The organism is Halorarius halobius (genome assembly GCF_024298865.1).
Classification (GTDB): Archaea; Halobacteriota; Halobacteria; order Halobacteriales; family Haloarculaceae; genus Halorarius; species Halorarius halobius.
Genome location: NZ_CP101161.1, coordinates 1,766,580 through 1,822,865, shown reverse-complemented (window position 1 = coordinate 1,822,865; position 56,286 = coordinate 1,766,580). Strand labels below are relative to the sequence as shown.

The window sequence follows — 56,286 nt, the reverse complement described above, 5'->3', positions numbered from 1 at the left end:
GTTGGCGTCGGCCTCGCGGTGGGTGAACTGCTCGTCCAGCAGTTTCCCGTCGAGGTCCTCGGGGTCCGTGCTGACCGTGCCGCCGGCGTCGGCGTGCGGTTCGGGCCACTGCTCGTTGCCGTGCCACGGGCCGCCTTCGAGCACGAGGACGTCGAGGCCGTGGTCGTGGGCGAGTTTCCACGCCGCCGCGGGGCCGTCCGCGCCGGCGCCGACGACGACGACGTCGGGGTCCTGCATCAGCTGTCACCCCCGATGCCGTCGATGTAGTCGTCGCCAGCCAGGTCGTCCGAGAGGTCGAGTTCGTCGACGTCGGGGTCGTCGAACCCGCCGGGGACCGCGTGACGCCAGTCGGCCGCGTAGCCGGGCGCAGGCCCGGGGTAGTCGGTCTGCTGGCGGCTCTGGACCTCGTCGGGAGCGACCTGCATCTCGCGTTCGGTCGGCGTGTTCGTCTTCGTCTCGCCGAGCCCGGACCACTCCGTGTAGTAGCCGAAGCCGTGGAGCCCGTTGACCGCCATCACGACGTACTTCAGGATGCCCACGTCGGGCACCATCGGCGACAGCAACGTGTCGAGGCGGTCGATGACGCTCCCGTCGACGATGGTCCACAGACAGCGGAGGCGGTCCTGTCGCGACAGGCGGGTGAACGTGCCGCCGCCGGCGAACTCGGGGTTGGGGCTCGGCTGGTCCTCGTTTCGCCCCCGTGCGAGGAACTCCGCGGCCACGAGGTCGAACGCGAACGGGAACACCGCCGCGTACGGGTAGTTCTGGAGCACGCGCTGGTGTCGCTGGCCGTCGACGGTGACCGTCCGCCGGAACTCGGCGATGCCCTCGGCTCCGGGGTCGACGTCGGCAAACGAGAGGTCGAACGAGTCGACCGGGCCGAACTCCAGTGTCTCACTGATGCCGTCGGTGAGCTCCAGCGAGGAGTCGAGGTCGTTGACGTCGGCGGCGTCGAGCCCGTCCAGCCCGCCGAGGTCGCCCAGCCCATCCAGCGCGTCCAGCCCGTCGAGCGTCGTGAGGTCGTCGAGCCGGGCGCGCTCCACGAGCGCCGCGAGCGGCGACTCCCCGCCCGTGAGGTCGAGCCCGGTCTCGAACAGCGACAGGGGCATCTTCGCGGCCGGAGCCTCCGTCTTCTCGGTCAGCATCTCCGAGCGGACCTCCTGGAAGTGGTTGAAGTCCCAGATGATGAACTTCTCCAGTTCGACCTCCAGGCCGCCGGGAACGTGCTCCTCGCCGAGTTCCTCCTCTAGCTGGGGCGTCCGTGGGACGACCGCGTCCACGATGGCGCGGTAGGTGTCCCGCGTGTGGGGGTCCGTCGGGAGCGGACTCTCCAGTACCTCCTGAGCCTGTGCGACCGTCGCGTTCGACATCGACAGCGCGGCGATACCGCCGATGCCCTTCATGACGCCTCTCCGCGTCACGTCCGTGGTGTCTGTCATGGGTTGTCGAGGTGCCTACGCCCCGTTGTAGGACAAACGGAGCCTAACGGTGGTGCGTCCCATGCGAGGAGCGTTTATTACAATATAGTAAGTGTGAATAGAAACGAACGAACGGCGGTGCGAACAGCGGCGTGAACGGCGGTTACCGCTCGCTGACGAGGAACTCCTGGCCCGGCTCCATGCGGGTGGTCATCTCGGGGGAGACGGGCGGTTCGCCGTCGGCGTCGTTCTCGCCGAGCCAGTAGAGGTCGTACTCGCGGCCGATGGTCGCCAAGGCGAGTTTCGCCTCCAGCAGGGCGAACTGGCGGCCGATGCAGATGCGCGGGCCGCCGCCGAACGGCGCGTACGCGAAGTCGTGGAGTTCCTGACGGAACTGCTTGCTCCACCGCTCCGGGCGGAACGTCTCGGGGTCCTCGAAGAACCGGGGGTCCCGCTGGACGATGCGAAGCGGGAGCATCAGCCGCTCGCCCCCGGGGACGCGGTAGCCGTCGAACGTCACGTCCTCGGCCGCCTCTCGCGGGAGCGAGTAGACGGGCGGGAACAGCCGGAGCGTCTCCGTCAGCAGTTTGTCGGTGTACGTCAACTCGTCGACGTCGGCCATCGTCGGCGGGCCGTCGAGGGCGTCCACCTCGGCGTGGAACTTCTCGCGGGCCTCCGGGTGGTTCGCGAGCGCCCAGAACGCGAACGTCAGCGACGTGGTGGTGGTGTCATGGCCCGCGAAGATGATGGTCACCATCTGGTCACGAAGGCGCTCGTCGGTCAGCATGCCGGTGTCGGTGACGCCCGCCTCCCGCAGGCCGACCAGAAGCGACAGCAGGTCCTCGGCCTCGCCCGGGTCGGTGGGGGCGTCGCCGGCCTTCTCCTCGAGCAGGCGCTGGGCCTCCGCTTCGAGCGTCTCCTTGGCGCTCCCGAACCGGCGGCGGGCGGGCGAGGGCATCCAGTTCGGCAGGAAGTAGGAAGTGGGGAGAAACCAGTCGTGGAGATGTTCGGCGGCCTCGCGGATGGACTCGTCGCCGTCCAGAGCGAGTTCCCGCCCCAGGACGGTCGCGAACAGCACGTCGAGCGTCATGTCCGTCAACTCCGCCTGGAGGTCGAACCGCTGGCCGTCGTGCCAGCGGTCGCTCCGGCGGCGTATCTGCTCGACCATCCCGTCGGCGTAGCCGGTGACCGCGTCACGCGTAAACAGCGGCTGGAGTACGTCGCGCTGGTTGCGCCACTCCTCGCCCTCCACCGTGAGGAGGCCCTCGCCGAACGCGATGCGGAAGTCGTCGGTCTTCCGGAAGCGGTCGCGCTCGGTCAGCAGGACGCGCTTCAGGAAATCGGGGTGGGCGACCGCGTAGATGTCGCCCATCCCGGCGAGGTAGAAGCGGGCCACGTCGCGGGTGGCGAACAGTTCCTCGGAGAACGCCAGCGGGTCCCGCATCTGCCGGAGGACGTGGAGCGACGGGTGGCCGACGTTCGGCGGGTACGGCACCAGCGGCGCCTCGCCGTCGGCGGACTGGCCCGCGTCGGTCGGGCCGTCGGAGTCCGAGCTCATACCCGTGCTAGTACCCACCACACCAATAGGCTTCTCCCCTCGTATCCACGGCCCGACGCGAACGGGACGGCTGACTGAGTGGTACGGTAACAATCAGCAAACGCGGGGAGCACCGCCCCGGTGACGGCGTCGAAGTCGGGCACATCCCCACCCCCAGAACGCCGGGACGCCCGTCCCCCCACGGTCGGGCATCCGGCGATGTCCCACGGAGCCAGCCCCCGGCCGGGCCACGCGGGACGGAGCTACGGCGAACGGGTCGCCGCACGGGGAGGGGACGGCCGAACCGGCATTACGTCACCTCTTGAGACAGGGGTTCACCGACTGACAGGGGGTGTCAGTCCGACGCGAGCCGCTCGTTCCACGCGACCGCCTCCGCCCGGCGCTCGGGGAGGTCGGCGTCGGCCGCCAGTTCGCGGGCCCGGTCGGCCCACGACCGGGCCGTCTCGCGGTCCCCGCCGTCCTCGCAGACCTCGACCAACCGGAGCGCGACCTGGACCGCGCGGTCGACGGCCCCCACCTCGGTGAGCGTCTCGAAGGCCGCCTCGTAGCGGTCGCAGGCCGTCTCGAGGTCGCCCCGCTTGCGGGCGACGTTGCCGAGCCGCTCGGTCGCCACCGCCCGCGACCGGGGGGCGTCGGCCACCGTCTTGCGCTCGCGGTGGTACTGCTCGGCGCGGTCGAGGTCGCCGCGGGCCGCCGCGACCCGTCCCAGTCCACCGAGTGCCGCGCCGTGGATGACCGCCGCCTCGATGTCGGCGGCGACGTCGAGCGCCTCCTCGAAGCAGGGTTCGGCGCCGTCGGCGTCGTCGTGTTCCAGCGCGAGGTCGCCGAGGTTGACCAGCGTCGCCGCCACCCCGCGGCGGTTGTCCGTCTCCCGCTGGAGTTCGAGCGCCTGCCGGTAGTACGACTCCGCGCGGTCGAACGCGCCGCGGTCGGCCGCGACGGTCCCCAGGGCGTTCAGCGTCGCCGCCTCGTCCGAGGGCGGCGCCTCGCAGGCCCGGTCGATATCCAGCGACTCCCGCAGGGCGGTCTCGGCGGCGTCGTAGGCCCCCCGCTTCCGGTGGAGCCGACCGAGATAGTACAGCGTCTCGGACCGCTCCGGGCAGGCCCCCAGCGGTTCGCCGACGGCCTCGGCCTCCGCGAGGCGCCGCTGTGCGGCGTCGTAGTGGTCGGCGTGCAGTTCCACCATCCCGAGCGAGGTGAGAAGCCGAGTCTCCGCCCGTCGGTCCTCGGCCTCGCGAGCCACGTCGAGGCCGGCCCGCAGATGCTCGCGGGCATCCTCCGGGTCGCCGCGGTCGTCGGCCACGTCCGCGAGTCGGCGCCGGGCCTGAACCGTGAACCGGGCGGCCGTCTCCCCGCCGACGTCGGCCGACTCGACGGCCGCGAGTAGCGCCTCCGCCTCCGCCGAGGCGCGGTCGAGGTGGCCGTGCTTGTACCAGCCGTACAGCCGGGCACCGCGGGCCTCGAGCCGCGTCGCCGGCGAGCAGTCGTCCGGGAGCGCGACCCCCGACAGGTCGCTCGTCCCGAACAGCGGCACCAGCGACGTGTAACAGCGCACGACCCCGAACGTGTCCGCGACGAGCGCGTCGCCGTCGTAGCGGTCGAACGCCGGGCGGCGCCCGAGCCACGACGCCACCCGCTCGCGGACCGCCGGCTCCCCGGTGGCGGCGAACAGCGCCGACAGCGCCCGCTCGAACGCGTCGACGGCCGTCCGCTCGCGGTCGGTCAGCGCCGCCTCCAGGAAGCGGACCGCCCAGTAGGGGTGCTGGGTGCGGAACGCCGGGTCGTCGGTGCGGTCGAACAGGAGCACGCCCCGAAGGTCGTCGACCGCGGCGTCGACCCGGCGGTGAGCGCGGGTCCGTTCGTCGTCCGGGCGGACGGCCGCCACCGCGTGGAGCGCGGCCGGCGTCACCGGCTGTTCGGCCGCCGCCAGCACGGCGGCCAGCAGGCCGACCGACAGCGCCGTCGTGTCGTCGTCGGGCCCCTCCGGCGCGACGAGTTCGTAGGCCGCGCGGGCGTCGGCGTCGAGCCCGGTCGGCTCGGCGGCCGCGTCCGTCCACGGCGCTGGCGTCGTGTGGGCCGCCAGCAGGTAGCCGAGCAGGTGGCAGTCGCCGGGGCCGTCGCCGTCCCGTAGCCGCGCGTGGAGCGACTCCGCCGACAGCGGCACCTCGCGGCCGGTCGCCGCCTCGAAGGCGGCCACCGCGTCGGCACATTCGGCGGCCGACAGCGGCCCGAGGCGGTACGTCGCCGCGCCCCGGAACAGCGTCTCCCCGCGAGGGTCCGAGGGCGAGGGGGGCCAGTCGGTCGCCGCCGATTCGAGCAGAACGCTCACCGACGGGTCGTCGCGGGCCCGCTCCAGCACCGCGGCCAGCCGTTCGGCGGTCGCCTCGTCGCCCGCGTCCTCGACGACGACGAGGGCGTGCCCGTCGCTCTCGTCGAGGGCGTCGGTCAACGGCTCGGACCGGTCGAACGGCGTCTCCGTCGGCGTCGCCCGGTGGAACACCGGGCCGCGCTCGGCGGCGACCCACCGGCACGCCACCTGCCGACAGAGCGTGCTCTTGCCCGACCCCGAGGGGCCGACGACGGCCACCGGGCCACCGTCCGCGAGCGTCTCGACGAGCCGGTCGACCGCCCGCGGCGTGTCGGTCCCATCGCTGTCGGCGTCGGGGTCGTGACGCTCGAACGGCACCCCGTAGTAGACGTCGACGAGGTCGAACCCGACCCGCCACCCCGTCGCCGGGTCGTTCGGCGTCCGACCGGAGACGGCGGCCGCGTCGAGACGGTCGACGCCCACCGCCGCCAGCCCCGCCGGACCGCGCGTCTCGTGGCGCCCGAGCAGGGTGTCGTCGAGTTCCTCGACCAGCCCCGCCACCTCGGCGGTCACGTCCGTCGCGTCGGCCCGGAGCGACGCCAGCGTCGACTCGGCCCACTCGACGGCGGGACCGTCCGTCGCCGTCAGGAGTTCGGTCGCCCCGGCCGCGGCGGGCGTCAGCGACACCGTCGGCTCGGAGCCGTGTGCAAGCAGGAGCGCGTACGGCCGTGGGTCGTCGACCCGGCGGACGGTGACGCCGTCGCTCGTCGCCAGGTCTGCGGCCAGCCGCGGGAACTCGGTGCGGAGCCGCTCCAGCACCGCGGGCGCGACCAGCAGTTCGGCGGCCATCCCTTCGCGGACCCGGGCGTGACAGAGCCGCAGGAGCCGCGAGTCGTCCAGTCGGGGGAGGACGGCGACGTAGCGGTCGGCCGTCCGCAACGGCTCGACCGTCGCCTCGAACGCGCGGGCCGGCGTCTCGAACGCCTCCACGCGGCTCTGCCGCACGGCGTCGAGCGGCAACTCGCAGTCGGGCGGGAGCGAGCCGAGAAACGCCGTCGCGTCGACGACGGCGCTCGCCTCCGCGAGGAACGCGCGGTAACGCTCGGCGGCGAGTCGGCCCGCGAGCGTCGCCCGGAACCCCTCGTCGGTCCGTTCGACCAACCCGGCGTCGACCAGCCGCCGGACCGCCCGGTCGACGGTCGACCGCGAGTGGCCCAACTCCTCGACCAGCGCCGGCTTGTGGCGCGGTCCGTCGGCCAGCGCCTCGACGAACGCCACCCGCTTGGCGACGAGTTCGACCCGGTCGTCGGCGTCCGTCATCGTCATGCGCGTTCGTGGTGGGCCAGCGCGCTAAAGCGTTCCCCCGCCCGCGGCGTTTGCCAGTCTCGCGGCCGGTCGGCGGACGTGCGGCCGCCCTCCCGGAGAAACCTGCCGGCCAACGTGACACTCTTTACCCCCGCCGCGCTCCGGTCGGACGGATGGAGGGGTTACGTTTCCTCGCCAGGTCGGAGACGCGACCGGCGGTGTTGCAGGCGCTCGAGGAAGGTGCGACCACTCGCCGCGAGTTGCGCGAGCGGGTCGACGCCTCACGGTCGACGGTGTCGCGGAGCCTCGACCGCATGGTCGAGTTCGGGTGGGTGCTCGACGGGAACGGGAGCTACCGGCTGACGCCGCTGGGCCGCCACGCCGCCGCGACGTTCGCCGAGGCCCGCGAGTCGTTCGAGACGGCCGCCCGCCTCGCGCCGCTTCTCGGACGAGTCCCCGCCGGGGCGTTCGACCTCTCGCCGGCCGACCTCGCGGACGCCGAGGTCACAACCGCCACCGCGATGGAGCCGCTTGCCCCCATCGAGCGCGTCACCGAGATACGCGCTGACTCCGAGACGGTCCGGGAACTCTCGTCGGTCGTCGCCCGCAACTCGGCCGAGCAGGTGGTCGCTCGCGCCGACGCCGGCGACACCGACCACGAACTCGTGTTGACCGCCGACCTCGTCGCGTCGCTGACCGACAGCTCCGACTACGGCGACGCGTTCGAGGCGACCCGCGACGCCGTCGACGTGTACGTGTACGACGGCGAGTTCCCGTTCCTGCTCACGCTCCTGGACGACCGGGTGGCGTTCGGCGTCGTCTCCGCGGACGACACGCCGGAGGCGCTCGTCGAGAGCACCGACCCCGAAGTGTACGCGTGGGCCGAATCGACCTACCGCGACTACCGCGAGGCCGCCGACCCGCTGTAGCGTGCAGACCGTGCACGCCGGGCACCCGGTGCCCTGATGTCCCCGCCGCGCAATCGCCGACTGCGGGGTCACAGGGGGATGCACCCGGCCCATGCGGCGACGACGACCGCCGAGCGGTCCCCCGGGTCCGTCGCTGGGACGGACGCACCGCTCGCGACTCGTCGGCCACAGAGCCGCTCCCGCGGCCTATCGACAGTTACTTGATATTTCCGCACGAGCCGCCGACCATGCTGTCCGCCCTCCGTGCGGCGCTGACCGACCCAGCATCGTTCTTCCCGAGGGAAGCCGAGGAGCCGTCGCTTCGCGGCCCGGTCGTCGTCGTGGCCGCCGTCGCGCTCGTCGGCCTCGCGAGTTCGATTCCGGTGTTCTCGGCCATCCTCGGCACCGTCCCCAGCGAGGCACAGCCGTTCGTGTTCGTCGGCCTCGCGGTCGGCGCCGTCACCGGACTGGTCGGCCCGTTCGTCGTCTGGCTGGTGTACGCGCTGTTGTTCTACGGCCTCTCGGCGCTGTTCAACGCCAGCGGCGAGTTCCGCGACCTGTTCACGCTGGTCGGCTGGGGGTTCGCCCCGCGGGTCGTCGCCAGTCTCGTCAGCGCGGTGGTCCTGTTTCTCCTGGTGCCCGAATCCGGCTTCAGCGACCCGACGGGCGCCCAGCAGTTCGCCCGCGATGTCGCCACCAGCACCCTGGGGCTTGTCGGCCGGGGCGTCGGCCTGCTGATGACGCTGTGGTCGGCGTGGGTCTGGACGCACGCCGTCGCCGCCGCCCGCGACGTCTCGAAGCGGGAGGCCGCCATCAGCGTCGGCATCGTCGTCGGCGTCGGCTTCCTGCTGGGGCTGGCGTCGACGTACGCGGTGTAGCTCACCCGCGGGCGGCCCCGCCCGTCTAACCCCGCCGCCTCCGCGGTGTCGTGGGTGGCGACGACTCCATCCGACGCGGCGGGCGCGTGAACATGTTCCCGACAATCCCCTTGAGCGAACCCCGAGAAGCGGCCGCCACATGGCACTCGGCACGGGACAACTCACGCTCACAGCGGTGACGGGCGCCGGGTTACTGCTCGTCGGGGCGTGGCTCCGCCGCGTCGGCGCGTGGCGCTCCTACACGCCCGCCGTCGGCGGGGCGACCGGCGACGCCCACGGGACGACGGAGAAACCGTCCGGGCTCACCCGCTGGCTCACCACCGTCGACCACAAGGACATCGGGCTGATGTACGGCGCGTTCGCGCTGTTCTCGTTCGCGTGGGGCGGCATCGCCGTCACGGTGATGCGGACGGAGCTAGCGACGCCGCCGTCTGACCTCGTCGACCCCGGGTTCTACAACGCACTCATGACCACCCACGGGGTCACGATGCTGTTCCTGTTCGGAACGCCCATCCTCGCGGCGCTGTCGAACTACCTGATTCCCCTGCTCATCGGCGCCGACGACATGGCGTTCCCGCGGGTGAACGCCATCGCGTTCTGGCTGTTGCCGCCGGGCGCACTCCTCATCTGGGGCGGAATGCTGTTGAAACCGCTCGGCGTCGGCGTCGAGGGCGCACAGACCGCATGGACGCTGTACGCGCCGCTGGCCGTCGAGCAGTCGAACCCCGGCGTCGACCTGCTGATACTCGGCCTCCACCTGACGGGCGTCTCCGCGACGATGGGCGCCATCAACTTCGTCGTCACCATCTTCACCGAACGCGCCGAGGACGTCACCTGGGCGAACCTCGACATGTTCTCGTGGACGGTGCTGGTCCAGTCCGGCCAGATCATCTTCGCGTTCCCGCTTTTGGGGAGCGCGCTCGTGATGCTGCTGCTCGACCGCAACTTCGGGACGGCGTTCTTCGCCGTCGAGGGCGGCTCGCCCATCCTCTGGCAACATCTGTTCTGGTTCTTCGGCCACCCCGAGGTGTACATCCTCGTCCTCCCGCCGATGGGGCTCGTCAGTTACATCCTCCCCCGGTTCTCCGCGCGGAAACTGTTCGGGTTCAAGTTCGTCGTCTACTCGACGCTGGCGCTGGGCGTCCTCTCCTTTGGCGTCTGGGCCCACCACATGTTCTCGACGGGCATCGACCCCCGGATTCGGGCGTCGTTCATGGCCGTCTCCATCGCCATCGCCGTCCCCTCGGCGGTGAAGACGTTCAACTGGATCACGACGATGTGGGGCGGGCGCCTCCGGTTGCGGACGCCGATGCTGTTCTGTATCGGCTTCATCGCCAACTTCATCGTCGGCGGCATCACCGGCGTGTTCGAGGCGGCCATCCCCGTCGACATGGTGTTACACGACACCTACCACGTCATCGCTCACTTCCACTACGTAATCATGGGTGGCATCGCCTTCGCCGTGTTCGCGGCCGTCTACTACTGGTTCCCGCTCGTCACCGGAAAGTGGTACCAGCGGACGCTCGGCAAGTGGCACTTCTGGCTCACGATGGTCGGGACGAACCTCACCTTCTTCCCGATGGTGCTGCTCGGCTACGGCGGGATGCCGCGCCGGTACGCGAGTTACGACGTCGGGGTCGGCCCCGTCGCCTACTTCACCGACCTCCACCAGCTCGCCACGCTCGGCGTGTACGTCCTCGTCTTCGGCCAACTGCTGTTCCTCTGGAACGTGGTCGTCTCGTGGCTCGAAGGTCCCGAGGTGACCGACGGCGACCCGTGGGACCTCGCCGAGGACGACCTGCTGACCCACGAGTGGCGCTGGTTCGACCGGAACCGCCTGCCCGCCGTCGCCGACGGGGGCGAGGAGGCGGACGACTGATGGTCGAGTCGGCCGACCGCGGCGCGCTCCTCGCGCGTCTCCGCGACCACGACGCCGTGGTCGACGCGTGGGACGCCAAGAGCTTCACCGACCGACTCGTCGTCCTCGAACTCGACGCGGGCGCGTCGGTCCCCCGCGACGTGCGGGCGACGCTGGCCGACCACGGCTTCCGGGGGAGCAACGCGGTGTACGACACCGACGCCGACCACCCCTCCTTTGCCGGCACCGTCGGCGGCGTCGACCGCCACCGGTTCGTCGACACCCGCACGCGGGGCGACCACCAGTCGTACGTCGTGGAGTAGCGGCGGGACGCTCCCGCGAGGTCATCGTCGACCCCCACCGCGGGGCGGTACTGCTGTCGCTGGCGACGGACGACCCCGGGCACGTCGCGGCCGCCGTGGGCGCCGGGCGAACACGTTCGTGACCGCCCTTACGCTCGCGGCGGCCCCACCGTACGGTGATGCTCACCGACGGCGACACCGCCCCGACGTTCACAGCGACGCGCGGCACGAGCGACCACGAGCCGTTCGACCTCGACGACCACCTCGGCGACGGCCCCGTCGTCCTCGCGTTCTTCCCCGGGGCGTTCACCCCGCCCTGTACGAACGAGATGGTCGCACTCCAGGAGCGGCTCGACGAGTTCCGCGACGCCGGCGCGACGGTGTTCGGCGTGAGCGCCGACTCGCCGTTCGCGCAGGGGGCGTTCCGCGAGAGACACGACATCGAGTTCGACCTCGTGAGCGACACGGCCCGGTCGGTCATCCGGGCGTACGACCTCGAGATGGACATCCCGGAACTCGGCCTCCACGGCATCGCCAACCGCGCGGTGTTCGTGCTCGACGCCGACGGCGTCGTACGCCACCGCTGGGTCGCCGACGACCCGACGACCGAACCCGACTACGGGGCGCTGGTCGACGCCGTTCGGACGGTCTGAGGGGTCGCCCGGCGGCGGATACTTCAAACAGCCGTTTGTGCTTAGCGAGTCGACTTATCCGTGTGTGCCGATGCCACGGGTATGCGGCATCTCGTTCCGGCGGTCGTCGCCGTGCTGGTCGTCGCGGGCGTCGGCGGCGCGGTGCTTATCGCGCCCGACGACGGCGGCGACCCCGAGCCGAACGTGAACCGAACGGCGACGAACGACTCGCTCGCGCTCGTCACCTCGGAGACGACCGCGGCGTTCCAGGAGTACCGACAGCGCGGCCAGCGGCAGTCACACCGGCGCGTCCGGTTCGGCGGCGCCAGGTTCCAGGGAGGGACGGCGACCGAAGTCGACGTGGCGCTCACGGCCGGCGGCGACGGCGGGGCCGCGGCCAGTAGCGCCGCACCCGTCCCCGAGAGTTCGGGCGGCGACGCCCCCCGCTACGGCGAGACGAACGTACAGGTCGACGGCGTCGACGAGCCGGACGTGCTGAAGACTGTCGACGGCCGGTTCTACTACGCGATGCCCGACCACCGCGTCCGCGCCGGCGACGAGAAGCCCGTCGACCCCACTGGTCGGACCGTCGCCGTCGACGCCACCGACCCCGACGCGGCGTCTGTCTCCGCCCACATCGACCGCTCGGGCCGGATGCTCGTCGACGGCGACCGGCTGGTCGTCCTCGGCGAGGACCAGCTCGCGGGCTACGACATCTCGAACCCCGATGCGCCCGAACTCGTCTGGACGCGCAACGTCACCGGCCGTATCACCACCGCCCGCCTCCACGACGGACAGGTGTATCTCGTCGCCGGCGACCGGCTCGACGACGACTGCGAGGTCGAACCGCTCGAGGGGACGACCGTCCCGTGTACGGCGGTCCACCACCCCCGCGAGCCGGTGCCGGTCGACGTGGCCTACACCGCCGTGCAGGTCGACGCCGACGACGGCGCGGTCCGTGACCGCTTCGCGTTCGTCGGCGGCCCCGACGCCACCGTCTACATGTCGACCGACGGGCTGTACGTGACGTATCTCGACCGGGCGTCGCCCGTCGAGACCCGGATGGCGTTCCTGCTGTCCGAGGGGACGACGGTGCTCGACGACCAGGCGGTCGAACGCCTGCGGGAGGTCCGGTCGTACGACCTCTCGCCGTCGGCCGAGCGGGCCGAAATCGAGGCGACGTTGCGACGCTGGCGGGCCCGCCTGCCCGACGACGAGCGAGAAGAGCGCGCCGAAGAACTCGCGGACAGCTATCGGACGTACCTGCGCGACAACCGCCGGAGCCTCGACCGCACCCACGTCGTCCGCCTGTCGCTCGACGGCGGTCTCTCGGCCGCGGCGACGGGCACCGTCCCGGGGCGGGTGCTCGACCAGTTCTCCTTCAGCGCCCACGACGGTCACCTGCGCGTGGCGACGACCGTCGGCGAGCGGCCGGGCGTCGAGTCCGCCAACGACGTGTACGTCCTCGACACGGACGACCTCTCCGTCGAGGGCTCCGTCACCGGGATGAGCGAGGGCCAGCGCGTGTACGGCGTCCGGTTCGTCGGCGACACCGGCTACGTCATCACCTACCGGCAGGTCGACCCGCTCCACGTCATCGACCTCTCGGACCCCGCCGACCCCGAGCAGACGGGGAAACTGAAGCTCCCCGGCTTCTCGCGGTATCTCCACCCGCTCGACGACGGCCGCCTGCTCGGCGTCGGCGAGGAGGACGGCCACGTGAAGGCCGTCGTGTTCGACGTGTCGGACCCGACGGACCCGCGGGTCGCCCACTCGCGGGTGTTCGACGCCCGCTACTCCGCCGTGGAGCGGACCCACCACGCGTTCACCCGCGACCCGCGCCACGACGTGGTGTTCCTGCCGACCCGGCAGGGCGGCTACGTGCTCTCGGAGCGGAACCTCACGACCGTCAAGCGAGTCGGCGTCGTCGAACCGCGGCGCGCCCGCTACGCCGGCGACCACCTCTACGTGTTCGGCGCGACGACGGCCGCCGTCATCGACGAGCGGACGTGGAACCGGACGGACACCGTCGAGTTGCGGGCGGACTGACCCGGGCCGTCACGCCCGGCGGACGCGCCACGTCCCGACCGTTGCCGCGAGGACGACCCCGCCGGCGACCACACCGGGGAGCGTCGGCCCCGTGCCGTCGGTCGGTCGCGTCGCCGTTCCGGCGGCGGGCGACGCCGTCGGCGTCCCAGTGACCGTCACGCCCGCCGGGGCCGCAGGCGGGTGGACCGCCGCCAGCGCCCTGGTCGACGGCCCGTTGACGACGACCACGCGCCTGCCGTCACGGACGACCCGGAACGCGTCGGCGAACGGGCCGTCCGGCACGGTCCAGACGCCCGTCTCCGACCGGGTGGCGTTCAGCGAGCGGAGCACCCGCAGGTAGGCCGTCCGGAACTCGCGGGCGTCCCGCTCGGAGTCCCACGCGGTGGCCCAGACGTAGCCGCTCCGGTTCCCGTTCGCGTACGCGACGAAGCGGTCGCCACCCCACCCCGCGGAGACGGGGTGGCTGTAGTTCAGTCGCGCGTACGGCCCGTCCATCGCGGCAAGCGGGTTCCCGCCGAGGAACCGCCGCGCCTCGGGCGACCCGTAGACGCTCGCCGGGTCGACGACGCCGGCGCCGTGGGCGCGACTCGCGTACCAGAACGTCGCGTACACGCTGGCCTCGCCGAGACGGTCGGCACCGACGCGGCGCCAGCCACCCCGGGGCGTGGCCTCGACGCGGACCGCTACGGGCGCCTCGTCGGTGTCGTGAATCACCTGCTCGGTGGTCGACGGCGGCGCCCCGAACCGGTCGCGGACGGCCGCCGCACCCTCGCGGTCGGTGAGGCGAGCGACGTACGCCGGGCCGTAGCCGTAGCCGAACATCCCGGCCAGACGGAACGCGCGGCCGCGCGGCCCGACGGCCGACTCCGCCGACCCCGGGTGACGCTCGCAGACCCACTCGTCGCCGCACCGCCGCGCGTACTGCTGGGTGACGTAGTTGGCGTGTCCCTCGACGACGGCATCGCGGGCCTGCAACCCGTCCGTCGTCGGGCGGTCGAACGGGCTGATAGGTTCGGGCTGGACGGCGTGGACGAGTTCGTGGACGAGGACGCGGCCGTCGAGTCGGAACGTGTCGGGGTCTTCGGGGAGGACGACCACGCCGCCACGCTCCGGGCCGCCGTGGTACGCCAGCGGCGGGTCACAGCCCCGCAGGTCGGTCACGTCGCGACGCTGGCCGACGACGAACGCCGCCTCCCACCGCGCGTTCCGCATCGCCCGCACCGTCGCGTTGGGACCGTCGCCACAGAACGGGTAGCGACTCGCCGGCCGTATCGTCAGGTTCGTGTCGACGCGCACCTCCCTGTCGGTCAGAAACTCGATGCGGGCGAGCGACCGGGCGAGGAACGCCCGCCGCTCGGTCCGGTTCAGCCCGTCCGACTGGTCGAGCGGGATGGTCTCGTTGTGCCAGCGACCGTCTTCCCAGCCGACGGTGTCGTTCGCCGGGTCGGCCGGCACGGCCGCGGCACCGGCCGACGCGACCACGCCGAGCGTCCCGGCCGCCACGACGGCGACCAGAAGCAGCACGCGCCCCACATCTGCCGACGCCATGCACGGAGATGCAGACCGTGGACCGTATCGCTACCGGAGAGTGAGATGGCGATTGTTCCCTCCCGCCGGGCGGCGTCGACAGTGTCAGGAGAGCCGGCCGCTCCCGACGTACGCCAGCGTGAGCGCGCCGACGACGACGAGCGCGGCCGACGCCGTGTCGGGGACGGAGACGACGCGGTCGCCGAACTGTCCGGCGACGAGCACCGCCACCGCGACCGCCGTCGGCACCGGGTTGGCGAGCAACTGCTGGACGAACGCCCGGAGCGACCAGTAGACGTTCCGGAGGCCGCCCTCCAATTCGGCGCCCACCGGTCGGTTCCCGTCGGGGTCGTCGGCGGGCGCGAACCCGTCGAGGTCGGCGGCGTCGACGGTGACGAGGTCGCCGGTGTGGACGCGCCGGCCGGCCGCGTCCGCGACCCGCAACAGGGTGGCGCCACCCTCGTCGGTGCCGACGACGCGGTACACCCCGTCTGGGTAGTCGGCACCGTCCGGTTCGAGGTGGTCGGAGACGGCTGGCGTGGGCATGACTCGCCCGTGGTGGCGTGTCGGCAAAAAACGTCGTGTCCCGGGTGCTACAGCGATGTGACCGTCACGTCGCCGTCGCCGGAGTGGATTCGGAGGTCGTTCGTGCCGTCGCCGACGGTGCCGGTGACGCGGCTCTCGGCGGCCGCCTCAACGTCGTCGAGACCGCCGGCGACCGTCACCCGGCCGTCGTCGGTCGTCACCTCGACGGCGGCGTCGAGGGCGTCGCCGAGCGTGACCGTCACGTCGCCGTCGTCGGAGGCGACGACCGCCGAGCCGTCGACGGCCGGCACCGACGCGACCACCTCGCCGTCGTGCGACCGGACCTCGCGGACCGACCCGGGGTCGTGGACCACGACGTCGCCGTCGTCCGAGCGGGCCGTGACGGGGCCGGCCGTACCCTCGATGGCCACCTCGCCGTCGTCGGTGGTCGCGGTGATCGCGCCGGTGGCCCCGTAGACTGCCAGGTCGCCGTCGCCGCTCTCGACGGTCGGGTCGCCGCCGACCGACCGGAGCGCGACCGAGCCGTCGTCGGTGTGGACGCGGTCGACCGCCACCGACTCGGGCACCTCGAGTTCGAGGTCGATACTGTCGCCGCCGACGCCGACGACGGTCGGTTTCCGGGTGCCGACCCGGAGCGTGTCGCCGTCGACGTCGGCCCGGAGCCCGAACTCCGAGGGGTCGGTCTCGCCGCGGGCCCGCTTGTGGGCCCGGACGACGACGGCGTCGCCGTCGGTTCGCTCGACGCTCACGTCGTCGTCGGCCTCGGCGACGCGGAGGCGGGCGAGGTCGGCGGCGTCGAACCGGCGCTCGACGGTCGTCTCGGCGGATTCGATACGGACGAACGTGCCGGTACAGCCGGCGAGACCGGTGGCGCCGACCGCGGCGGCCGCCCCGAGCAGGCGGCGTCGCGAGAGCGTCCGGTCGTCGTCGGATGCGTCAGCGGGGTCAGGGGTAGGTGACATGGTGGGTGAGGGGACGACGGGCTCACGCGCCGTCGGGCGTGGTCTCGCTTTCGGTCGGGTCGTCGCCCAGCAGGACGGCGGTGGTGAACCCGCCGAGCTTCGCCAGCCCGTTGAGCAGGTGGAGCGACACCAGCGTCACCAGCACGCCGAGGCCGGTGGTCGCGAGCGCCGCACCGAGCGTCTCGATGGCGTACGGGCCGACCGAGTAGCTGATGCCCGCGGCGTCGTACAGGAACGGCGCCGCCAGCAACGTGCCGGCGACGGCGGTCGCCGAGACGAGCGCCGTGAACGCCACGACGCCGAACGCGAACTTCAGCGCGACGAGCAGCACGCCCGTCCAGGTCGTCGGCGCGGTCAGCAGGCGCTTCGTCGCCTCGATGAACCCGTCGACGCTCTCGAACGCGCCGTCGAGGTCGCCCAGCGCGGCCGGCGGCGTCGCGTCGACGCCGACGAGCCAGGTCGCGAGCCGCGCCTCGAAGCCGGCCGCCGCCGCCGCCGCGAGAACCGTCACCAGCAGCAGCGGGAGGCCGACCAGCGTGACCGTGAGACCGATGCCGGTCGACAGGCCGACCGAGAGCCCGACGAAGTAGACGAGCCCCAGCGGGAACGCCAGCGCGAGGTACGCGAGGTTGCGGTACGTCTGTGCACGGAGCGGCACGCCGAGGAACCCGCGGAGGGCGTCGACGGGACCGCTCGGGGAGTGGGTCGTCGTCACGACTACGGCTTGGAGGGCGATACCCGTATAAACCGACAGCCGACTGCCGAGCCGGCGACTGGCCCCAAGATTCAAGTAGGAGAACGAGTCAGCCGAACGACCGGTAGATGGCGACCAGCCCGAGCGTGTGCGACAGCGTCACCGCCAGAAGCGCCTGCGCGTCGGTTAGCCCTACCAGCGGCGCGGCGACGACGCTGACGAGATACGGGACGACCGCGATGAGCAGGACGCCGACCGCGAGCGCCCGCATCGTCTCGCTGTCGTTGCGGCGGTAGCCCCGGTAGGCGAGATAGGTGACGTACGCGCCCACCAGCGCCGTGAGCGCGGCCGCGGCCGTGGTGACGGTCTCGAGCGTCACGAGCGATGCACCACCGAGAGGATGACGAGCAGGCCACACAGTTTGCTGGCGGTCACGGCGAGCGTCCGCTCGGCCGCGGAGACGGCCGCGGCGTTGCCGAGCGCGAGCCGGAGGAACATCGGGGCGGGCGCGAGCAGTAACATCCCCACCGTGAGCAACAGCAGGGGCCGCTGGCGCGTCCGCAGGTAGCCGCGGGCGTAGCGGTAGGTGACGACCACCGACAGCACGACCGCGGCGAGGAACACGGCGATGGCCGCAAGCGCCGTCGGCGCGGCGCCGCCGACCACGTCCACCTGCGCGGTCCCGCCGCTGGCGGCCGCGGCGAGCGCCGTGGCGGTGGCTCGGGGTATCATCCGGAGAGCTCCTCGTACAGTCGCGTGAAGCGGTCGGCGGCGTTCTCGTCGGCCCGGTCCACCTCGACGACGAACCCGTCGTCGGTGAGTTCGACCGTCACCCGCTCGAGCCGGGCGGCGTACACCTCGTGGTGGTGGCCGCCGGGGTCGAGCCGCTGGACCCCCTCCAGCAGGTCGCGCTCGCGGAGCCGCTCGACACGGCGGTAGATGGTCGACTCGGAGGCGCCGCAGGCGTCGCTCAGCGCCTCCGCCGACCGGGCGTCCTCGTACGTCTCCACGAGGATGCGGCGGGCGTAGTCGTCGTCGAGGAGCGCGTATATCTCCTCCTCGTCGTCGCGCCGCTCGCCCGAACTCATCGACGGCGCTTCGCCCCGCCCTCTGAAAAATGGTTGCGGTCACCGACCGCCCGATTGCCGACGGATTCCCCGTCACGCGCCGCTCGCGGTGGCCGCTCACTACCGGAGATTTATACTTCAGAGGACGTGTGATACGGACGACACGGATGTCCGAGGTCCTCGCCCGTCTCCGCTCGTCGGTGCCGCGCCCCTCCCTGCGGAGCGTCGCCACGGCGCCGGTGCGCCCGCGGACGTACGGCAACCTCGCGTATCTCGCGCTGTCGTTCCCGCTGGGCATCGCCTACTTCGTGGTCGTCGTCGTGGGGCTGTCGCTGAGCGTCGGGCTGGCGATACTGCTGGTGGGCGTCGCGCTGTTCGTCGGCCTGCTGGCGACGACGGTCGGGCTCGTGACCGTCGAGCGGCGGCTCACCGGGGCACTGGTCGGGGTCGACATCGAGGCGCCCGACTGGAAGTTCCGCGACGGCGACGACCTCCGCGAGCAGGTGACCGGGCTCCTGCTCGACCCGGCGGTCTGGCTCGGGCTGGTGTATCTCGCCACCAAACTGGCGGTCGGCATCGCGGCGTTCACGCTCCTGATGGTGCTTCTGGTCCCCGCCGTCGTGCTCGTTGCGACGCCGCTGTTCTACGACCAGCCCGGCGTGACCGTCGGGCTGTTCCTGCCGACCGACGTGAGCCGCGAGCTGTCGCTGTACGTCCCCTGGAACGAACTGCTCGTCGGCGTCTCCTTTGTGGTGCGGCTCACCTCATGGCAGGTGACGACGCTGGCCGACGCCGTGGCGATGTCGGCGCTGGGCGTGGTCGCGCTCGTCGTCGCGCTCAACCTCCTGAACGGCGCCGCGTGGCTCTGTGGCCAGTGGGCGCGACTGCTCGTCGGCGGCACGCTCACCCGGCGCGTCGACGGCACGCTCGCTCGATACGTCGGCTGACCACGGCCGCCTACTGGCCGACGCGTTCGACGCCAGTTATCTCGAAGCGGGCGCCTCCGTCCGGCCCGTCGGTCACGCGGACCGACCAGCCGTGTGCCTCCGCGACCTGCCGGACGATGCTCAGCCCGAACCCGGTCCCCTCGGGCTGGGTCGAGTAGCCGGCCTCGAACACCTGGTCGCGCTCGTTGGGCGGGATGCCGGGGCCGTCGTCGGCGACGTAGAACCCGTCCTCGCAGTCGCCGACCGTCACGGTCACGTCGTCGCCGCCGTGTTCGACGCTGTTGCGGACGAGGTTCTCGAACAGCTGTTTCAGCCGGCTCCCGTCGCCGCGAATCGTCGCGTCGGTGTCGACGACGAGCGTGGCGTCGCCGGTCGCGACGTTCTCCCAGCAGGACTGCGCGAACGTCGCCACGTCGATCTCGGTGACCTCGGTGATCGTCCCGCCCTCCCGTGCCAGCGTCAGCAGGTCCTCGACGAGCGCCTCCATCCGGTCGTGGGCTCGCCCGACCGCGTCCAGATGCTCTGAGTCGCACTCCTCGCGGGCCAGCTCCAGCCGCCCGGAGGCGACGTTCAGCGGGTTGCGGAGGTCGTGGGAGACGACGCTCGTGAACTCCGCCAGCCGGTCGTTCTGCCGGGTCAACTCGCGTTCCCGCTCCCGGAGCTGTTCGGTCCGCTCGAGTTGGTCGAACGCCACCTCGATGTTGCCGGCCAGCAGTTCCCCGAGGAGTCGGTCCTGCTCGTCGAACGCGGCGGCCGTCGGCGAGCCGGCGATGAGGATGCCGTGGTCGCCGATGGGGACCTGCAGTTCGCTCTGAATCGCCGACGCCGGGTTGTAGACGTCGTCGTCCGCGTGGACGTCGTCGAGCGCGACCGCCTCCCCCCGCTGGTACGTCCGCCACGCGATGCTGTCGCCGGCCGTGAACGTCGGCGGCTCGCCGACGAGCTCGCGGACGAGCTCCGTCGAGGCGACCGGGACGAGCGCCGCCCGGTCGTCGTCGTAGCGGTGGATGGCGTTCGCCTCCAGTCCGAGCATCTCCGCGGCCACGGTGACCCCGATGTCGGCGACCTCGGCGTGCGTCTCGGCGGCAAGCAGGTCGCCGGTCGCGCGGTGGAGCGACTCCAGCCGGTGCGTCAGCCCCTCGAGCGCCTGTTCCCGCTCCGTCCGCTCGGTGACGTCGCGGTACACCCAGAGGTGGCCGTCGCCGTCCTCGAGGTCGAGCGGCCGGTAGCTCCGCTGGAACGTCCGGCCGTCTCCACGGGACAGCGTCTCGTCGTCGACCGGGTCGCCAGCCCCGATGATGGCGTCGATGCGGTCGACGAACGCCGCCGGGTCGTCGAACTGGTCGCTGACCTCGTCGGCCAGCCGCTCGCAGTCGTCGCCGACGGCCGCCTCCGGCGAGCCGTCGAGGTCGAGCAGGTCGAACAGGTGCCGGTTGACGACCATCACCTCGCGGGCGTCGTCCTCCGCGAGCACGCCGACCGGAAGCGTCTCGACGAGCGTCGACAGCACCGTGTTCACCTCCTCGAGTTGCTGTTCGCGTCGCTTGTGGGCCGTGATGTCGGTGACGAACCCCTCGAGGACGCGGCTGTCACCGGCCGTCACGTCCACCGCCCGGCCGCGCTCCCAGACCCACCGCACGGCGCCGTCCGCAGTGCGGATGCGGTAGGTGACCTCGAAGCTCTCGCCGGCGTCGAGCGCGTCCTGCACGCTGTTCCACACCGCCTCGCGGTCGTCCGGGTGGATGATGTCCTCCCCCCACATGACACTGCCGTCCTCGATTTCCTCGGGGGTGTAGCCGGTGAGCGACTCGCACTCGCCGCGGACGAACTCCATCGGCCACGCGCGGTCGTTCCGGCATCGGTAGGTGACGCCGGGGAGGTTGCTGACGAGCGTCTCCAAGCGGCGCATCTGTTCGGTGCGCTCGGTGACGTCGGAGGCGATACCGACGACCCGGACGGTCTCGCCGGCGTCGTTCTCGACGGGGACGGCCCGGTCGCGTACCCACCGGACCTCGCCGTCCGGGCGGACGATGCGGTACGTCTCGTCGTACTCGCCCGACGTGCGGGTGTCGAGTGCGGCCTCGATTCGGTCGCGGTCGGCCGGATGCACCGTCTCGAGGAAGCGCGTCGACCCCTCGTACAGCGTCTCGGGCGGACGGCCCCATATCTCCTCGAACGCGGGGTTGACGTAGGACGGCCCCTCGGCGTCGAGGTCCGACATCCAGACCACCTCGTCGATATGCTCGGCCAACTGTCGAAACTGCGCTTCGCGCTGGCGCAGTTCCGTCGCTAGCTGGGTTCGCTCGGAGATGTCACGCATGATGCCGATGAACCGCCGCTGGCCGTCCTGCTCGAACTCGCCGAACGACACCGACAGCGGAAGCTCGGTGCCGTCGGCACGTTGCCCGACGAACTCGGCGTCCGACCAGTCCATCGTCCGTTCGCCGGTGTCCAGATACCGGGCGACCGCATCGAGATGTGCCTCGCGCTCGCGGGGCGGCATCAGTCGCGTCAGCCGCTGACCACGAATATCGGCCGGGTCGTGGCCGAACAGCTCCTTGACGGCGGCGTTGGCAAACCGGATGCGGCTGTCGGCGTCGACGGTGACGATGGCGTCCGCCGAGTGGTCGAGGATGGCCTCCAGTTGCCCGCGAGTCCGTTCGCTCTCGCGTTCGAGACGGTAGCGCTCGACTGCGTTCGTGATGCGGTTGGCGAGGAGGGCGTACTGCTCGGTGCCGCCGCGTTTCTGGAGGTAGTCGGTGACCCCCGCCGAGATGGCCCGCTCCGCGACGTCCTCGCTCCCTTTCCCGGTGAACAGGATGAACGGCAGGTCCGGATGGGTCTCCCGGACGGTCTCCAGCAGTTCGATACCGGTCTGTCCGGGCATGTCGTGGTCGGCGACGAGACAGTCGAACCCTCCCTCGCGGAAGCGTTCGAGCCCCTCGCTGGCGCTGGTCGCCGCCTCGACGCTGAGCCGGTCGTCCTCGCGCTCGGTGTGGACCGCGGCCATCTCCGCGAACCCCGGCTCGTCGTCGATATGCAGTACCCGAATCCCCCCAGCCATACACTCGTATCCGTGGCCAGCAGTAAAAATCCCGCCCGTGAGCTACCTCGCCGGTTCGACGCCGCCGCGATACCCCCGGAGGGCCGGCGACCGGCCGTCGGCGTGGAGCGCCCGGCGGCGACGGCCGTCTCGTGTATGTAAATTGAAGTAAGGTGGGGCGCAAAGGCAGGTATGTTAGACGTTCTGTTCAATCCCGACGAGTTCTTCGAGCGACGCTCGTCGGAGCCAGGGTTGGTCCCCCCGGTCGGCATCATGCTGGTCATCGGCCTCGTGGGTGCCGTCGGCGCCGTCCCGTCCATCCAGGCGACGTTTGCGGCGCTCCCGGAGGAAGCGCAGGCGTTCAGCGTCGTCGGCTACGTCGCCGCCGCCGTCGGCGCGTTCGTCGGCCCGTTCGTGCGGTGGCTCCTGTTCGCGGGCGCGTTCTACGTGATTTCGGCGGTGCTGTACGACCCCGAGGGCTCGTTCCGCGACCTGTTCGCGCTGGTCGGTTGGGGGTTCATCCCGGCCATCTTCGGGGCAGTCGTCTCCGCAGTGGTCGCGTTCGTCGTGTTCTCGGGCGTGACGTTCCCGAGCGACCCCCAGCAGATTCAGGCGTTCGTCCGGGAACTCCAGAACCGGCCGGAGTTCCTGGTCGCCGCGCTTTTGGGCGTCGTGTTCCTGCTGTGGTCGGCGTTGCTGTGGACGTTCGCCGTCAGGCACGCCCGCGGACTCGAGGTCCGGGAGGCCGCCATCACCGTCGCCGTGCCCGTGGTGGTCGCCGCCCTCTGGCGGCTCAACGGGGTGGTGCTGTAGATGCGCCGGGCCACGTTGCTCGCCGGCCTGCTCGTCGTCTCGACGCTGAGCGTCGCCGGCGTCGGTGCCCAGAGCGCCCAGGTCGCGGTGCAGGGCGTCGAGGTCACCCCCGAGCCGGCCGTCGTCGGCGAGACCATCACGATAGCACCGACCATCGTGACCCAGCAGTCGAGCCCCTCCTCGTACGAGGTGCGGTCGGTCCGCATCGAGGGGCTCTCCGAGGAGGAGGCGCGGGGTCGACGGGGCGTCAGTGACCTCGGCACCCTCACCCCGGGGTCGAGCATCCGGGTACCGTTCGACCTCACGTTCAAGCAGTCGGGCACCAGACGGTTCCGCATCGAGGTGTACGGCGAGGACGACAGCGGCGACGTCGTCCGGCTGGAGTATCCGGTGACGGTCCAGGTGCGCGACGACCATCCCGCGGTGTCGGTCGGCACCGACGGGACGCTCACGGCGGGCCTGCCCGAGCGGGTGAACGTCACCGTCTCGAACGGGTTCGAGCGGGAGATACGGAGCATCGACGTCGACGTGTCGAGCGACGCGATGCGCGTCCGGCCGATTTCGGACGGCACACCCCGCATCGAGGCCGGCACCAGCGAGCAGTTCAGGTTCGACGTCCGGGGGAGCCAGGCCGGTCAGTTCGGCTACCAGGTGACCGTCACCTACCGCACGACGACCGGGCTCGAACGGACGGTCACCTCGGGCGGCGCACTCCGGTTCGAGCCGCTCGAGCAGGACGTCTCCCTGGACGCTGACGTGCCCGAAGACGGCCGGCTCACGGTGCCGGTGACCGTCGGCAACTTCGGGAACGCACCCCTGGAGAACGTCGTCGTCCGCGGGACGGCGACCAACGGGACGGTGCCGCCCGTCGCCGTCGGCACCGTCCCCGCGGGGACGACCCGCCGGGTCGCGGTGAACGTCACGGGCGTCGAGAGCCGCGCGGACGTGTCGCTGACCGCCAGTTACGACATCGGCGACCGGGAGGGGACCGCCACCGCCCGCTCCGCGGTGGTCGCGCCGCCGGCCGTCCCCGGGGAGATAGAGCTCACGGGGCTGACCGTCGAACGCGAGGCCGGAAAGCTCCACATCACGGGCACCGCGAGCAACGTCGGGCTCGAACGGGTCGACAGCGTCGTCGTCCGCGTCCGCGACACCGACGCGGTGCAGGGGGCGCCGCCGAACCGCGAGTACTTCGTCGGGAGCGTCCCCTCCAGCGACTTCGTCTCGTTCGACCTGTACGCGACGGCCGAGGGCAACGTCTCGGAGATTCCGCTGTCGGTGACGTATCTCGCCGACGGGAAGCGACAGACGCGGGCGGCGAGCGTCCCCTACGAGCCGACATCACGGAGCGTCGACGCCGAGTCGGGCGGTGGCGGGACGCCGCTGGTCGTCTACGTCGTCGGCGCCGCCGTCGCGCTGCTGGTGGTCGCGCTCATCGTCGTGGGGTGGCGCAACCGTGACGACTAGCGGCCTCGAGACGACGGGCGAGGCCGTCGTCGAGGCCCGCGACCTCGTCAAGCGATACGAGAGCGGCGAGGGGTATCTGGAGGCGCTGAAGGGCGTCGACGTCGCCATCGAGCCCGGCGAGTTCGTCGCCATCATGGGCCCCTCCGGGAGCGGGAAGTCGACGCTTCTCAACGTCCTGGGCCTGCTCGACGAGCCGACCGAGGGGTCCATCACGCTCGACGGCGAGGACGCGACGGCGCTGTCGGACCGCAAGAAGACGACCGCACGCAAACGCACCATCGGGTTCGTGTTCCAGAACTTCTACCTGATACCGACGCTGACGGCGCTGGAGAACGTCGAGGTGCCGGCGCTTCTGGACCGCGACCCCGAGACGCGCGAGCGGGCGACCGACCTGCTCGAGCGGGTGGGGCTCGGCGACCGCCTCGAACACCGGCCCTCGGAGCTGTCCGGCGGGCAGAAACAGCGGGTCGCCATCGCGCGGTCGCTCGTCAACGGGCCGCGGCTCCTGTTGGCCGACGAGCCGACCGGCAACCTCGACCGGGCGACCGGCCGGCAGGTGCTCGAGGAGTTCGAGCGCATCACCGAGGAGGGGGTCGCGGTCGTCGCCGTCACGCACGACCCCCAGGTGCCCGAGTACACCGACCGCACCATCGAGATAGTCGACGGCGTGCTCCAGCGATGAGTCTCGTCGACGCGCTGTACCGGCGGTATCCGACGCTGTTGATGGCGCGGCGCAACCTCTCGCGGACGACCGCACGGACCGCACTGGCGATGCTGGGCATCGTCATCGGCGTCGTCGCCATCGCCTCGCTGGGCGTGTTCGGCTCCGTCCTCCAGACGGCCGCGGTCGGCTCGCTGGGCGACATCGGCAACCAGCTCATCGTCTCGCCGAACGCCGAGGAGGGCGTCCGCACGCTGACCGAGCGCGACGTCCGCGCCATCGAGCGGGCGGCCGGTGACGCGGCGGTCGTGCCGCTGAAACAGACGCAGGCGACCGTCGTCTACGGCGGCCAGACGACGTTCGCCACCGCCTACGGCATCGCCAACCCGGGTGACGCGTACGCCGCCAGCGAGGGCCGCATCCCCGACCCGTTGCGAAACGGCGCGCTCGTCGGCTCGGGGCTCGCCGAGTCGCTCGGCGTCAGCGCGGGCAACAGCATCACCGTCGACAACCGGACCTACCGGGTGCGGGCGGTGCTGGAGTCACAGAGCGGCTTCTCGCCGGTGAGCGTCAGCAACGCCGTCGTCGTGCCGCCCAGCGCCATCAACCGGTCGGGCTACCAGCAGGTCGTCGTCCAGGCCGAGACCGGCGAGAGCGCCAACGCCACCGCCCAGGCTATCCGCGAGGACCTCAACGACCGCACCGAGCGGGTCAGCGTGTTCGAGTTCTCGCAGATAACCGAGCAAATAGGCTCCTTTTTCGACACGCTCTCGCTGTTCCTCATCGGTATCGGCTCCATCTCGCTTCTGGTCGCCGGCGTCAGCATCCTCAACGTGATGCTGATGTCCACCATCGAGCGCCGGGGCGAAATCGGCGTCCTCCGGGCGGTCGGCTACCAGCGGCGCGACGTGTTGAAGATACTGCTGACGGAGGCGATGCTGCTGGGAGTGGTGGGCGGCGTCGTCGGCGTCGCCGTCAGCGTCGGCGCCGGCGCGGTCATCGCGCAGTTCGCGCTCGGCGACCCGCTCCAGGCGCTCCAGCCCGGCAACGTCGTCTACTACGCCGCGGCGCTTCTGTTCGGCGTGCTGACGAGCGTCCTCTCGGGGCTGTACCCCGCCTGGAAGGCCGCCCGCGAGCGACCGGTCGAGGCGCTTCGCGGGTGAGCTGTCGCGGCCGCCCTGGACCACGACCACCCCGGGGGACCGTGGCGCCGCCCGACCCGGCATCGGGGCGAGACCGCTACCTATCAGCAGGCCACGGATAATAGCAGATATATTACCAGTTCTTCGCGGGAGTGCACCGAACACCGTTCTCCACGACGTTCTGGTGATTTTTAGGCAGTGCGAAAAATTGTCTGAGTATTGAAAAGTTATAAGGCAGTAGCGGGCCTATCCGGAGGTGAGATGAGCACCCAGAAGACGGTCAGACAGGAGGCAGGAACGGTCGGCGAGAACCCGGTCCGGCTCGACGAGGAGAAGGCCGAACAGATAATCGAGGCGCTGAACACCGACCTCGCGGACGCGTACGTCCTCTACCACCAGCTCCACAAGCACCACTGGAACGTCGAGGGGGCCGAACACCTCGACATCCACGTGTTCCTCCAGGAGGCGTACGAGGAGATCGAGGCGGCGGCCGACGAGCTCGCCGAGCGGGCCCAGGCGCTCGGCGGCGTCCCCCACGCCAGCATGTCCGCGCTCACGGAGGCGGCGACGGTCGAGCCCGAGGACGAGGACGTGTACGACATCCGGACCTCGCTGGCGAACGACCTGGAGATGTACGGTGACATCATCGAGAGCTACCGCGAGCACGTCGAGCTCGCGGAGGGGCTCGGCGACTACACCACCGCGGAGATGCTCCGCGAGCAACTCGAGGACGTCGAGGAACACGCCCACGTCATCGACCACTACCTCGAAGGCGACACGCTCGTCACCGAATCGGCACTGAACTGAGCGGCTACTCGATGTCGGGCGCGGTGTCGTCGGTGCGCCCCGGCAGTTCCAGTTCGATCTCCAGTGCCGGGTCCCCCACGCCGTCGAAGTCGATCTCGAGGTGCGCCGGCGAGCCGAATGCGAACGGCAGTTCCCACTCGTCGGTCACGATGGTCAGCTCGTCGTCGTCGCGCAACTGCTCGCCCAGCGCGACGAGGAACTCGCCGGCCTCGCTCGCGTCGACGCGGAACTCCCGCTCGAAGTCGCGGCCCGTCCTGATGGTCGTCCGGTCCGATTCGGGGTCGTCCCCGGCGTCGGCGTCGGCCATGCTATCGGGTCACCTCCACGGTCACGTCGCTCGCGATCCAGCCGTCGGTGTTGCCCGCCTCCAGGAACACCGACGTGCCGGGCGAGGTCTCACAGACGGACAGTTCGGGTGTGTCCGCCGGTTCTTCCTCCGGAACGGTGGTGGGATACGACTGCGTGCCTGCGGCCATCGAGTTCGTTTAGGCATACCTAAAACAAAAAGCGTGCGGTTCGCGGCAGTCGGGGCGAGCCTCGCAACCCGCACCGCTCACCGCCTCGCGTGGAACACCGTCGGCCCCGCGCCCTCGTGGATCTCGGTCGTCTCGAACCCGGCGTCTGCGAACGCCTCGCGGAGCCGGCCAGCCGCGAAGAACCGGCCGTGGAACACGGTCCCCATGCGCGCCTCCTCGTCGCGGGCCTCGTCGGTGATGACGAACAGGTACGTCGTGGTGTAGTGGCCCGACGGCGACGTGATGGCGCTCGTGGCGTGCCGCTCGACCGTGTAGCGGTCCGATTCGACCGTGTGGAGCTCCCGGCTCCCGTTGTCGACCGCCTCGGAGAGCGGTTCGAAGAACGTGACGAACGCGCCGCCCGGCCGGAGGCTCTCGTAGGCGTTGACCGCGAACGCGTCGAGCGCTCCGTCGTCAGTCAGGTGTAGCAGGCCGCCCATCAGCGCGGCCGCGTCGAACGTCTGTCCCTCGTCGGCGGCCGACCAGTCGGTGAAGTCCGCCTCCACGAGCGTCGCCGTCGACACGCGGCGCTCGGCCATCTCGAGCAGGTCCGGGTTCGCGTCGACGCCGACCACCTCGTCGTACTCGCCGTCGATGCGTGCCAGAAGCGGCCCCGCGCCACAGCCGAACTCGAGGACGCGCTCGGTGTCGGCGGGTTCGAACCGCTCCAGCAGGCCGACCTGTGCGTCGCGGTCGACCACCCGCGACTGGAAGAACTCGTACAGCTCGGGATACTCGTAGAACTCCCGCTGGCGATGCGGGTCCTCGCGGAGGTCACGGATGACGCCGTCGAGTTCCATCGGTCCCGGACGGACGCGGGCGGTCGGCAAAGTCGTGTCGGCGGCGTGTGAGCGTATCACACCCCCGAAGTCACGTCCCGTCCTCGGACAGTAGCGTCGCCGCCAGCCGCTCGGCGACCGCCGGGCTGACCGTCCCCGCGACCCGCATCGCCTCCTCGTCGTGGTCGTCCAGGCCGAGCACCTCCTCGAAGAACCGCGACAGCGTCCGGTACGACTCCTGGAGGTCGGCGGCCGCGTCCTCGCCGTCGGGCGTCAGCGCGACCCCCTCGTACGGTTCGTGGGCGACGAGCCCCCGCTCGTCGAGCCGCTGGAGCATCTCCGTCGTCGCGGCCGGCGACCGGCCGACGGCGTCCGCGACGTGGCCCGTCGGGACGGGCGCGCCGTCCCGTCGCTGTGCCCGGTACACCACGAGCAGGTAGCGCGACGCGTCGCTCATCGGGAGACGGGACAACGCCGCGCTGTCGGGCGTCGGCGGGGACGCGTCCCCATCACTCCTCTGTCCCGTCGTCGGCCTCGCGGTCCCCGTCCGACTCGTCGTCGGCACCGAACAGCCCGCGATACACGTCCGCCCAGACCTGGGCTCGGGTCCGTCTCGGCACCATCGGTTCAGGCCCTCCTCGACAGGTGAGCGCGGACCGCTCGCTGGCAGTCACGGCAGACCGAATCGAGGCGAGTAACGGTCGCCAACACCGGGTGGTCGACCGGGAACTCGCCGTAGAGATACGGGACGAGGCTCCGGTGGCTCACGCCCGCGTCGCTCCCCCGGCTCGTCGCCCCGCGGAGGAACGCCTGCCGCTCGCTCGCGAGCGTCTCCAGCCGGTCACGGTGGTCAGCGAGCGCGTCGTGGCGGCGCCGGAGCGGCTCGAACCCGAGGCTCGACAGCGGCGTCTCGTCGGCGTCGGTCATCCACGCCGTTATCCCGTCGACGGTGTCCGCGGCGGCGTCGAGCTGTGACCGTTCGCGGTCGAGCGCCCGAACCAGCACCTCCGTCTCCGCGCGCCGCTCCTCCGTCTTCGAGACGACCGCCTCCCGGAGCGCCGGCGACAGCGCCGTCTCGGTCGTCGGCGCCAGCGCCACCGCTATCGACTCGGTGAACTCGCTACGGACCGTCTCCAACAGGGGTTCGCCGCCGTCGACGTCCGCGACGCTGTGGGGCCGGACCGTCTCCGCGAACGCCCGTCGGATGGCCCGACAGCCGTCCTCGGTCGACGAGGTGCCGTCGGTCACCGGTCCGGTGGTCGCCGCCATCCCCGAGGTCGCCGCGCCCGGCTCCGTCGACAGCGCCGCGACCCGGTCGGCGAACGCATCGAACGCCCCCAGTTTCGCCTCCACGGCAGCCCGCTCGTCGCCGACGCGCTCCCGGGCACGGTCGACGTGGCCCGTCACCGACACGGCGACCACCCGTCTGGCAGTCGCGACGGCCCGAGACGACCCGTGCCACGACGCTGTCCGTCGGTCACGAGGCGAGCGAGCGACGGACGGCTCGACCGAGCGGCGGCGCGTCGTCCGTGACGCCCGGAGCGTCGCGTCGACCCCCCGCGGCGCGTGGGTGTGCGGTTCATGGAATTTAGGCTAGCCTAAATCACAAAGACGTTTTCGGTTTTTAGGCCAGCCGAAATCCGTCTCCGGTTCGCCGAGCCCAACCGTTTTCTCGCCGACCCACCGAGGCGAGGCATGGACCTCTCTGTCGTCGACCTCTCCCCCGTGCCCGAGGGCGGCACCGCGACCGACGCCTACGCGAACACCGTCGCGGTCGCCCGACAGGCCGAGCGGCTCGGCTACCGGCGGGTGTGGGTCGCCGAACACCACGGGCGGGCCGACAGCCTCGCGGGGACGACCCCGGAGGTGCTCCTGGGCCATCTCGCCGCCGAGACGGACGCGATTCGGCTGGGGTCGGGCGCCGTGTTGCTCAACCACTACAGCCCGTTCAAGGTCGCCGAGCAGTTCGGCGCGCTCGACGGCCTCGCGCCCGGCCGCATCGACGCCGGCCTCGGCCGCGCGAACATGTCGCCGGCGAGCGACCGCGCGCTCGGTACCGACCGCCACGTCGAGGACCCCGACGCCGACCACGCCGAGCGCGTCGAGGCGGTCGTCAGCCACCTCTACGACGACTTTCCGGCGGACCACCCGTACAGCGACCTGTCGGTTCCGCGCTCGGGCGCCGACCCGCCGGTGCCGTGGGTGCTGGGGTCGAGTCCCTCCAGCGCCGAAATCGCGGGCGAACTCGGCTTGCCCTACTGTTTCGCGGCGTTCATCCGGCCGGTGTTCGCGGTCCCCGCGTTCGAGCAGTACCGGGAGTCGTTCCGGCCGTCGCCGCTTGCCGGCGGCGTCGACGAGCCGCGGGCGATGGTCGCCGTCAACGCGGTCTGTGCCGACACCGACCGCGAGGCCGCGCGGCTCCGTGCGGTCGCGGAGGCGACCTACGAGCGGCTGAAGCGGGGCGACCGTAGCGGCCGGCCGTCCGTCGAGGAGGCGGTCGGCGAACTCGGTGGCGTGCCGGAGCCGACGCCGGCGACGCTGGACGACGACGAGTGGCCGCGGGCGCTCTCGGGGAGTCCCGAGACGCTCGCGGGTCTGCTCGACCAGCTCGCCGACCGCGTCGGCGTCGAGGAGGTGATGATACAGCACGCCGTGCCGGACCACGACGCCGCGCTCCGCTCGCACGAACTGCTGGCCGAGGGCGTCGGACTTTCGCCGCGGTGACGGCCGGGTCGGGTGTCGGCTCCGAGCGGGCTGGGTGGCCCGAGTCGCATCGGTCGTGGGCCACGCTGTCGGCCGATGGCGCTCCGCATCGGGCCAACCGACTTCGCGGGGTGGCTGACCACGTCCGGCGCTCGTTCCTGACTCAGGGCCGTAGTCGCCGCGCCAGCACCGCCGTCAGGTCCAGCGTCGTCACCATCCCGACCACCTCGTCGCCGTCGACTACCGGGACGTGGTGGATAAGCCGGTCGAGCATCACGTCGGCCACCTCGTGAACGGGGTCGCGCCGCTCGGCGGTGACCACGTCGGTCCGCATCCACTCGCCGACAGTGGCGTCCGGCGACGCCGACCCGTCGCGGGCCTGCAGGACGAAGTCGGTCGCGGTGAGAAGCCCCGCAAGCCCGTCGTCGACGACCACGAGCGCGCCGACGTCGTGTTCGATCATCGCCGCCGCGGCGTCGCCGACCGGCGTGTCGGGCGCGACGGTCTCGGCGGGACGGGACATGACCTGGTCGACGTAGAGGTCGGCCATAGCTCCGACCTCCCACGTACCGGCACAAAGAGCTTCGCCCCCATCCCCCCGGGTCGGCTGTCGGGGGGTCACTCCTCCGTTGGCTCGTCCACGAACGCGTCGACCTCCGATTGCAGGAGTGCCGCGACCCGCTCGCAGTACTCCCAGAGCGCGTCGTTGAGCTGTTCGCGGGTCGGCTCGTCGAGGCTCTCCTCGCCGCGATACCCCTCGTACGGTATCTCGGGGTGGTACGTGCAGACCACCCGCGGCTCGCCGGCGTCGAACACGCCGCCCTCGACGAGGCCGTACTCGTCGACGCCCCACAGCCCGGGCTCGCCGCGGCGCGTCAGGTCCGAGTCGATGCGGTCGAGCAGGCGGAGCTCCGCGTCGCTCACCGCCGCGTCGGTGCCCTCGAACAGCTCCGCGTACGCCCGGTCGCGGGCCTCGAACACCCACTCGTCGAGGCGGGCGCGGGCGCGTCGGACCGTCTCGCGGTCGTCGGTGGTCGGGGACATGGTCCCCTACTCTACGACGCGTCGACCCTTAATCGGGACGGTGCCGCGGGCGAACGCCGGCGGCGTCAGTCCTCGGGCGGTTCGTCGCGGAACGTCTCCTCGCTCCACTCGTCGGTGCCGTCGGCGCTCCAGTCGACGTAGCTCTCCGCGAGCGTCTCCACGACCGCCCGCGCGAGGTCGGACAGTTCGGCGGCGACCCTGTCGGCGTCGGCCGTCACGTCGGCCGGGACCGTCGGCACCTCGTAGCGGACCCGCTCGGCGACCGGGTGCCAGAAGAAGTCGAGCTGTTCGAGGAGGCCGGCCGCGCGGACCGCCTCGTACTCCTCGGGCGCCAGGTCCGTGTACTCGGCCCACTCGCGGAACGCCTCGCTCCAGGCGCCATCCCGCAGGGCCGCCTCCAGTTCCTCGCGCCGGAGGTCCGTCGTCTCGTCGACCTCCTCGGCGGGGTCGAGGTCGGCCGGTAGCGGCCGGTTCGTCAGGTCGGGGGGCGTGGGGGGTTCGACGTCGAGACCCATACGCCGAACGTCCACGACCGGACGAATAAATCCGCGTCTCGAACGGCGGGGGGCCGCCCTCCGCCGAGCGCCCGGCCGGTCACCGCGTCCCGTCGACCACCTTCGCGGCGGTCAACACGGGGTCCCACGTCGTGTTGAACGGCGGCGCGTACGCGAGGTCGTAGTTCGACAACTCGTCGACGGCGACGCCCTCCGTCACCGCTCCGACGAGGGCGTGGCTCCGGTGGACCGCCCCCTCGCCGTACTCGGAGACGAGACTGCCGCCCAGCACGCGCCCCGTGGGCCGGTCGACGGTGAGTGTCACGCGGACGGTGCCGCCCTCGGGGTAGTAGCCCGCCCGCGACTTCGCCTCGATGGTCTCGGTCAGCGGGTCGAAGCCGGCCGCGCGGGCCTCGTCGTGGTCGAGACAGCCCGTGCGGGCCGCCTCCACCTCGAACGCCTTCACCGCGGCCGTACCCGCGACGCCGCCGCCCTCCGTGGGGGTGCCGGCGACCGTCTGCCCGACGGCCCTGCCGTGGCGGTTGGCAGTCAGCGCCAGCGGCACGTACACCGGGTCGCCGGTGACGACGTGGGTCGCCTCCGCGCAGTCGCCGGCCGCGTATACGTCGGGGGCGTTCGTCTCCCGGTAAGCGTCGGTCGCTATCGCGCCCGTCTCGCCGAGTTCGATGCCGGCCGCCGCCGCGAGGTCGGTCCGGGGGCGGACGCCCGTGCCCACGAGCACCATCTCGACCGGGACGCGCTCGTCGGCCGTCTCGACGGCCGCGACGGCGTCGTCGCCGGCGAGTGCCTCGACGTCGGCGCCGAGATACACCCTGACGTCCTGCTCGTCGAGGTGGTCGAGGACGGCCTCGCTGGTCGCCTCGCTGAACTGTTTGAGCACGCGGTCGCCCCGCTGGAACAGGTGGACCTCGAACCCGTTGGCCGCGAGGGCTTCGGCCATCTCGACGCCGATGTAGCCGCCGCCGACGATGCCGACCGGTCCGGTGCAGTTCTCGAGGAACTGGCAGGCCGGGCCGCGGTCCGGTTGCTGGAGGTCGCCCGACTCCCGGGCGCGGGCGACGTACTCGCGCAGTTGCTTCCCGTCGGACATCGACCCGAGGGTGAACACGCCCGACCGGTCGAGGCCGTCTATCGGCGGCGTCACCGCCCGTGCCCCGGTCGCCACGAGCAGGTGGTCGTACGACTGGACGACCTCGCCGCCGTCGTGTCGAGCGGTGACGGTCCGGTCGTCCGTGTCGATGTCGACCACCTCGTGGCCCGTCCGCAGGTCGATGTCGCGCTCCTCGCGGAACTGTTCGGGCGTGACCGAGACGAGCTCCTCCAGCGACTGTATCTCGCCTTTGACGTAGTACGGGAGGCCACAGGCGCCGTAGGAGACCCACTCGCCCTTCTCGAACACGACCACCTCCAGGTCGGGGTCGTCGCGTTTGGCTTTGCTGGCCGCGGACATGCCGGCGGCGTCCCCGCCGACGACGACGAACGTTGACACGGCTCCGGGTTCGACGACCCGAGATATAAACGTAGGTCGAGTGTGCGAACTGGGCCACCAGGAGCCCACGACCGGCCGCTACTCCGTCATCGACGCGTCCGACTTCGCCGCGACGGTATCGCCGTACGCGGTGATGAGCGAGAGCAACTCGTCGTCGGGGTAGATGCCGTTTTCCGCCCGGCAGTCGGTGATGCGGACCTCCTCGGTGCATTTCTCGTTGAGCGTCAGCGCGAACGCGTGGACGCCGTTGAGGTCAGCGCGGTCGGCGGCGTCGTACATCGCTTCGAAGAACTCCCGGCGGAGTTCGAGGTCCCACCCGTAGATGTCCGGGAACTGCGGGACGTTGAACTCGCCGAGGATGACCGGCTTCCCGAGTTCCGAATGTGCGGTCTCGATTTTGCGTTCGACGTAGTCGGACATCTCCTCTATCGACATGTCGTGAACCGGGTCCTCCTCGTAGGGCTTCTCCGCGATGTCCCGTCGGTTCGGGTATTTCGGGTACAGGTGGAACGAACACACGTCGATGGCCTCGCTCCGGTGGTCGGTGACGAACTCGTTGCGGGCGTCGCTCCCGTACATCCCGCTCCCCACGAGATGGTTTTCGTCGAGTGATTTGATGTAGCGGGCGATTTCGTCGTACCAGTCGGCGAGGGATTTCCCGCGGTCGTCGTACAGCGCGTACTCGATTTCGTTGCCACACTCCAACATCAGTATCGTCGGGTCCTCGCGATACTCGATGCCGGTGATGTGGTTCTCCCGGGTGAGCAGTTTCTCGAGGAAGTTCTTGTAGTACTGTTTCGCCTGCTCGTCCTCGTAAAACGAGTCGTAGATGGCGTCCCGGTTCTGGTCTTTGTCGACCGTGTCGGACCACTGCGCGTAGGCGCCCGGCGACGGCGCGAGGTTCATGTCGTGACTGAGCGGCGAGATGACGAGTCGGATGTCGTTCCGCTTCGCCTCCGCGACGACGGTGTCGAACAGTTCGAACCACGCCTCGTTGAACTCGCCCGGCGCTTCGTGGACGAGACTGTCCTCGGCCCACGAGATGGCCGCGGCCACGACGCGGATGACGGACATGTCGTACGCCGCCGCGTATCGCATGAAGTCCGCCACGTAGTGGTCGCCCTCGAAGGCGTCGTCGTACTCGTACTCGAACCCGTTCTCCTCGTCGGAGGAGGTTCGGGAGTTGAGGTTCCCCCCGCTGTGACCGCCGCTGTAGTAGACCGGCTCCCCGTCGATGACGAACTCCGTCCCCGACACCTCGACGAACGCGTCGTGTGTGGGGACGACGTCGAACGTCGTTCCCGCGGCGTCGACGGGACCGCTGGCCCCGAAGAGTTCGACGGCCACTTCGTGGGTGCCTGCCTGCCACCGTTCGGCAGTGAGCGTTCGGGTGGTGGTGTCGTCGGCGGGTATCGTGACGCGGTGTTCGGAGACGTCCTCGCCGACCGAGACGCGAAGCGTGCCGGTACTGGACGTGTCGTGGCCGTTCGCCACCGTCACGGAGAGGTCGACGTACTCACCCGTTTCCGGCTCCGTGGGCGCAATTTCGACGGCCGTTATCTCACCCTCCGTCAACCCCGGGTCGGTATCCGTCGGAGAGTCGGGCGAGGGCGTTCCGGTCGCCCCGGCATCCCCGTCGTCCAGCACGCCCGAACAGCCAGCGACGCCGCCGACGGCCCCCACGGCCGTGAGCAGTTTCCGGCGGGAGATGTGGTCGTCGACCATCGATACAGGAGAGGCAGACGAGAGGCTGATTATACTACCGGGCGGGAACCGTGCACACCGTGCACATTTTTCCCGTCCGGGGCGCTACGGTCGGCCCACGGATGAACGGTGACGACTCGGACGTTCCACGCGAGCAGGTGCTGTTTCTCGCACGGGCGGAGTCCCGCGTTCGAATCATGGACGCCCTGGCGGAGGCGGAGTCGGTGACAAATCGCCAGCTTCGGGACCGACTGGACGCGTCTCGAACGACGGTGTCACGCGCACTCCGGTCGCTGGCGGAGCGGGGATGGGTCGAGAAGTCCGACGGTGCATACCGGCTGACGCGTGCCGGCCAGCACGTCGCGACCGCCTTCGACCGACTGCTCGACACGGTCGACAGGGTCGATGAACTCGCGGAGTTCCTCCGGTGGTTTCCGTCCGACGTCGAGAGCCCCGACTTCCTCGCGGCGAGCGACGTCACGGTGACGTACTCGACGGACGCCGACCCCTACGCTCCCGCCAGAAAGCAGACGGGGATTCTCCACACCGCCGGCCGACTCCGCATCCTGCTTCCGGCTATCGACCGCGAATCGACGGGGACCCTCGTCGAACAGGTCACCGAACACGGGCTCGACGTCGAGACGGTCGTGCCGCCGGCCGTCGAATCGACGATGGAGTCCGACGAGTTCGCACCGCTGATGCGGAAGACGGTGCAAACCGGGCGGTCGTCGGTTTGGGTGGCCGACGAGGACGTTCCGTTCTATCTCGGCATTCCGGACGAGGGGGCCGTGCAGGTCGGCCTGGCCGACGGTGACGGCCTCCCCCGGGCGCTCCTCGAAACGACCGACGACCGAGTGCGCACGTGGGCCGAGCGTCTCTACGCGGAATTTCGAAACCGCGCCGACCCGAAGCCCGCCGACGAGTTCTGAGCGGCGTAAACGGTGTGGCCGGGACGCCCGCCTCACAGCCGCGCCGGGTCGATCTGCCGGCCGACGAGCAGGAGGCTCCCGACCAGCAGGACGACCGCGACGGGCAACAGGAACTGGAACGCCGCCACGACGATGCCCGACGCCTGGATACCCAGCACGATGAGGACGACCGGGCCACAGCAGGCGGTGCCCGACAGCACGGCCGGGACGCTCGCGAGCAGACCGGACGACGAGGAGCCGACGCCGCAGGCGGCGGGCTGTCGCCACGCGAGATACGTGAGCCCCAGGTTCAGCCCGACGAGAACGGCGACACCGAGGCCCAACAGCGTGTTCAGCGAGAACAGGTAGGTGACCGGCCCCAGCGTGACGCGAGCGACCGGTGTAAAGGAGAGCGGGCCGAGCGCCGGCCGGACGAACGTCGAGAGCGCGTCCGCGACGACGACCACCTCGAACCCGCCGATACCCGGGGCGAGATGCCCGAGCGCGTACAGGTAGACGAGGAGGTAGCCGACGGTGGTCCCGGCGACGACCAGCCTGGCGTCGCGGCGGCCGAACACCGCCCGCACGCCGGCCCGCGTGCTGGCGACGGCGGCACCGAGCCGACCCAGTGGGATACGGTCACGCATAGACATCCGTCTCGGGGTAGTAGCCGTGCCAGGCGAACCACATCGCGTCGAACGTGTGGACCCCCTCCAGCGGCAGGCTGTCGGGGTCGTGGGCGGTGCCGTCCACCCGCACCGTCGCCTCGTCGGCGGTCACCTCCCTTCCGTCGGGGTTGAGGTAGACGTAGCCGGTATCGAGCCGCGGGTCGGCGACGGCGACGACCGGTGTGTCGCCCATCTCGCCGGTCACGACCCGCTCGTCCAGGAGCGTCGACTTGTCGACGCCAGCGGCGCCGTCGGGCGTTCGTGCGCCCATGAACACGCGCTTCCGGCCGAACCGGTCGTCCTCGTTGAGGACGGCAAACAGCGTGCTCTCCGTCTCGTAGTAGCCGCTGACGGGGTTGTACGAGCCGTACGGGTCGTTCCCGTAGTTGCGGGCGTAGCCGGTCTCCGTCGAGAGCACTCGCGTGTCTGGATGGTGGTCCACCCACTGGCCCCACGTCGTCCACACGAGTCGGAACTCGCGGAGCGAGTGTGTGCCGGGCGACCGGTTCCACGGCCCCGGAATCGAGGTGGCGAGTATCTGCGGCCACCAGGTCTCGGTCGCGCGGTCGTACATGACGAGGTTGTTGTTTATCAGCCGCCCGGAGACGCCGAACGTCGTCTCGCCGCGCTCGAACCCCTGGACGGTGCCGGTCAGCGGGCAGTACGTCACCGCGACCGCGAGGTCGCCGAGCCGGTCGTTGACGATTTCGTGGTGGACGAGTATCTTCTGCGGATACGCCTTCACGGCGCCGTCGACCGCCACCCCGAACACGGGGTCGCCCCGGTCGAGGAAGTCGGCGGCGCCGGGGCGGACGAACGAGGGGTCGTCGATTGAGGGGATGCCGTCTTTCGGCGGGCCGCCCGAGACCGCCCGCGATTCGAGTTCCCCGGGGGACATCGGCAACGGCAGGCGCTCGTCGGCCGTCGGGACGACGCTGTCGCCGGGCACCGACGTCGCGGTGGGGCTCGGCGTGGTCGCCGTCGGGCTGTCCGCCCGGTCGCGGTCACCGTCTATTCGGGTGGAACAGCCCGCGAGCGCACCGAGCCCGGCCGCCGCGAGGAACTGCCGGCGAGTGGGTCCCATCGGTCGGTAGGAGGACGGAGTCGGGATTAACGGTTGACCGGTCGTGTGTCGCCGTCACACACCGGTCGGTCAGCCGAGATGCTCCCGGAACCACTCGGCCGCGAGTTCGGCGACGGCCTCGAGTTCGCCCGGACCCTCGAACAGGTGGCCGGCGGCCTCGATGACTTCCAGCTCCTTGGTACAGTCGAGTCGCTCGAAAGCGTCGCGGTTCAGTTCGAGCACCTGCGTGTCCGCGCCGCCGACGACGAACAGCGTCGCGGCCCGCATCTCGGGCAGTCGCTCGGCGGCCATGTCGACCCGGCCGCCCCGCGAGACGACCGCGCCCACGTCGTCGCCGCGCTCGGCGGCCGCCCGGAGCGCGGCCGCCGCGCCGGTGCTCGACCCGAAGTAGCCGAGCCGGAGTCCCCGGGTGTCCTCGCGCTCGCGGAGCCAGTCGGTCGCCGCGAGCAGTCGCGCCGTCAGCAACTCGATGTCGAACCGGGTCTCGTAGCTCCGGTCCTCCCGCTCGGTCAGCAGGTCGAACAGTAGCGTCCCGAGGCCGTACTCGTGGAGCACGCCCGCGACGTAGCTGTTGCGCGGGCTGTGTCGACTGCTCCCGCTCCCGTGGGCGAACACAACGAGCCCCGTCGCGCCCTCGGGCAGGACCAGTTCGCCGTCGAGAGCGACGCCGTCGGCCGGTATCGTCACGTCGGTCGTGGTCGCGTCGGCCATACGCGCAGTTCGACGACGCCGCGTCTCAACGTTGTTACCAGGTTGTTTTGACGCCGCGTCTCAACGTTGTTACCAGGTTGTTTTCGACCGGAAGCGTCGGGGCGAACGGCTTTGCCGGTGGACGTGGGCAGTCGAGCTATGCCGGACGAGCTGACCGCGGCCCTGCGACCGGTGTTCCTCGAACCGCGCGACGACTACTGGGAGATACACGACCCGACGGACGTGGCGATGGACGACCAGCGGCGCTACCAGCTCGCACCGCTGGCGACGGCCGAGCGGCTGGAGACCGCCGTCTACTGTGCCGACTGCTTTCCCGACGCGGCTGACGATTCGGACCGAGAGCGGTAGGGTCGCCGCCGAGCCTCGCGGCCGCGGGGACGGGCCGCCCGTAACAGCGGCTTATCCCAACGCGACGGTTCCTTACTCCGGGTTGGGCGACGAGTAACAATCAGCGGTCGTGGTGAACTGGCGTCCTACCTGCCCCGACGTCGACGGGCGGGCGACCCGTCACGACGCCACCATGTCACGAGACGCACCTGCCAGCGGAACGAACCCCCCCAGCGAGCCGCCGGAGCCGGAGATGGTCTGGATTCCGGGCGGCACCTTCCGGATGGGCTCGACCGAGTTCTACCCGGAGGAGCGCCCGGTCCGCGAGGTCGAAGTCGACGGCTTCTGGATGGATCGGACGCCCACGACGAACCGGGAGTTCGCCGCGTTCGTCGAGGACACGGGCTACACGACGGTCGCCGAACGCGACCCCGACCCCGACGACTACCCCGGAGCGGACCCGGAGAACCTGGTTCCGGGGTCGGCGGTGTTCACGAAGCCGGACGGCCCGGTCGACCTCCGGAACCCGAACGAGTGGTGGGAGTACGTCCCCGGCGCCGACTGGCGACACCCCCTCGGCCCGGACAGCGACGTCGACGGGAAACTCGACCATCCGGTCGTCCACGTCGCCTACGAGGACGCGGTGGCGTTCGCCGAGTGGGCCGGCAAGCGACTCCCGACGGAGGCCCAGTGGGAGCGGGCCGCCCGCGGCGGCCTCGACGGGAAACGGTTCGTCTGGGGCGACGAGCACGAGCCCGACGGCGAGCCGATGGCGAACAGCTGGCAGGGCGAGTTCCCCCACGAGAACGCCGTCCGCGACGGCTACGAGCGGACCTCGCCGGTCGGCGAGTTCCCGGCGAACGGCTACGGCCTGTTCGACGTCGCGGGCAACGTCTGGGACTGGACGCGGGACTGGTACAGCGACGACCCCGAGGCGGGCGACGACGCCTCGCCGTCGTGCTGTACGCCGACGAACCCGCGGGGCGTCGACGAAGCGAACAGCGTCGACCCGAGAGACCCCGCCGGGATTCCACGGAAGGTGCTCAAAGGCGGGTCGCATCTCTGTGACCCGAACTACTGCTTCCGGTATCGGCCCGCCGCGCGGTACCCGGAGCCGGTCGACACGTCGACGAGCCACGTCGGCTTCCGGTGTATCGTGGAGCCGGAGTGAGCGGCTTCGACACCTGACACGCCACATGACCTCACACATCCACACCAGCAAGCGAATCGCCGTCTGTCTGACCGTGTTCCTGCTGTTGGTCGCCGGGACCGCACTCGGTGCACAGCATCCGGGCGACGAGCGCCGGACCGCGTTCACGGCCGTACAGAACGACTCCGGGAGCACGGGGAACGGGACCGGGGCCGAGACCCGGGTCGTGTTCGCCCCGACCGTGTTCCGGGACATCGGCGGACAGGTCGCCACCGAGGACGCGGAGGTCGGCGTCCTCGGTCGGGCATCGGGCGTCGACGAGGTGCTCGTCACCATGATCGACCGGCGGGGGCGGATCGCCTCGGAGATAGTCACCGTCGACGACGACGACCGCTTCGACGAGGACGTCGCCCTGCGCACCATCGAGGGCAGGGACCTGAGCGAGGGCCCCATCGTGGCCGTGGTGTTCTCACCGGGGCGTGACGGGGTCGTGGGCGACGGCGAGATAACCGGGTTCACCCGCGCCGACCTCGCGGCGCTCGACGAGAGCACGCGGGCGAAGGTCCGCGAGCAGATCGGCAACCGGACCGTGCGGCGGACCCAACAGCAGGTGCTCGACCTGTTCTACGAGGAGAGCATCAACGACAGCGGGAGCGACGACCTCGCGCTCATCGACCTCTTCCGGTACACGGACGGCCGGACGACCATCGCGGCCGCCGGCGCGCGGACCGTCGTGAACGGGACCGTGACGGTGACCGACTCCGTTCGCGTCGGCGAACCGCTGGTCGTTCGGGGCACCACGAACCGCAAGCCCGACGACACCTTCATCGCCGTCGACGTGGTCGACGGGCCGGCCCCGCAGGCGTTCGACTCCGCCGGCACGGACGAGTGGAGACTCGACGGCGTCTGGTCGGTCGAGGTCGACACGACTGGCGTCGAACCCGGAACGTACGTCGTCGAAGCGGACGACGGCGACGACTCGGACCGCGTCACCGTGACGGTCCGACCGGCCGCGGCCGACGGGACTGCGAACGGGACGGCGACCCCCACGGAGGCGACTCCGATGCCGGACCGGGGATCGAGCGGATGAGCACCGAACGCCGGTGACAGAACGGGGATGGCCGGCGTGACGGACCGTATGCTCGTCGGAGGGGGCGACCGCGGTGTCGACGCCCGGACCGAGTCCACCGTCGCGGAGACCGAACGGTGGTTCGTCCGGCAGGGACTTCCACATTTCATCGCCGAGTACACCGCGACCGGGAACGTCCTTCCCCGGTCGGTTCCGGTGTTGGCCCTCGCGTTTCTGTTCTCGGTGACCACCACCGTCTCCCCTGCCCGGCCGCTCTCGCAGACCCTCCTTGCCGTCCTCGGGACCTTCCTCGTGCTCGTCGGTGTCTGGGCCGCCGTCAATCTCGCCCGTGGACGGCCGCCACTCGCCCGCCCGGCGACGGTCGGGCCAGTGGAGGTCGGCGTGTTCCTGTTCGTCCCAGCCGTGATAGACCTCCTCGTTGGGACGCCGGAGGCGGCCGTGGCGACGGTCCTTGTGAACGCGGCTCAGCTCGCCGCCATCTACTACGCGACGAGCTACGGGCTCCTGCCGATGGCCGTCTGGAGCGTGGTGCAGGTGGGTCGACGGGTGGATCTCGCCCGGCGACTGGTGGTGCGTACGTTCCCGCTCCTCCTGCTTGCGGTGACCTTCCTCATCTTCAACGCCACGGCGTGGGACAGCCTCACGTCGACCTCCGTGCTTCGATACCTGTTGCTACTGCTGTTGTTCCTGGCCGTGACGCTGTTGACCCTGTACCGTGGGGTCACCGGGGAGTTCGAGAGGCTCCCGGCCGTCGACACGCCCGAGGAGATACGCGACCTCGCTGCGAACTCCCCAGTCGCCGACATCGCGTCGACGACCGAACTCCGTCCGGACGCCGTGCCGCCCCTCTCCCCGGCCGAGCGACGCAACGTCCTCGTCATGGCGACGTTCACCACCTTCGTGTACGTGATGGGCGTGACGCTCGGCGTCCTGGGGTTCTTCCTGCTGTTCGGCGTGCTGGCGATTCCCACCGACGTCATCGTCGAACTCGTCGGCCGTCCCACCACGCCCCTGTTCACCGTCACCCTGTCTCGCGAACCGATCACCGTGACCGGCGAACTCGTGCGCATCTCGGGGTTCCTCTCGGTGTTCTCCGCGCTGTACTTCGCCGTCCACGCCATCACCGACCGGACGTTCCGGGAGGGACTGGACAACCACATCGCCGGAAGGGTCCGCGCGGCGCTCGCCGTCCGTGCCGTCTACTGGAACGTCCGCGACCGGCAACAGGACTCCGTCGACGACGCTCGATAAGCACGGATTTCGCGGTGGAAACGCCGGACGTACCGTCGGATGGAGGCGAGTAACGAAGCGTCGGCGACCGGTGGTGCATGCCGGCCGTACGACCCAGAACGGTGGCCAACACGACGTGTAGCGACCGGCCGAACGGCCCACCGAACACCGACCCGAGGAGAACACCATGCAACGCCACGACCCACGACCGACGGACGACACCGACTCGCCAGCGGGGAGCCCATGACGCCGGCTGGCCGACGACAGCGGCGGCAGGCCCGACGACAGGGCACGACGCCCGCCGGTGGCACCCCACAAGCGGCGCAACCGACGCGCTACCGGATGCGCGAGAAACTCGTCTCGTTCGGCAACGACTTCGTCATCGAGACGGCGGGGGGCGCGCCGGCGTACCGGGTCGACGGGAAGGCGCTCCGGGTGCGCAACACCATCAAGATACAGACCCCGAGGGGACAGCCGCTCTACACCGTCCAGGAGCGGATGATACGCGTCAAGAAGACGATGGTCATCGAACGGGAGGGCCGGACAGTGGCGACCATCCAGAAGGCGCTCGTGACGCCGCTCCGGGACCGCTTCGACGTCCAGGTCGTCGGGGGGCCGCCGCTACACGTCCGCGGGAACATCGTCGACCACGAGTACACCATCACGCGGAACGGGCAGGTCGTCGCCCGGGTCTCGAAACGCTGGTTCCGCGTGCGTGACACCTACGGCGTCGAGGTGATGCCCGGCGAGGACGACGCCTTCGTCCTCGCGGTCACCGCCGCCATCGATGCTATATGAATATGAGCCGGGGCGGTCGCGGCGGGCGTCGGACGCTCCCAACCGAGGGCGGGTGGCCGGGGCCGAGCGATGGTGGATGATGCCCTCGTCGCCATCACCGTGGTCGGCGTGGTCGCGGTCGCCGCGACCGGCGCGAGCGTCGATTCGGGTCGGGTGACGGCACGGGAACCGGTCGGCTGCTCGGCGTCGCTCGTCCCGGTCAGCCAGGACGGCCGCGTGCAGTCCGCTCCAACGGTGTTCGAAGACATCGCGGGACAGGTCGCCGTCGAGGACGGGGACGTGCGGGTCCGGGGGGTCGCGGCCGGCGTCGACGAGGTGCTCGTCGCGATGCTCGACCGCCGGGGGCGGGTCGCCACCGAGATACTCGACGTCGGCGACGACGGCGTGTTCGAGGCCGACGTCGCGCTCACCACTGCGAGAGGGACGTCGCTCAGCAAGGGGTCGATCGCGGCCACGGTCTACTCGCCGGGGCGTGACGGCGTCGTCGGCGACGGGGAGGTCGGCGGCATCACCCGGGCCAGCCTGGAGACGCTCGACGAGACCACCCGCGAGCGCATCCGCCGGGCACGGGCGAACCGAACGGCGAAGACCCGCGAGCAGATACAGGACTTCATGTTCGAACAGACGGTGAACGACAGCGGGAGCGACGACCTCGCGCTCGTGGACACGTTCTGGTTCGTCGACGGCCGGACGAGCATCGAAACCGTCGGCCCGGTGACGGCGAACCCGACCGGCGTCGACACCGTCCACGTCGGGGAGACGCTGCGCGTCCGTGGACTCACGAACCGCAAACCAGCGGACACCGTCGTCACCGTCGACGCCGTCGACGGGGCGACCGGCCGCGTCGTCGCGTTCGCCGCGACTGACACCTGGGAAGCCGACGGCGTGTGGACGGTCTATCTCGACACCGAGGGGCTTGAGCCCGGCACGTACGTCCTCGAGTCGGACGACGGTGACGACAGCGACCGCGTGACGGTTCGGCTCCGTCCGCGCGATTCGAGGAACGGGACCGCGAGGAACGCGAGCGTGACCGCCGACATCGGGGAGACACCGAGAACAGGGCGGCTCGCTCCGGAGCCGGCGGTGGAGACGGGTCGCTGTTAGGATTCGTCCGATCGGTGCTTGCGTCGGCGCGTGATAGCCACGATGGCGACCATGCCGACCAGTGCGACTATCGCAGTCACGAGTAATCGTTTCATCGCAGTCGACACGTCGACAGACCAGTACAAATAGCCGGAGCACCGTTGCGACGGTCAAACGGCACCTACCGACCGACAGATAGGCAGTTCCGCCCGTGGCCGGCACCGCGGCGCGAACGGACGCCGACGTGAGAGGGACTGGCGCGGACGGCGGACCACGGCGGCGAGAGCGATAACCTCGAGTTTCGGACCGCTAAGCCGAGCGAACTCCCCGATAGTGTCGTGATTACAAAGTGCTGATATGCCGAGTGAACCGTCGGTAGGCCTCCGAGACCCGCGGCCAGCGCCGTGCGCGGGCCCTCAGTGGCACCGCGTCGGTGGGCCCTACACAGAACATCCATGCCAGACCAAGAATTTCACGGCCACATCGGCCGGACGTACGACGAATCCGAACCCTGGTGGCCCGAGCAGACGCAGGCCCCCGAGGACGCGCCGAACGTTCTGCTGATAACGCTCGACGACGTCGGCTTCGGTCAACTCGGCTGTTACGGCGGACTCATCGACACCCCGAACATCGACCGCCTCGCAGAGAACGGCCTCCGGTACAACAACTTCCACACGACGGCGCTGTGTTCACCCACCCGGTCGTGTCTCCTGACCGGTCGCAATCACCACTCGAACGCCATGGCCGGCATCACCGAGATCTCGACGGGGTTCCCGGGCTACAACGGCCACATCCCCCACGAGAACGGGATGGTCTCGGAAGCGCTCGTCGAGGAAGGCTTCAGTACCTACGCGCTCGGCAAGTGGCATCTCACGCCGGCCGAGTCGACGAGCGCCGCCGGTCCCTACGACCAGTGGCCGCTCAACCGCGGGTTCGAGCGGTTCTACGGGTTCCTCGGCGGCGACACCGACCAGTACACGCCCGCACTGGTCCACGACAACCACCAGACGGAGCCGCCGGCGACCCCGGAGGAAGGCTATCACCTCACCGAGGACCTCGCCCAGCGGGCCATCGAGTTCATCGGCGACGCCAAACAGGTCGACCCCGACAAACCCTTCTTCACGTACTTCTGTCCCGGGGCGTGTCACGCCCCTCACCAGGTTCCCAAGGAGTGGGCCGACAAGTACGAAGGCGAGTTCGACATGGGCTGGGACGAGGCCCGCGAGAAGATCCTCGAACAGCAGAAGCAGCTGGGCGTCGTCCCGGACGGCACGGACCTCTCGCCGCAGAACCCCGACGTGGACCGCTGGGACTCCCTCTCCGAGGACGAACAGCAGTTGTACGCCCGGATGATGGAGGTGTTCGCGGGGTTCCTGGAGCACACCGACGCCCAGATCGGGAAGGTGCTCGACTACCTCGAGGAGATCGGCGAACTCGACGACACGCTCGTGATGCTCGTCTCGGACAACGGCGCCAGCGCCGAGGGCGGTCCCACCGGCTCGGTCAACGAGAACCGCTTCTTCAACAACGTCCCCGAAGACCTGGAGGACAACCTCGAAGCGATGGACACGCTCGGCGGTCCCGAGCACTTCAACCACTACCCGTGGGGCTGGACGTGGGCCGGCAACACGCCGTTCCAACGCTGGAAGCGGGAGACCTACCGCGGCGGGGCGAGCGATCCCTTCATCGTCTCCTGGCCGAACGGCATCGACGCTCGCGGCGAAATCCGCGAGCAGTTCGTCCACGCCATCGACCTCGTCCCGACCATCTACGACGCGGTCGGCATCGACCCGCCCGAGGAGATAAAGGGCTACTCGCAGTCGCCCATCGAGGGGACGAGTTTCGCGTACACGTTCGACGAACCGGACGCGCCCGAACAGCACACCACCCAGTACTTCGAGATGCTCGGGACGCGAGCCATCTACCACGACGGCTGGCGCGCGGTTCACCCCTGGCCGTTCGGCGAACCGATGACGGCCGAGGCCCTCTCGGCGACCAGACTCGAAGACTCCGGCTGGGAGCTGTACCACGTCGCGGAGGACTTCTCGGAGGCGCACGACGTGGCGAGCGAACATCCCGAGAAGGTGCTGGAGATGGCCCAGTTATGGTGGACCGAGGCAGGCAAACACGACGTCCTGCCGCTGGACGGTCGCGGCACCCAGCGACTCGCGGAGGCCCGGCCCCAGCCGGGCAAGCCCCGCGACACCTACGTCTACCACCCCGGCGGCCAGTACATCCCCGAGAACGCTGCTGTCAGGGTGTTCAACCGCGACCACAGCATCACCGCGGACTTGGTCGTGCCCGTCGGTGGCGCCGAGGGTGCCTTGCTCGCCCACGGCTCCCGGTCGGGAGGGTACTCGCTGTACGTCGACGAGAACCGCCTGAAGTACGTCCACAACTACGTCGGCGTCGAGGAGTACGAGGTGGTCGCCGACGAGATGCTCCCCGAGGGCGACGTCTCGGTCCGGATGGAGTTCGAGGCGACCGGCGAGGCGGACGTGGCGAACGGGAAGGGTGTCCCGGCGACGGTTCGGCTCTACTACGACGACAAACAGGTCGGGGAGGGCGAGATTCCGGTGACGACGCCCATCACGACCGGCCTCACCGCCGGCCTGAGTTGCGGCAAGGACAGCGTCAACGCCGTCACCGACGAGTACCGGGACCGCACGCCGTTCGCGTTCACGGGCGACATCGCACGGGTGACCGTCGACGTCAGCGGCGAGCCGTTCGTCCACGAGGAGGCCGAGCTGGACCGCATCATGGCGAGAGAGTAACCTCAGAACACAATGCCAGACCAAGAATTTCACGGCCACATCGGCCGGACGTACGACGAATCCGAACCCTGGTGGCCCGAGCAGACGCAGGCCCCTGAGGACGCACCGAACGTCCTGCTGATAACGCTCGACGACGTCGGGTTCGGACAGCTCGGCTGCTATGGAGGACTGATCGACACCCCGAACATCGACCGGCTCGCCGAGAACGGCCTCCGGTACAACAACTTCCACACGACGGCGCTCTGTTCGCCGACGCGGTCGTGTCTGCTCACCGGCCGGAATCACCACTCGAACGCGATGGCTGGCATCGCCGAGGCGTCGACGGGGTTCCCGGGCTACAACGGCCACATCCCCCACGAGAACGGGATGATTTCGGAGGCGCTCGTCGAAGAGGGCTATAGCACGTTCCACCTCGGGAAGTGGCACCTGACCCCGGCCGAGTCGACGAGCGCAGCGGGCCCGTACGACCAGTGGCCGTTACAGCGAGGATTCGAGCGGTTCTACGGGTTCCTCGGCGGCGACACCGACCAGTACACGCCCGGACTGGTCCACGACAACCACCAGACGGAGCCCCCAGCAACGCCCGAGGAAGGCTATCACCTGACCGAGGACCTCGCCCAGCGGGCCATCGAGTTCATCGGCGACGCCAAACAGGTCGACCCCGACAAGCCGTTCTTCACGTACTTCTGTCCCGGGGCGTGTCACGCCCCCCATCAGGTCCCACAGGAGTGGGCCGACAAGTACGAAGGCGAGTTCGACATGGGCTGGGACGAAGCCCGCGAGCAGATCCTCGAACAACAGAAGCAGCTGGGTGTCGTCCCAGAGGACACCGACCTCTCCCCGCAGAACGAAGACGTTCAGCGGTGGGACTCGCTCTCCGAGGACGAACAACGGCTCTACAGCCGGATGATGGAGGTGTTCGCGGGGTTCCTTGAGCACACCGACGCCCAGATCGGCAAGGTGCTCGACTATCTCGAGGAGATCGGCGAGTTGGAGAACACGCTCGTGATGCTCGTCTCGGACAACGGCGCCAGCGCCGAGGGCGGTCCCACCGGCTCGGTCAACGAGAACCGCTTCTTCAACAACGTCCCTGAAGACCTGGCGGAGAACCTTGAGGCGATGGACGACCTCGGCGGGCCGGAGTACTTCAACCACTACCCGTGGGGCTGGACGTGGGCCGGCAACACACCGTTCCGCCGCTGGAAGCGCGAGACCTATCGTGGCGGCGCAAGCGACCCGATGGTGGTCTCGTGGCCCAACGGTATCGAGGCCCGCGGCGAGGTCCGCGAGCAGTTCGTCCACGCTATCGACCTCGTCCCGACCATCTACGAGGCGGTCGGCATCGACCCGCCCGAGGAGGTGAAAGGCTACTCGCAGTCGCCCATCGAGGGGACGAGCTTCGCGTACACGTTCGACGAATCGGACGCGCCCGAACAGCACACCACCCAGTACTTCGAGATGATCGGCACGCGTGCCATCTACCACGACGGCTGGCGTGCCGTCCGTCCGTGGCCCTTCGGGCAACGGATCACAGCGGAGGCCCTCTCGGCGACGAGTCTGGAGGACTCCGGCTGGGAGCTGTACAACCTGCGTGAGGACTTCTCGGAGGCGCACGACGTGGCGAGCGAACATCCCGAGAAGGTGCTGGAGATGGCCCAGTTATGGTGGACCGAGGCCGGCAAACACGACGTGCTCCCGCTGGACGGCCGGGGCGTCGAGCGGCTGGCGGAACCCCGGCCCCAGCCGGGCAAGCCCCGCGACCAGTACGTCTACCACCCCGGCGGCCAGCACGTCCCCGAGAACGCCGCCGTGAGAGTGCTGAACCGCGACCACAGCATCACGGCCGACCTGACGGTGCCCGTCGGTGGTGCCGAGGGCGTCCTGCTCGCGCACGGCAGCCGGTCGGGCGGCTACAGCCTGTTCGTCGACGAGAACCGGCTCCACTACGTCCACAACTACGTCGGCGTCGAGGAGTATCAGGTGTCGGCGGACGAGCCGCTCCCGGAGGGCGACGTCTCGGTCCGCATGGAGTTCGAGGCGACCGGCGAGCCCGACATCCCGAACGGCGAGGGCGTCCCCGGGACGGTCCGCCTCTTCTACGGCGACCGGCAGGTCGGCCAGATCGACCTCCCGAAGACGGTTCCAATCATGATCGGCATCGTCGCCGGCCTGAGCTGTGGAAAAGACGCCGTCAACGCCGTCAGCGACGTCTACCGCGACCGCGCGCCGTTTGCGTTCACCGGCGACATCGCACGGGTGACCGTCGACGTCAGCGGCGAACCGTTCGTCGACCACGAGGCCGAACTGGACCGCATCATGGCGAGAGAGTGAACATGGCCACCGGGTACGACTCCCCACGTCCGTTCCGGTACGACGCCGGTGTCGACCACCGGGAGGTCGGCCACCGCCAGCACGACGTGGGCGAGCCGTGCCCCGGCCGACCGGTCGAACGCCCGGAGACCGCCAGCGACGGCCCATCCGCCGGGGCGAACCACGACACATGACGACGATTCCCCGGGGCTTCCTCGCCGTTCTGGCCGTGGCGGTCGTTCTCGCGGGCATCGCCGGCCCGGTGGGTGGCGAGACGACGACCGCCCAGCTACGACAGGAACCAGTGGTCACGGAGTTGGACCTCCGGGCGTCGCTCACGGGCGAACTCGTCGTGGTCGCCGGCTGGTTCGAGGTCACGGCGCTCGTCGACGGCCGCCTCGACACGGGTGCCCAGGAGACGGACCTCGGCGGGACGGTCGACGTGGACCTCGCGGAGCCGTTCGGGGAGTTCGCGTACCGCGGTGCGGTCGTCGGCACCGTCAACGCGAGCCGCGTCCTGTTCGCCTTCGAGGGGAACGCGAGCACCCTCGGGTGGTCGGCGGAAGTCGTTCCACCCACCGCGTCGGCGGCGACTGGCGGTGACGGCGGCGCGAGTCGGAACGTCGGACTCGCTGGGACGGCGGGCGTCCTGACCATCGACCCCGGGAGTTCCGAACCCCCCGAACGGACGCCAGCCGTCGACCCGACCGAACGGCTGGGCCGCCCCACCGCGTCGGTCCCACCGTTGCAGCTCAGACCGTTCCGGCAGCTGGGCATCTCCTTTTTCGACCTCTACTGGCAGCTCGCCACGCTCGTCCTCGGCCTGCTGGTGGTCGGCCTCTTCCCGAACGCCTCCCGCCGGGTCGCCGACCTCGGTGCCAGCGACCCGTTGCGGACCGGCGGAGCCGGCCTCGCCGTCGTGTTCCTCGTCCCCGTCGCGCTGCTGGTGCTCGGGCTGAGCCTGTTCGGCATCCCGCTGGCCGTCGCGGGGGCCGCCGTCTACCTCGTCCTCTGGTGGGTCGGCGCCGTCTACGGCCGGTTCACGGTCGGGCTGTGGGTGCTCGGCGCCGTCCCCCGGGCGCTGGCGCTCGTCGACATCGACGCCAGGCGGGTCGAGAACCGCTGGGCCGGGCTGCTGGTCGGGACGGCCGTGGTCGGACTCCTCGTGCTGCTACCGACGGTAGGCCCGCTCGTCGAAGCCGTCGTCCTCCTGCTCGGTCTCGGCGGCATCACCCGTCTGGCCTACGGGTCGTATCGGCGCACGGAGCGAGTGGAACGGGCGCCCACCGTCGAGGCCGGCGTCGGTTCCGGCGACGAGTGAGGGACCGAGCGGGAAGACGGACGCCCTCACCGAGACGACCGGGGGGGCCGCCTGCTCGGCACCGCCACGGCGACGGGGCAGTCGTCCGGTAAGCCGACCCAGTTTCGCGGACACCCGACCGAACGGCCGGTTGCGGTTGCATAACAAAGCCCCGCCGGCTCCGTAGTAGTCTCACAGCGGCGACGAGCCGACATCGAATCACCGACCACCATGAGTTCCGAACACGACGCGCCACGACCCTTCCGCTACGACGCCGAGGTCGACCCCGGCGAGACCAAACACATCCAGTACGAGGTGGGCGAGACGTACCTCGGTCGGCCGGTCGAACTACCGGTGACGGTCATCAACGGGGAGTACGCCGGGCCGCGACTGTGCCTGAGCGCGGCCATCCACGGCGACGAGGTCAACGGCGTCAAGGTGCTCCACGAGGTGGCCGACCGCTACGACCCGGCGGACCTCCACGGCACCATCGTCTGTCTGCACGTCGTGAACGTGCCCGGCTACATCGCCCAGCAGCGCTACCTCCCCATCTACGACCAGGACCTCAACCGGTCGTTCCCGGGGACCGAGGGCGGGTCGACCGCCTCGCGGATGGCCCGGATCATCTGGGACCGCTTCGTCAGCAAGTGCGACTTCGGGCTGGACTTCCACACGTCGACGCGCAACCGGATGACCGTCTTCCACGGCCGCGCCGACATGGACGACGAGGGCATCCAGCGGCTCGTCGACGCGGCGGGCCTGTCGCTCGTCCTCTCCGGCGAGGGGAGTTCCGGGATGCTCCGGCGGGTGGCGACCGAGAACGGGACGCCAATCGTCACCGTCGAGATGGGCGAGGCGAACCGCTTCCAGCCGATGCTCGTCGACCTCGGCCTGCAGGCCGTCGAGAACGTGCTGGCGGGCTACGAGATGTACCCCGACGCGACGCCGGAGCGGTCGGAGATGCAGAAGGTGCTCACGAGCGAGCACCAGAAGACGTGGATTCGAGCCGACCACGGTGGCCTCGTCGACATGAAGTGGGGGCCCATGCCCATCGTCGACGAGGGCGAGACCATCTGTGTCATCTCCGGCCACTTCAAACAGGAGCAACACGTGGTCGAGGCCCCGTTCGACGGGTTCCTCGCCGGCATCCTGGCGAACCCACGGGTCCTGCCGGGCCATCCGCTCGTACATCTCGTCGAAATCGACGACGAGGACCGCGAGCACGTGCGACGCTTCTACGAGGACATCGGATTCGCGAGACACGGCATCTTCCACTGGATGGGGAAGATGGGCGAGCGGATGACCGAATCGCTCCTCGAGGAGCGTCACGAGGAGTGAACCGAACGCGACCACCCGAACGACCACAGGAGCGACTGGACACCTGGGATGACCGAACACGACGGCCCCCCATCGACCACCTTCCTCAGGCTGCTCCTCCTGGTGGTCGGCACGCTGTCGGTCCTCCTCGTGGTGCCGTTCCTCCAGTTCGTGCTGGCGGCGGGCCTGCTGGCGTACCTCGTCGAGCCGGTGAGCAGTCGCCTCTCGCGCCGACTCGGGCCGACCACCGCCGCCCTCCTGACGATGCTCGCAACGGGGTTCGTCGTCCTCGTTCCCCTGCTTCTCATCGTCGGCGTCGCGGCCGAACAAGCCGTGTCGCTGATACAGGGGGCCGAACGTCCGGATGGCGCGGCCATAGAGGCGTTCGTCCAGCGATGGGTCGGACTCGACGTCGACCTCCCGGCGCTGGCCGGGCCGCTGGTCGGGGCCGTCGAGACCGGAATCCGGGGGCTCGTGGGGCGACTCGTCGGCGTCCTCGGGGCCATCCCGGCGTTCCTCGTCGGGACCGTCGTCTTCCTGTTCTCCTTCTTCTATCTCCTGCGGGACGGGGACGACCTGGTAGCCTGGCTCCGGGCGGCGGTCCCGCTCGGACCGACGGCGACGGACGACCTTCTCGGACGGACCGACGACCTCCTGTGGGCGGCGGTGGTCGGCAACGTCGTCGTCGCCGGATTGCAGGCGATACTGACGGTCATCGGCTTTCTCGTCCTCGGGTTCGACAACATCGTCTTCTGGGGCGTCGTCACGTTCGCCCTGTCGCTGCTGCCGATAATCGGCGCCTCCGTGGTCTGGATTCCCGCGATGGGCTATCTCCTCGCCGTGGGGCGCGTGCCGGAGGCGGTCGGCCTGCTGGTGTACGGCACCTTCGTCATCAGCGGGTCGGACAACGTCGTCCGCCCGCTGGCGATGCACCGCGGGGCCCGGCTCAACCCCGGACTGCTCGTGCTCGGCATCTTCGGCGGCGTCGCAGTCTTCGGCTTCCTCGGTCTCTTCGTCGGCCCGGTGCTGTTCGGACTCTCGAAGGACGTCGTCGAACTGCTGGTCGAAGAACGAGAGGCGTGACCGCCGGCCACCGGTCCCGTAAGTGAGGTCTCCGGTAAGGTGAACGAACGGCGGGCGGCGTGAAGCCTACCGGGAGTTCGTGACGCATAACAAAGCCCTCGGCGGCCGAAGCGGAGCCACCTCCGGTGAGTGACCGACCATGGCCGTCATCCTCGAATCGCTCGCCACGCTGTCGGTGTTGGTGTTCGTCGTGACCAGCATGTTAGCGATGGGGCTGAGCCTGACAGTCGGGCAGATACTCGAACCGCTCCGGGACCTCCGAATGGTGGGGAAGGCGCTGGCGGCCAACTTCGTGCTGGTCCCGCTTGTGGCGTACGCCATCCTGCTCGTGGTGCCGCTGTCGGAGCCACAGTCCATCGGCCTCGTCGTCCTCGCGACCGCCGCCGGTGCGCCGTTCCTGCCGAAACTCGTGGAGATGGCCGAGGGCGACGTCGCCTTCGGCGTGGGGCTGATGGTGCTGTTGATGGTTGTGACGGTGCTCTACGTCCCGGTCGTGCTCCCGCTGTTGCTCCCGGGCGTGCAGGTGAACCCGCTCGACATCGCCGGGTCGCTGGTCACGCTGATGCTCCTGCCGCTCGCCGCCGGGCTGTTCGTGAAGGCCCGGTACGCGGAGACGGCCGACTCTCTGCAACCGATTGCGAGTCAGGTGTCCAGCACGGCGCTGGTGTTTCTGGTCGTGCTCATGCTCGTGTTGAACGTCGATTCGCTGGTCAGCGTCATCGGGACCGGCGCACTCCTCGCGCTGGTAGTGTTCATCGCCGTCTCGTTCGGCGTGGGGTTCCTCCTCGGCGGGCCGGCCTACGAGAGCCGGTCGGTGCTGGCGCTCGGCACGGCCCAGCGAAACGTCTCGGCGGCGCTGGTGGTCGGCGCGGCGAACTTCGAGGACCCGAACGTGGTTATCATGCTCGTCGTCGGGGCGACGCTGATGGGACTGCTCATCGTCGTCGCCGGCGAGATGGGCAAACGCACCGGACAGCCCGGCGTGAGCCGACGCCGCGAGGAGGCGACGTATGACGATTGAGCCACCCGGACGGTCGGCACCGAGAGCGAGACGCCGCTGGATTTTCCACCGACGGCGACGCGGCCAGGAGCCGGACGCGCTCCTCGAACGCGGCAGGACAACACCATCGCCACCGGCTCGTCGGTGACCGAGCGTGCAGGTGGCGACCGACCTCGTCGACGCGCTGGTCACCGTCCTCACCAGCGTCCAGGGAATCCTCGTGACGATCTCGCTCGTCTCGATGCTGACGGCGTTCGGGATGCAGTTGACCCGGGGGGACGTCCGACGCACCACCCGCGAGTACAACCTCGTCGCACGGTGGATACTCGCGAACCTGCTCGCGGTTCCGCTGTTCGCGGCCCTGCTGGGGGCGGTCATCGGCCTCCCCGACTCGATACTCGTCGCGCTCCTGCTCGTCGCCGTCGCGCCCGGCGCGCCGTTCATCCCGCAACTCGCCACCATGGCGGGCGGCAACTCGCACGAGGCTATCAGACTCACCGCCGCCCTGACCGTCGTCGCCACGGTGACCGTCCCGCTGCTCGTCTTCGTCACGCTGGAGCTACTGCAGGTGGGCATCGGCGTCTCGCTCGTTCGACTTCTCCTCCCGCTGCTGCTCGCGCTCGTGGTCCCACTCGTCGCCGGCGCGGCCCTGCGGGACCGGCGACCGGACCTCGCGGCTCCGGCCACCAGAGGACTCATCGCGCTGTCCAACGTGACGCTGCTGCTCGCGCTCGTACTCGTCGTTCTCCTGAACCCCGGAACGGCCCGACGAGCACTCGCGATCCTGTACGGAACCGGAGCGCTCCTGTTGATGGCACTGTTCGTCCTCGCGTCCATCGCAATCGGCTGGCTCACCGGGGGGCCGACTCCACAGAACCGACGAATCCTCGCACTCGGGACGGCCGCTCGCAACGTCAACATCGCGCTGTTCATCGCGACGGTCGCGTTCCCCGATTCGACCGCCGAAGACAGCATCGTCGCGTTCGCATTCATCATGTTCGCCGTCTCGCTACTCGTCGCGTGGTACTGGCGACACCACCCCCTCACGGAGGAATCCACACAGGGGAGCGAGTCGCCGAAGCGACAGTCCCCCGAAAGCTAGCTCCGGTGCTTCGGATGCCTCACGGACGGGGCGGTCAGGTCGGGGTGCGCCGCCGTTGGTCGTGGCGCCCGTCGACGTCGATACCGCCGGTGAGGCGGACGGGGTTCGGGTCCTGGGTGATACCGTCCCGCTCGAACCGCCGGAGCACGTTCCTGATGTACCGCGTCCGGAGCCGGTTGAAATCCGAACGCGATGGCCTCCCCATCCAGATGCGTGCCTTCAGCCCGACGTAGGTGTCGCCCAGTTCGGTGATTCTGACGCTGGGGCTCGGACTGGAAAGCACCTCCTCGAACGCCGCGGCTTCCTCCTTGATGATGGCCGTCGCCCGGTCGACGTCACCGTAGCCGACGTCGAACTGGACGGAGATGCGGAGGCGGCCGAACGCGACCGGGTTGGTGATGGCCGTGTTCGCGAGTTCGGTGTTGGGTACGGCCACGAGTTCGTTGTCGAACGTCCGGACGCGCGTGACCCGGAGGCTGATCTGCTCGACGCGCCCACGCTTGTCGTCCCACTCGATCCAGTCCCCGACCTCGAACAGCCGTTCGTTGATGATGTACAGCCCGGCGAGCAGGTTCGCGATGAGGTCGTTCGCCGCGAGACCGAGGGCGATGACGATAGCACCGCTGACGGCCGAGAGCGCGGTGAGGACGGAGCCGAATCCGGCGACAGCGAAGGCGACGCCGAACGCGAGGGCCGCGCTGACGATCTGG

Annotated in this window: 54 protein-coding genes (2 of these 54 running past the window's edge); 28 read left to right on the top strand and 26 right to left on the bottom strand. The window is 70.2% G+C overall.

The annotated features are described in order from the left end of the window. The 4 genes from NL112_RS09425 to NL112_RS09410 all read right to left on the bottom strand — a co-directional run. Nucleotides 1–237 carry the 5' portion of a GMC oxidoreductase gene (locus NL112_RS09425; protein ID WP_255152514.1) on the bottom strand. The gene continues 1,521 nt to the left of window position 1, outside the view, so the window shows 237 of its 1,758 coding nt (coding positions 1–237); the start codon lies at nucleotides 235–237; the stop codon falls past the left edge of the window. Next, nucleotides 237–1,439 (bottom strand): hypothetical protein, encoded by a 1,203-nt coding sequence (locus NL112_RS09420; protein ID WP_255152512.1) that lies wholly within the window; start codon nucleotides 1,437–1,439, stop codon nucleotides 237–239. Before NL112_RS09420 ends, NL112_RS09425 begins: the two co-directional genes overlap by 1 nt. A gap of 142 nt (nucleotides 1,440–1,581) precedes the next feature. After that, a complete protein-coding gene (locus NL112_RS09415; protein WP_255152511.1) occupies nucleotides 1,582–2,976 on the bottom strand; it encodes a cytochrome P450 in 1,395 nt (464 codons plus the stop codon). Between the two features lie 334 nt (nucleotides 2,977–3,310). Further along, entirely contained in the window at nucleotides 3,311–6,610 is a 3,300-nt protein-coding gene (locus NL112_RS09410) for a tetratricopeptide repeat protein (RefSeq protein WP_255152510.1), read from the bottom strand. Nucleotides 6,611–6,762: 152 nt separating this feature from the next. Between NL112_RS09410 and NL112_RS09405 the strand changes: the two genes are divergently transcribed. The 6 genes from NL112_RS09405 (at nucleotide 6,763) to NL112_RS09380 (ending at nucleotide 13,216) form a co-directional block, all read left to right on the top strand. Beyond that, nucleotides 6,763–7,518 carry a helix-turn-helix transcriptional regulator gene (locus tag NL112_RS09405; RefSeq protein WP_255152509.1) on the top strand — a complete coding sequence of 252 codons (756 nt, stop codon included), beginning with the start codon at nucleotides 6,763–6,765 and terminating at the stop codon, nucleotides 7,516–7,518. A gap of 227 nt (nucleotides 7,519–7,745) precedes the next feature. Beyond that, nucleotides 7,746–8,375, top strand: a complete 630-nt coding sequence (locus NL112_RS09400) for a Yip1 family protein (protein ID WP_255152508.1) — start codon at nucleotides 7,746–7,748, stop codon at nucleotides 8,373–8,375. A 139-nt stretch (nucleotides 8,376–8,514) separates the two neighbouring features. After that, nucleotides 8,515–10,254, top strand: a complete 1,740-nt coding sequence (locus NL112_RS09395) for a cbb3-type cytochrome c oxidase subunit I (RefSeq protein ID WP_255152506.1) — start codon at nucleotides 8,515–8,517, stop codon at nucleotides 10,252–10,254. After that, on the top strand, nucleotides 10,254–10,556 hold the full coding sequence (locus NL112_RS09390) for a hypothetical protein (protein ID WP_255152504.1): 303 nt from the start codon (nucleotides 10,254–10,256) through the stop codon (nucleotides 10,554–10,556). The genes NL112_RS09395 and NL112_RS09390 overlap by 1 nt, the downstream gene beginning before the upstream one ends. Nucleotides 10,557–10,714: 158 nt before the next feature. Further along, nucleotides 10,715–11,188: a redoxin domain-containing protein gene (locus NL112_RS09385; RefSeq protein WP_255152502.1), complete on the top strand. Its 474-nt coding sequence runs from the start codon at nucleotides 10,715–10,717 to the stop codon at nucleotides 11,186–11,188. Nucleotides 11,189–11,269: 81 nt separating this feature from the next. Next, nucleotides 11,270–13,216, top strand: a complete 1,947-nt coding sequence (locus NL112_RS09380) for a beta-propeller domain-containing protein (RefSeq protein WP_255152500.1) — start codon at nucleotides 11,270–11,272, stop codon at nucleotides 13,214–13,216. Between the two features lie 9 nt (nucleotides 13,217–13,225). On the opposite strand, the gene NL112_RS09375 is transcribed toward NL112_RS09380, so the two are convergent. The 7 genes from NL112_RS09375 to NL112_RS09345 form a co-directional block, all read right to left on the bottom strand. Continuing rightward, on the bottom strand, nucleotides 13,226–14,764 hold the full coding sequence (locus NL112_RS09375; RefSeq protein ID WP_255152498.1) for an Hvo_1808 family surface protein: 1,539 nt from the start codon (nucleotides 14,762–14,764) through the stop codon (nucleotides 13,226–13,228). A gap of 84 nt (nucleotides 14,765–14,848) precedes the next feature. Beyond that, nucleotides 14,849–15,289 (bottom strand): hypothetical protein, encoded by a 441-nt coding sequence (locus tag NL112_RS09370; RefSeq protein WP_255152496.1) that lies wholly within the window; start codon nucleotides 15,287–15,289, stop codon nucleotides 14,849–14,851. 47 nt (nucleotides 15,290–15,336) lie between these two features. Next, nucleotides 15,337–16,251 carry a DUF4097 family beta strand repeat-containing protein gene (locus tag NL112_RS09365; RefSeq protein WP_255152495.1) on the bottom strand — a complete coding sequence of 305 codons (915 nt, stop codon included), beginning with the start codon at nucleotides 16,249–16,251 and terminating at the stop codon, nucleotides 15,337–15,339. A gap of 22 nt (nucleotides 16,252–16,273) precedes the next feature. After that, nucleotides 16,274–16,966: a sensor domain-containing protein gene (locus NL112_RS09360; protein ID WP_255152494.1), complete on the bottom strand. Its 693-nt coding sequence runs from the start codon at nucleotides 16,964–16,966 to the stop codon at nucleotides 16,274–16,276. Between the two features lie 88 nt (nucleotides 16,967–17,054). After that, the gene (locus tag NL112_RS09355) at nucleotides 17,055–17,324 is read right to left on the bottom strand and encodes a DUF7521 family protein (protein WP_255152493.1); all 270 of its coding nucleotides are present in this window, start codon (nucleotides 17,322–17,324) and stop codon (nucleotides 17,055–17,057) included. Continuing rightward, entirely contained in the window at nucleotides 17,321–17,677 is a 357-nt protein-coding gene (locus NL112_RS09350; RefSeq protein WP_255152492.1) for a hypothetical protein, read from the bottom strand. Before NL112_RS09350 ends, NL112_RS09355 begins: the two co-directional genes overlap by 4 nt. Then, nucleotides 17,674–18,033: a helix-turn-helix domain-containing protein gene (locus NL112_RS09345; protein ID WP_255152491.1), complete on the bottom strand. Its 360-nt coding sequence runs from the start codon at nucleotides 18,031–18,033 to the stop codon at nucleotides 17,674–17,676. The genes NL112_RS09350 and NL112_RS09345 overlap by 4 nt, the downstream gene beginning before the upstream one ends. 146 nt (nucleotides 18,034–18,179) lie before the next feature. On the opposite strand from NL112_RS09345, the gene NL112_RS09340 reads away from it, so the two are divergent. Next, nucleotides 18,180–18,959, top strand: a complete 780-nt coding sequence (locus NL112_RS09340; protein ID WP_255152490.1) for a sensor domain-containing protein — start codon at nucleotides 18,180–18,182, stop codon at nucleotides 18,957–18,959. Nucleotides 18,960–18,969: 10 nt separating this feature from the next. On the opposite strand, the gene NL112_RS09335 is transcribed toward NL112_RS09340, so the two are convergent. Beyond that, nucleotides 18,970–22,023 carry a hybrid sensor histidine kinase/response regulator gene (locus NL112_RS09335; RefSeq protein WP_255152489.1) on the bottom strand — a complete coding sequence of 1,018 codons (3,054 nt, stop codon included), beginning with the start codon at nucleotides 22,021–22,023 and terminating at the stop codon, nucleotides 18,970–18,972. Between the two features lie 171 nt (nucleotides 22,024–22,194). Between NL112_RS09335 and NL112_RS09330 the strand changes: the two genes are divergently transcribed. The 5 genes from NL112_RS09330 (at nucleotide 22,195) to dpsA (ending at nucleotide 26,892) form a co-directional block, all read left to right on the top strand. Continuing rightward, on the top strand, nucleotides 22,195–22,815 hold the full coding sequence (locus NL112_RS09330; RefSeq protein ID WP_255152488.1) for a YIP1 family protein: 621 nt from the start codon (nucleotides 22,195–22,197) through the stop codon (nucleotides 22,813–22,815). After that, nucleotides 22,816–24,282, top strand: a complete 1,467-nt coding sequence (locus NL112_RS09325; protein WP_255152486.1) for a COG1361 family protein — start codon at nucleotides 22,816–22,818, stop codon at nucleotides 24,280–24,282. After that, the gene (locus tag NL112_RS09320; RefSeq protein WP_255152481.1) at nucleotides 24,272–24,964 is read left to right on the top strand and encodes an ABC transporter ATP-binding protein; all 693 of its coding nucleotides are present in this window, start codon (nucleotides 24,272–24,274) and stop codon (nucleotides 24,962–24,964) included. Before NL112_RS09325 ends, NL112_RS09320 begins: the two co-directional genes overlap by 11 nt. Continuing rightward, entirely contained in the window at nucleotides 24,961–26,106 is a 1,146-nt protein-coding gene (locus NL112_RS09315; protein ID WP_255152479.1) for an ABC transporter permease, read from the top strand. Before NL112_RS09320 ends, NL112_RS09315 begins: the two co-directional genes overlap by 4 nt. A 240-nt stretch (nucleotides 26,107–26,346) precedes the next feature. Next, nucleotides 26,347–26,892 (top strand): DNA starvation/stationary phase protection protein DpsA, encoded by a 546-nt coding sequence (gene dpsA, locus NL112_RS09310; protein WP_255152477.1) that lies wholly within the window; start codon nucleotides 26,347–26,349, stop codon nucleotides 26,890–26,892. Between the two features lie 4 nt (nucleotides 26,893–26,896). On the opposite strand, the gene NL112_RS09305 is transcribed toward dpsA, so the two are convergent. The 5 genes from NL112_RS09305 to NL112_RS09285 form a co-directional block, all read right to left on the bottom strand. Further along, nucleotides 26,897–27,199, bottom strand: coding sequence for an amphi-Trp domain-containing protein (locus NL112_RS09305; protein ID WP_255152476.1), 303 nt, complete (start codon nucleotides 27,197–27,199; stop codon nucleotides 26,897–26,899). Between the two features lies 1 nt (nucleotide 27,200). Beyond that, nucleotides 27,201–27,368 carry a hypothetical protein gene (locus NL112_RS09300; RefSeq protein ID WP_255152475.1) on the bottom strand — a complete coding sequence of 56 codons (168 nt, stop codon included), beginning with the start codon at nucleotides 27,366–27,368 and terminating at the stop codon, nucleotides 27,201–27,203. A gap of 77 nt (nucleotides 27,369–27,445) precedes the next feature. Beyond that, nucleotides 27,446–28,267, bottom strand: coding sequence for a class I SAM-dependent DNA methyltransferase (locus tag NL112_RS09295; protein WP_255152474.1), 822 nt, complete (start codon nucleotides 28,265–28,267; stop codon nucleotides 27,446–27,448). A gap of 10 nt (nucleotides 28,268–28,277) precedes the next feature. Next, nucleotides 28,278–28,643: a metal-dependent transcriptional regulator gene (locus tag NL112_RS09290; RefSeq protein ID WP_255152472.1), complete on the bottom strand. Its 366-nt coding sequence runs from the start codon at nucleotides 28,641–28,643 to the stop codon at nucleotides 28,278–28,280. A gap of 170 nt (nucleotides 28,644–28,813) precedes the next feature. After that, nucleotides 28,814–29,599, bottom strand: coding sequence for a DUF7260 family protein (locus NL112_RS09285; protein ID WP_255152470.1), 786 nt, complete (start codon nucleotides 29,597–29,599; stop codon nucleotides 28,814–28,816). Between the two features lie 282 nt (nucleotides 29,600–29,881). Between NL112_RS09285 and NL112_RS09280 the strand changes: the two genes are divergently transcribed. Then, nucleotides 29,882–30,910, top strand: coding sequence for an LLM class flavin-dependent oxidoreductase (locus NL112_RS09280; protein WP_255152467.1), 1,029 nt, complete (start codon nucleotides 29,882–29,884; stop codon nucleotides 30,908–30,910). A gap of 142 nt (nucleotides 30,911–31,052) precedes the next feature. Here NL112_RS09280 and NL112_RS09275 read toward each other — a convergent pair whose 3' ends face one another. The 5 genes from NL112_RS09275 to NL112_RS09255 form a co-directional block, all read right to left on the bottom strand. Further along, nucleotides 31,053–31,439, bottom strand: a complete 387-nt coding sequence (locus NL112_RS09275) for a CBS domain-containing protein (protein WP_255152466.1) — start codon at nucleotides 31,437–31,439, stop codon at nucleotides 31,053–31,055. A 68-nt stretch (nucleotides 31,440–31,507) separates the two neighbouring features. Then, nucleotides 31,508–31,933: a DUF7539 family protein gene (locus tag NL112_RS09270; RefSeq protein WP_255152464.1), complete on the bottom strand. Its 426-nt coding sequence runs from the start codon at nucleotides 31,931–31,933 to the stop codon at nucleotides 31,508–31,510. Nucleotides 31,934–31,998: 65 nt separating this feature from the next. Then, complete coding sequence (locus NL112_RS09265; protein WP_255152462.1) at nucleotides 31,999–32,448, bottom strand: DUF7992 family protein; 450 nt, start codon at nucleotides 32,446–32,448, stop codon at nucleotides 31,999–32,001. 79 nt (nucleotides 32,449–32,527) lie between these two features. Next, nucleotides 32,528–33,937, bottom strand: coding sequence for an FAD-dependent oxidoreductase (locus NL112_RS09260; RefSeq protein ID WP_255152460.1), 1,410 nt, complete (start codon nucleotides 33,935–33,937; stop codon nucleotides 32,528–32,530). A 78-nt stretch (nucleotides 33,938–34,015) separates the two neighbouring features. After that, nucleotides 34,016–35,662: a cellulase family glycosylhydrolase gene (locus NL112_RS09255; protein ID WP_255152459.1), complete on the bottom strand. Its 1,647-nt coding sequence runs from the start codon at nucleotides 35,660–35,662 to the stop codon at nucleotides 34,016–34,018. Between the two features lie 101 nt (nucleotides 35,663–35,763). Here NL112_RS09255 and NL112_RS09250 point away from each other — a divergent pair, with 101 nt between their 5' ends. After that, a complete protein-coding gene (locus NL112_RS09250) occupies nucleotides 35,764–36,570 on the top strand; it encodes a helix-turn-helix transcriptional regulator (RefSeq protein ID WP_255152457.1) in 807 nt (268 codons plus the stop codon). Between the two features lie 32 nt (nucleotides 36,571–36,602). Here NL112_RS09250 and NL112_RS09245 read toward each other — a convergent pair whose 3' ends face one another. The 3 genes from NL112_RS09245 to NL112_RS09235 all read right to left on the bottom strand — a co-directional run bounded on the left by NL112_RS09245 (nucleotide 36,603) and on the right by NL112_RS09235 (nucleotide 39,012). Then, nucleotides 36,603–37,196 (bottom strand): hypothetical protein, encoded by a 594-nt coding sequence (locus NL112_RS09245; protein ID WP_255152455.1) that lies wholly within the window; start codon nucleotides 37,194–37,196, stop codon nucleotides 36,603–36,605. Further along, nucleotides 37,189–38,301 carry a DUF3179 domain-containing protein gene (locus tag NL112_RS09240; protein WP_255152453.1) on the bottom strand — a complete coding sequence of 371 codons (1,113 nt, stop codon included), beginning with the start codon at nucleotides 38,299–38,301 and terminating at the stop codon, nucleotides 37,189–37,191. Before NL112_RS09240 ends, NL112_RS09245 begins: the two co-directional genes overlap by 8 nt. A gap of 69 nt (nucleotides 38,302–38,370) precedes the next feature. Then, nucleotides 38,371–39,012, bottom strand: coding sequence for a dienelactone hydrolase family protein (locus NL112_RS09235; RefSeq protein WP_255152451.1), 642 nt, complete (start codon nucleotides 39,010–39,012; stop codon nucleotides 38,371–38,373). Nucleotides 39,013–39,150: 138 nt separating this feature from the next. Between NL112_RS09235 and NL112_RS09230 the strand changes: the two genes are divergently transcribed. The 14 genes from NL112_RS09230 (at nucleotide 39,151) to NL112_RS09165 (ending at nucleotide 55,576) form a co-directional block, all read left to right on the top strand. Next, a complete protein-coding gene (locus NL112_RS09230) occupies nucleotides 39,151–39,360 on the top strand; it encodes a hypothetical protein (RefSeq protein WP_255152450.1) in 210 nt (69 codons plus the stop codon). Between the two features lie 172 nt (nucleotides 39,361–39,532). After that, entirely contained in the window at nucleotides 39,533–40,510 is a 978-nt protein-coding gene (locus tag NL112_RS09225) for a formylglycine-generating enzyme family protein (RefSeq protein ID WP_255152449.1), read from the top strand. A 25-nt stretch (nucleotides 40,511–40,535) separates the two neighbouring features. Beyond that, nucleotides 40,536–41,579, top strand: coding sequence for a hypothetical protein (locus NL112_RS09220; protein WP_255152448.1), 1,044 nt, complete (start codon nucleotides 40,536–40,538; stop codon nucleotides 41,577–41,579). A gap of 48 nt (nucleotides 41,580–41,627) precedes the next feature. After that, complete coding sequence (locus NL112_RS09215) at nucleotides 41,628–42,830, top strand: hypothetical protein (protein WP_255152446.1); 1,203 nt, start codon at nucleotides 41,628–41,630, stop codon at nucleotides 42,828–42,830. Nucleotides 42,831–43,052: 222 nt separating this feature from the next. Beyond that, entirely contained in the window at nucleotides 43,053–43,607 is a 555-nt protein-coding gene (locus NL112_RS09210) for an LURP-one-related/scramblase family protein (RefSeq protein ID WP_255152445.1), read from the top strand. Nucleotides 43,608–43,676: 69 nt separating this feature from the next. Beyond that, entirely contained in the window at nucleotides 43,677–44,711 is a 1,035-nt protein-coding gene (locus tag NL112_RS09205) for a hypothetical protein (RefSeq protein ID WP_255152444.1), read from the top strand. Between the two features lie 434 nt (nucleotides 44,712–45,145). Continuing rightward, nucleotides 45,146–47,464 (top strand): arylsulfatase, encoded by a 2,319-nt coding sequence (locus NL112_RS09200; RefSeq protein ID WP_255152441.1) that lies wholly within the window; start codon nucleotides 45,146–45,148, stop codon nucleotides 47,462–47,464. Nucleotides 47,465–47,476: 12 nt separating this feature from the next. Then, nucleotides 47,477–49,795, top strand: coding sequence for an arylsulfatase (locus NL112_RS09195; protein WP_255152439.1), 2,319 nt, complete (start codon nucleotides 47,477–47,479; stop codon nucleotides 49,793–49,795). A gap of 2 nt (nucleotides 49,796–49,797) precedes the next feature. Then, nucleotides 49,798–49,968, top strand: a complete 171-nt coding sequence (locus NL112_RS09190; protein ID WP_255152437.1) for a hypothetical protein — start codon at nucleotides 49,798–49,800, stop codon at nucleotides 49,966–49,968. After that, nucleotides 49,965–51,095, top strand: coding sequence for a DUF8173 domain-containing protein (locus tag NL112_RS09185; protein WP_255152435.1), 1,131 nt, complete (start codon nucleotides 49,965–49,967; stop codon nucleotides 51,093–51,095). Before NL112_RS09190 ends, NL112_RS09185 begins: the two co-directional genes overlap by 4 nt. A gap of 210 nt (nucleotides 51,096–51,305) precedes the next feature. Next, nucleotides 51,306–52,412: a succinylglutamate desuccinylase/aspartoacylase family protein gene (locus tag NL112_RS09180; RefSeq protein ID WP_255152433.1), complete on the top strand. Its 1,107-nt coding sequence runs from the start codon at nucleotides 51,306–51,308 to the stop codon at nucleotides 52,410–52,412. Nucleotides 52,413–52,460: 48 nt separating this feature from the next. Continuing rightward, nucleotides 52,461–53,474: an AI-2E family transporter gene (locus NL112_RS09175; protein ID WP_255152431.1), complete on the top strand. Its 1,014-nt coding sequence runs from the start codon at nucleotides 52,461–52,463 to the stop codon at nucleotides 53,472–53,474. Nucleotides 53,475–53,613: 139 nt separating this feature from the next. Continuing rightward, nucleotides 53,614–54,495 carry a bile acid:sodium symporter family protein gene (locus NL112_RS09170; RefSeq protein WP_255152430.1) on the top strand — a complete coding sequence of 294 codons (882 nt, stop codon included), beginning with the start codon at nucleotides 53,614–53,616 and terminating at the stop codon, nucleotides 54,493–54,495. 133 nt (nucleotides 54,496–54,628) lie between these two features. Next, a complete protein-coding gene (locus NL112_RS09165) occupies nucleotides 54,629–55,576 on the top strand; it encodes a bile acid:sodium symporter family protein (RefSeq protein WP_255152428.1) in 948 nt (315 codons plus the stop codon). 34 nt (nucleotides 55,577–55,610) lie between these two features. On the opposite strand, the gene NL112_RS09160 is transcribed toward NL112_RS09165, so the two are convergent. After that, nucleotides 55,611–56,286, bottom strand: the 3' portion of a protein-coding gene (locus tag NL112_RS09160) for a mechanosensitive ion channel family protein (RefSeq protein ID WP_255152426.1). Its footprint extends 227 nt past the window's final position; the window shows 676 of its 903 coding nt (coding positions 228–903); its start codon lies off the right edge, out of view — the gene reads right to left on this strand; the stop codon is at nucleotides 55,611–55,613.

Excerpts from the sequence above, each read along its gene's own strand:
- NL112_RS09420 (WP_255152512.1), bottom strand. The coding sequence starts at position 1,439 with ATGACAGACACCACGGACGTGACGCGGAGAGGCGTCATGAAGGGCATC.
- NL112_RS09415 (WP_255152511.1), bottom strand. The coding sequence starts at position 2,976 with ATGAGCTCGGACTCCGACGGCCCGACCGACGCGGGCCAGTCCGCCGAC.
- NL112_RS09410 (WP_255152510.1), bottom strand. The coding sequence starts at position 6,610 with ATGACGATGACGGACGCCGACGACCGGGTCGAACTCGTCGCCAAGCGG.
- NL112_RS09405 (WP_255152509.1), top strand. The coding sequence starts at position 6,763 with ATGGAGGGGTTACGTTTCCTCGCCAGGTCGGAGACGCGACCGGCGGTG.
- NL112_RS09400 (WP_255152508.1), top strand. The coding sequence starts at position 7,746 with ATGCTGTCCGCCCTCCGTGCGGCGCTGACCGACCCAGCATCGTTCTTC.
- NL112_RS09395 (WP_255152506.1), top strand. The coding sequence starts at position 8,515 with ATGGCACTCGGCACGGGACAACTCACGCTCACAGCGGTGACGGGCGCC.
- NL112_RS09390 (WP_255152504.1), top strand. The coding sequence starts at position 10,254 with ATGGTCGAGTCGGCCGACCGCGGCGCGCTCCTCGCGCGTCTCCGCGAC.
- NL112_RS09385 (WP_255152502.1), top strand. The coding sequence starts at position 10,715 with ATGCTCACCGACGGCGACACCGCCCCGACGTTCACAGCGACGCGCGGC.
- NL112_RS09380 (WP_255152500.1), top strand. The coding sequence starts at position 11,270 with ATGCGGCATCTCGTTCCGGCGGTCGTCGCCGTGCTGGTCGTCGCGGGC.
- NL112_RS09375 (WP_255152498.1), bottom strand. The coding sequence starts at position 14,764 with ATGGCGTCGGCAGATGTGGGGCGCGTGCTGCTTCTGGTCGCCGTCGTG.
- NL112_RS09370 (WP_255152496.1), bottom strand. The coding sequence starts at position 15,289 with ATGCCCACGCCAGCCGTCTCCGACCACCTCGAACCGGACGGTGCCGAC.
- NL112_RS09365 (WP_255152495.1), bottom strand. The coding sequence starts at position 16,251 with ATGTCACCTACCCCTGACCCCGCTGACGCATCCGACGACGACCGGACG.
- NL112_RS09350 (WP_255152492.1), bottom strand. The coding sequence starts at position 17,677 with ATGATACCCCGAGCCACCGCCACGGCGCTCGCCGCGGCCGCCAGCGGC.
- NL112_RS09345 (WP_255152491.1), bottom strand. The coding sequence starts at position 18,033 with ATGAGTTCGGGCGAGCGGCGCGACGACGAGGAGGAGATATACGCGCTC.
- NL112_RS09340 (WP_255152490.1), top strand. The coding sequence starts at position 18,180 with ATGTCCGAGGTCCTCGCCCGTCTCCGCTCGTCGGTGCCGCGCCCCTCC.
- NL112_RS09335 (WP_255152489.1), bottom strand. The coding sequence starts at position 22,023 with ATGGCTGGGGGGATTCGGGTACTGCATATCGACGACGAGCCGGGGTTC.
- NL112_RS09330 (WP_255152488.1), top strand. The coding sequence starts at position 22,195 with ATGTTAGACGTTCTGTTCAATCCCGACGAGTTCTTCGAGCGACGCTCG.
- NL112_RS09325 (WP_255152486.1), top strand. The coding sequence starts at position 22,816 with ATGCGCCGGGCCACGTTGCTCGCCGGCCTGCTCGTCGTCTCGACGCTG.
- NL112_RS09315 (WP_255152479.1), top strand. The coding sequence starts at position 24,961 with ATGAGTCTCGTCGACGCGCTGTACCGGCGGTATCCGACGCTGTTGATG.
- dpsA (WP_255152477.1), top strand. The coding sequence starts at position 26,347 with ATGAGCACCCAGAAGACGGTCAGACAGGAGGCAGGAACGGTCGGCGAG.
- NL112_RS09305 (WP_255152476.1), bottom strand. The coding sequence starts at position 27,199 with ATGGCCGACGCCGACGCCGGGGACGACCCCGAATCGGACCGGACGACC.
- NL112_RS09300 (WP_255152475.1), bottom strand. The coding sequence starts at position 27,368 with ATGGCCGCAGGCACGCAGTCGTATCCCACCACCGTTCCGGAGGAAGAA.
- NL112_RS09290 (WP_255152472.1), bottom strand. The coding sequence starts at position 28,643 with ATGAGCGACGCGTCGCGCTACCTGCTCGTGGTGTACCGGGCACAGCGA.
- NL112_RS09280 (WP_255152467.1), top strand. The coding sequence starts at position 29,882 with ATGGACCTCTCTGTCGTCGACCTCTCCCCCGTGCCCGAGGGCGGCACC.
- NL112_RS09275 (WP_255152466.1), bottom strand. The coding sequence starts at position 31,439 with ATGGCCGACCTCTACGTCGACCAGGTCATGTCCCGTCCCGCCGAGACC.
- NL112_RS09270 (WP_255152464.1), bottom strand. The coding sequence starts at position 31,933 with ATGTCCCCGACCACCGACGACCGCGAGACGGTCCGACGCGCCCGCGCC.
- NL112_RS09265 (WP_255152462.1), bottom strand. The coding sequence starts at position 32,448 with ATGGGTCTCGACGTCGAACCCCCCACGCCCCCCGACCTGACGAACCGG.
- NL112_RS09255 (WP_255152459.1), bottom strand. The coding sequence starts at position 35,662 with ATGGTCGACGACCACATCTCCCGCCGGAAACTGCTCACGGCCGTGGGG.
- NL112_RS09250 (WP_255152457.1), top strand. The coding sequence starts at position 35,764 with ATGAACGGTGACGACTCGGACGTTCCACGCGAGCAGGTGCTGTTTCTC.
- NL112_RS09245 (WP_255152455.1), bottom strand. The coding sequence starts at position 37,196 with ATGCGTGACCGTATCCCACTGGGTCGGCTCGGTGCCGCCGTCGCCAGC.
- NL112_RS09240 (WP_255152453.1), bottom strand. The coding sequence starts at position 38,301 with ATGGGACCCACTCGCCGGCAGTTCCTCGCGGCGGCCGGGCTCGGTGCG.
- NL112_RS09235 (WP_255152451.1), bottom strand. The coding sequence starts at position 39,012 with ATGGCCGACGCGACCACGACCGACGTGACGATACCGGCCGACGGCGTC.
- NL112_RS09230 (WP_255152450.1), top strand. The coding sequence starts at position 39,151 with ATGCCGGACGAGCTGACCGCGGCCCTGCGACCGGTGTTCCTCGAACCG.
- NL112_RS09225 (WP_255152449.1), top strand. The coding sequence starts at position 39,533 with ATGTCACGAGACGCACCTGCCAGCGGAACGAACCCCCCCAGCGAGCCG.
- NL112_RS09220 (WP_255152448.1), top strand. The coding sequence starts at position 40,536 with ATGACCTCACACATCCACACCAGCAAGCGAATCGCCGTCTGTCTGACC.
- NL112_RS09215 (WP_255152446.1), top strand. The coding sequence starts at position 41,628 with ATGCTCGTCGGAGGGGGCGACCGCGGTGTCGACGCCCGGACCGAGTCC.
- NL112_RS09210 (WP_255152445.1), top strand. The coding sequence starts at position 43,053 with ATGACGCCGGCTGGCCGACGACAGCGGCGGCAGGCCCGACGACAGGGC.
- NL112_RS09205 (WP_255152444.1), top strand. The coding sequence starts at position 43,677 with ATGGTGGATGATGCCCTCGTCGCCATCACCGTGGTCGGCGTGGTCGCG.
- NL112_RS09200 (WP_255152441.1), top strand. The coding sequence starts at position 45,146 with ATGCCAGACCAAGAATTTCACGGCCACATCGGCCGGACGTACGACGAA.
- NL112_RS09195 (WP_255152439.1), top strand. The coding sequence starts at position 47,477 with ATGCCAGACCAAGAATTTCACGGCCACATCGGCCGGACGTACGACGAA.
- NL112_RS09190 (WP_255152437.1), top strand. The coding sequence starts at position 49,798 with ATGGCCACCGGGTACGACTCCCCACGTCCGTTCCGGTACGACGCCGGT.
- NL112_RS09185 (WP_255152435.1), top strand. The coding sequence starts at position 49,965 with ATGACGACGATTCCCCGGGGCTTCCTCGCCGTTCTGGCCGTGGCGGTC.
- NL112_RS09180 (WP_255152433.1), top strand. The coding sequence starts at position 51,306 with ATGAGTTCCGAACACGACGCGCCACGACCCTTCCGCTACGACGCCGAG.
- NL112_RS09175 (WP_255152431.1), top strand. The coding sequence starts at position 52,461 with ATGACCGAACACGACGGCCCCCCATCGACCACCTTCCTCAGGCTGCTC.
- NL112_RS09170 (WP_255152430.1), top strand. The coding sequence starts at position 53,614 with ATGGCCGTCATCCTCGAATCGCTCGCCACGCTGTCGGTGTTGGTGTTC.